Raw genomic sequence first — 56,071 nt, 5'->3', positions numbered from 1 at the left:
CTCGACCTGCTCATCGACCCCGTCGCCGCGGCCGTCCGCGCCTGGACGGGTCCCGTCCCGGCCGACCGGCTGCTGTACGTGGACACCGATCCGGACATCGCCGACACCGCGGTCTTCGTGGAGCACTACGGGCCCGCGCTGCTCGACGCGTCCGCCAACTGCGTGGTCGTCGCGGGCAGGAGGGGTGAGACGACGACGCTCGCCGCGTGCGTGGTGAAGTCGGCGACCAGGGTCGACGTCAACGGGGTCGTACGCAAGCACCTCGGCGCCCGCAAGGCCTCCTTCGCGCCCATGGACACCGCGACCGGCGAGACCGGCATGGAGTACGGCGGCATCACCCCCGTCGGCCTCCCCGCCGCCTGGCCCCTGCTCGTCGACGCCGCCGTGATCGACACCGAATGGGTCCTGATCGGCAGCGGCCGCCGCCGCGGCAAGCTCATCCTGCCCGGCAAGGCCTTCGCGCAGCTGCCGGGCGCGGTCGTCCTGGAGGGCCTCGGCGTCCCCGTCGGCTGATCCCGGCGGCGGTACGGAAACGGCCCCGCCGGGCGCCCGGCGGGGCCGTCCCCTGAGGTCAGCCGAGGCGGGGGATCTCGATCGCGGGGCAGCGGTCCATGACCATGTCGAGGCCGGCCGCGCGGGTGCGGGCGAAGGCGTCGTCGTCCATCACGCCCAGCTGGAACCAGACCGCCTTCGCGCCGATCGCCACCGCCTCGTCGGCGATGCCGCCCGCCTGGTCGCTGTTGACGAACACGTCGACGACGTCCACCGGGAACGGGACGTCGGCCAGGGACGCGTACCCCTGCTCGCCGTGGACCGTCTCCGCCTTCGGATGGACCGGGACGATCCGCTTCCCGAAGCGCTGGAGGACCGCCGCCACGCCGTACGCCGCCCGGGCCTGGTTCGAGGAGAGCCCCACCACGGCCCAGGTGTCGCCGGTGGACGTGAGGATCCGCCGCACCGCCTCCGCCGCGGAGTACGCGGCCGGCTCGCCCGCCTCGGTGGTCGTCGTGTCGACACTCATCGTTACTGCTGCCTTTCCTCGGAACGGCCCGTCCCCGATGTGAACGAGCCGCGTGACGCGGTGATTCCCGCCGCGCCCCCTCAGGAGTCCCAGGCGAGCCGTTCGGCCTCGCGCGGGGCCTCGACCAGGGACGGAGTGCCCGGGCCGAAGGTCATGACCGGGCGGGCCGGGTCCCAGGCGCGCCAGCCGGGGTCGCCGGTCGCGGCGAAGGCCACCCAGGCGGCGTGCATCGCCGTCGCCAGGCCCTGCGGCGCGTCGGGGCCCGTCAGGGCGCGGGTCTCCGGCCGGTCGAGCGTGTCGAAGACGAAGCCGAGCTCCAGCGCGTGACAGGCGCCGAGGCCGAGGACCGGGGAGCGCCAGGCGAACTCGTACAGATACGTGCCGCCGGGCGCGCCGGAGCGCAGCCGGGCGTCCGCGAGCCGGTTCAGCGGGATCCGGAGCAGCTTGTCCGTGGCGAGCGCACCGAGCACCTCGCCCGGCTTCTCGCCGGTGCGGCCCGCGCGGTACACCCGGGCCGTACGCGACGGCACCCTCGTCTTCCACAGCACGAGCCGCTGCCCGACGGAACCCACCCGGTCGACGGTCCCACCCGGCACGAACCAGAGCCGGTACTCCTCCGTGGTCGTGCCCATCAGGACGTCCACCCCGTCCGAGGCCCCGGCGGCGAGCGCCTCCGCCGGATCGCGCGGCAGCACCTCGCCGTCGACCGCGATCTGGAAGGAGTGCCCGCCCGTCAGCGGCGAGCCCTTGCCCGTCACCTCCGTCTGCGCCGCGAGCAGCCGCTCCCCGTCCACGCGCGCGAGTGCCTCCGCCGTCGCCGCCACCCCGAGCCGCGCGGCCACCGCCTCCGTGGTCCGGCGCGCCCGGTCGAGCGGCAGGGCCATCGGCGCCCCGCTCTGCAGCACGGCCCGCCGGAACAGGCCCCGGGCGAGCGGGGACGCGAGGAGCGCGGCGATCGAGATCGCGCCCGCCGACTCGCCGAACACCGTCACCCGGTCCGGGTCGCCGCCGAAGGCCGCGACGTTCTCCCGCACCCACGCGAGCGCGGCGATCTGGTCACGCAGGCCCAGGTTGGCGGGCGCGTCGGGGAAGACCCCGAAGCCCTCGATCCCCAACCGGTAGTTGACCGAGACGAGGACCACGCCGTCACGGGCGAAGGCGGTGCCGTCGTAGACGGGCACCGAGGAGGAGCCGTGGACCAGGGAGCCGCCGTGGATCCAGACCATCACCGGACGCCCGCCCTCCGGCGCGTCCGGCGCCGAACCCCGCCACGGGGCCCACACGTTGAGGTTCAGGCAGTCGTCGCCCGCCACCTCCGGGTCCGGAAGCAGAGCGTCCAGCGGCGGCGCGTACGGACGCTTCGGTGCCGTCGGCCCGAACGCCGTGGCCTCCCGCACCCCCTCCCAGGGGCCGACCGGCTCCGGGGCGCGGAAGCGCAGCGCCCCCACCGGGCCCCGCGCGTAGGGCACGCCGAGGAAGGAGGCCACCCCGTCCTTCAGGGCGCCGCGCAGCACGCCGCCGCGGGTGCGGGCCTCGGGACCGTACTCCGACATCGATTCAGGCCTTTCTCACGGTCGACGGTGACGAGACGGTACGGGGCGGCTCAGGTCCTGTCCGGCCCCGGGCCGCCGGACACGCCCGCACCGCCCGTCGCCAGCGCGCGCTTGAGGACCTTGCCCGTCGGGCCGAGCGGCAGGACGTCGACGAAACGCACGATCCGGGGGTACTTGTGGCGGCCGAGCCGCTCGCGGGACCAGTCGACGAGCTCGTCCTCGGAGAGCGGGGCCGCGTTCTCCCGGCGTACGACCACCGCGCACACCTCCTCGCCCTTCGTCTCGTCGGGGACGCCGATCACCGCCACCTCCGAGACCGACGGATGGCGGACGAGGACCTCCTCGACCTCGCGCGGGTAGATGTTGAAGCCGCCGCGGATGACCAGGTCCTTCTTCCGGTCCACGATCCGCAGGAAGCCGTCCTCGTCGCGGGCGCCCAGGTCCCCCGTGCGGAACCAGCCGTCCACGACCGCGGCGGCCGTCGCCTCCGGGTCGTCGAGGTACCCGGCGAACACGTTGTGCCCGCGCACCACGACCTCACCGACCTCGCCGTCCGCGAGCAGCCGGACCTCCCCGTCGACGGCCGCGTCCGCCACTCCCACCTCGACCCCCCACACCGGATGCCCGACCGTCCCCGGCCGGCGGCCCAGGTGCGGCTGGTTGAAGGTGGCGACCGGCGAGGTCTCCGTCAGGCCGTACCCCTCCAGGACCTGGGTGCCGAAAACCTCCTCGAAGCGCTCGAGCACGGCGACCGGCAGCGCCGCCCCGCCCGACACGGCGGCGCGCAGGGCCGCCGGGCGCAGCTCCGAGCCCGCCGCCGCCTCCACCAGGGCGTGGTACATCGTGGGCACGCCCATGAAGACCGTCACGCCCTCGTCGGCGAGCACCCGGAGCGCGGCGGGACCGCTGAACCGGGGCATGAGGACGAGCGTCGCGCCCTGCCGGAGCGTCCCGTTCATCGCGCAGGTCTGGCCGTAGCTGTGGAAGAGCGGCAGACAGCCGAGCACCACGTCGCCGGTGCCGAGAGCGAGCAGGTCCTGAGCGGTCACGGAGGCGTTCATGACGATGTTGAGGTGCGTCAGGAGGGCGCCCTTGGGGCGGCCCGTCGTCCCGCTCGTGTAGAGGATCACGGCGGTGTCGGAGGCCTCGGCCGGCTCCGGGGCGGCCAGCGGCTCCGCGGCCGACGGCGCCCCCTGGAAGGCACGCACCCCGGCGGCCCGCGCCGCCTCGTCGGCCACCGCCCAGAGCGGCCCGCCGCTGACGATCCCGACCGCGCCGCTGTGCTCCAGGACGTGGCGCACCTCGTCGGCGACGAGCAGCGCGTGCACCGGCACCACCGTCGCACCGGCCGCGAGCGCCCCGTAGTACACGCGGAGGAACTCGGTCGTGTTCGGCAGCAGCACGGCCAGCCGGTCGCCCGGCTTCACACCGGCCTCCCGCAGCCCCGCGGCGCAGCGCAGCGACTCCGCCCACAGCTCCCCGTAGGTGAGCCGGGTCGCCCCCTCGACGACCGCGATCCGGTCGGGGAAGTGGCGGGCGGACTCGCCCAGCACACCGGCGACGCTCAGTGACATGACACGCTCCAGGGACACGGAGTGGACGACGCCGCGGACACCGCTCAGGGACCCGGAGGCGAGGCGCCGCCGACCATCGGCTGACACGGCACAGAATCCGCCGCGACCCCGCCCGCACACCATGTGCAGACGCCCACCATGTGAGGGACCGAGCTGGGCAGCGGCCCCACCGTCCGGCCCGACCCGTGGCATTCGCCAAATCCCGGGGCTACGGTGCCTCGCATGACGCACAGCTCGGCCGCACCCGGCGAGTCCGCGGGGGCGCGCTCCGGCGGAAGCCACACCCCCCTGGGCGGCGCCGGAGGCTCCGGCGCGCTCCGCCGCTCCCTCGCCACGACGATGCTCGCCGACGTCGACCGGCTCACCGACCGCGCCGTCGACGACATCCGCGCCCACTCGGGCACCTACGCCTCCGGCGCCCCCGTCACCCGCGAGGACCTCTGGGAGATCTGCCGGGACAACCTCCTGCGCGCCCTGGAGGACTTCGGCGGCCTCGACGCGACCGGCGGCGACTTCGAGTGGGCGGCGCGCGAGACCGGCCGCCGCCGCGCCGAGCAGGGCGTGCCGCTCGACACCGTGCTCCAGGCCTACCGGCGCGGCGGCCGGGTCCTCTGGCAGGTCATGTCCGAGCACCTGCGGGTCAGGGCCGGACGGGAGTCCGACAGCCGCGACATCGAGCTCGACATGGCGAGCGGCGTCTGGGAGACCATCGACCGCTACTCGGTCGCCATGGCCGACGCGTACCGGATCGCGCAGCTGGAACTGCAGAGCCGCCAGGACACCCGGCGCGTCGCCCTCTTCGAGGCGCTGCTCGACGGCCGCGCCGACGACCCCGCCGTCGCCTCGGCCGCCGCGGCCGCGCTCGGCGTCCCGGCGGTCGACCGGTACGTCGTCGTGGTCGCCGCCCAGGACCCGGCCGCACCGCCGCACCTCGCGCCCGCCCTGGAGGCGCACGGCATGTGGTCGTTCTGGCGGCCCCGCTCCGGCCGGTACGCCGGCGTCGTCCGGCTGCCCCGCCGCGTCACGCCCCCGGGCCGGCCCGCGCCCGGGCCCGCCGCCGCCGATCCGGCGGTACGGACCCTCCTCGCGGCCCTGCGGGAGCGCACCGGGGCGACCGCCGGCGTGTCCCCGGAGTTCGAGCGGCTCTCCCAGGCCGGCCGCGCCCTGCGGCTGGCCGAGCAGACCCTGCGTACCCTGCGGGCCGGCAGCGGCGAGGTCGCGGGCTTCGACGCGCGGCTCGCCGAGGTCCTCCTCAGCGGCCGCACCGACATCGCCGAGCGGATCGTCACCGTCCACCTCGGCCCCGTCCTCGCCACCGGCGGCGAGCGGGCCGCGCTCCTCACCACCCTCCGGGCCTGGCTCGACCACGGCTGCTCGGCCTCCCGGGCCGCCGAGCAGCTCTACTGCCACCGCAACACCGTCCTCAACCGCATCGGCCGCATCGCCGAGCTCACCGGCCGCTCCAGCGAGTCGGGAGAAGCCCGGCTCGGTTGGGCCCTGGCCCTGCGCGCACTGCCGTACGCCGGCCGCGCCGCCGCCCCCGAAGCGGCCGCCTCGGAGCGCGACGCCGACGGAACGTAGGCTGGCCGGATGCAGGAGCAGTACCGCACGCTGGCCCACGAGGGCGTGCACGAGACCGAGATCAACCGCTCGCGCTTCCTCTGCGCGCTGGCGCCCGTCGCCGACGAGCGGGAGGCGCAGGAGTTCGTCGCGCGCATCCGCAGGGAGCACCCGACAGCCACCCACAACTGCTTCGCGTACGTCCTCGGCGCCGACGCCTCCGTCCAGAAGGCCAGCGACGACGGCGAGCCCGGCGGCACCGCCGGCGTCCCCATGCTCCAGATGCTGCTCCGCCGCGAGATGCGGTACGTCGCCGCCGTCGTCACCCGCTACTACGGCGGCGTGAAGCTCGGCGCGGGAGGCCTCATCCGCGCGTACGGCGGCGTCGTCGGCGAGGCCCTCGACGCGCTCGGCACGGTGACCCGGCAGCGCTTCCGGCTCGCCACCGTCACCGTCGACCACCAGCGGGCGGGCAAGCTGGAGAACGACCTGCGCGCGACCGGCCGCGCCGTCCGTGACGTCCACTACGCCGACGCCGTCACCATCGAGATCGGCCTCCCCGACGGCGACGTCCCCGCCTTCCGCGCCTGGCTCGCCGACACGACGGCGGGCACCGCCGTGTTCGAACTCGGCGGAGAGGCGTACGGCGACGCGTGACACGCGCAACCTCCCCGGCGTACGCACGGGCGTCCTCTCCCGGTCGGCCCCGGCCACCCCTCCGGCCGGGATAGCGTGGAGGCCGCACACGACGGGAACGAGCGGCGAGGAGCGGCGCACATGCGGGGTGGGACGGCATCGTGAGGCTCCTGCACACCTCGGACTGGCACCTCGGCCGGTCCTTCCACCGGGTCGGCCTGCTCGACGCGCAGGCCGCCTTCCTGGACCACCTCGTGGCGACGGTCCACGCGCACGAGGTCGACGCGGTCCTCGTCGCCGGGGACGTCTACGACCGGGCCGTGCCCCCGCTGCCCGCCGTCGAGCTCTTCGACACCGCGCTGCACCGGCTCGCCGGGGCCGGGGTGCCCACCGTCATGATCTCCGGCAACCACGACTCCGCCCGTCGCCTGGGCGTCGCCGCCGGACTCATCCAGCGGGCCGGCATCCACCTCCGTACCGACCCGGCCGGCGTCGGCACCCCCGTCGTCCTCGCCGACGAGCACGGCGAGGTCGCCCTCTACGGCCTGCCCTACCTCGAACCCGCCCTCGTGCGCGACCGGCTCGGCGCCGCCAAGGCCGGCCACGAGGCCGTGCTCGCGGCGGCCATGGACCGGGTCCGCGCCGACCTGGCGACCCGGCCCGCGGGCACCCGCTCGGTCGTCCTGGCCCACGCCTTCGTCGCGGGCGGCGAGCCCAGCGACAGCGAGCGGGACATCACCGTCGGCGGTGTCGCCGCCGTTCCGGCCGGGATCTTCGACGGCGTGGACTACGTCGCCCTCGGCCACCTCCACGGCAGCCAGACCCTCACCCCACGCGTCCGCTACTCCGGCTCCCCCCTCGCGTACTCCTTCTCCGAGACCGACCACCGCAAGACGATGTGGCTGATCGACCTCGGCGCGGACGGGACGATCACCGAGTCCGTACGCCTCGACTGCCCCGTCCCGCGCCCCCTCGCCCGCATCCGCGGCCGGCTCGACGACCTCCTCGTCGACCCCGCGCTCACGCCCCACGAGCAGGCGTGGGTCGAGGCCACCCTCACCGACCCGGTACGGCCCGCCGAGCCCATGGCCCGGCTCGCCGAGCGGTTCCCGCACACCCTGCACCTCGTCTTCGACCCCGAGCGGACCGCGGACGACACCGGCGCCTCCTACGCCCAGCGGCTCCGGGACCGCAGCGACCAGCAGATCGCGGAGGACTTCGTGGCCCATGTGCGCGGCGGCGCCCCCCTCGACGGGGCCGAACGGACCGTCCTGTACGGCGCGTTCGACGACGTACGGGTCGACACGGCCGAGCGGGAGGCCGGCCGATGAGGCTGCACCGCCTGGAGATGACCGCGTTCGGGCCCTTCGCCACCACCCAGTCCGTCGACTTCGACGCCCTCTCGTCGGCCGGGCTCTTCCTCCTCCACGGCCCCACCGGCGCCGGCAAGACCTCCGTGCTCGACGCCGTCTGCTTCGCGCTGTACGGCAGCGTGCCCGGCGTCCGCCAGACGCCCGGCACCTCGCTGCGCAGCGACCACGCCGCCGTCGGCACCTCCACCGAGGTCCTCCTCGAACTCACGGTGGGGGAGCGGCGCCTGGAGATCACCCGGCGCCCCGCCCAGCAGCGCCCCAAGAAGCGCGGCGGCGGCTTCACCACCGAGAAGGCCCAGACCTGGCTGCGCGAGTACGACTCCGCCACCGGCGAATGGGCCGGCCTCAGCCGCTCCCACCAGGAGATCGGCGAGGAGATCACCCAGCTCGTCGGCATGAGCCGCGAGCAGTTCTGCCAGGTCGTCCTCCTCCCGCAGGGCGACTTCGCGAAGTTCCTGCGCGCCGACGCCGAAGCCCGGGGCCGCCTCCTCGGCCGCCTCTTCGACACCCGCCGGTTCGCCGCCGTCGAGGAGCGGCTCGCCGACCTGCGGCGTGCCGCCCTCCAGCAGGTGGAGGAGGGCGACACGCGGCTGCTGACCCTCACCCACCGCATGACCCAGGCCGCGAGCGGCCTCGACGCGGCCCGCACGCCGGTCGAGGGCCGCCCCGGCGACCCCGGACTGGCCGAAGCCGCCCTCGCCTGGGCCGCCGTCGCCCGCACCGAGGCCCGCGAAGCCCTCGACATCGCCGCCGTACGGTTCACCGCGGCCGAGACCGGCCAGGCCGCCGCGCGCGCCGCACTCGACGCCGCACACGACCTCGCGACCCGCCAGGCCCGGCACGCCGACGCCCTCCGGCGCCACGCCCGGCTCACCGAACACGCCCCGCAGCGCGACGAACACCAGGCCGCCCTCGACCGGAGCCTCAGGGCCGACCGGGTGGCGCCCGCCCTCGGCCTGCGCCGGGACGCCGAGCGCGAGCACACCACCGCCCACGCGGCCCGCGACCGCTCCCGCGCGCTGCTGCCCGCCGACCTCTCCGACGCCGGGGCCGAGCACCTCTCGACGCTCGAACACCGGCTGCGCAAGGAGCTGGGCGGCCTCGAAGCGGCCCGCCGCGCAGAACGCCGCGCCGCCGTGATCGCCGAGGAGCTGGCCGTCCTGGGCCGGGAGGCGCGCGCCGACGAGGACGCCCTCCAGGACGCGGCGGGCTGGCTCGCCGGCTGGGAACCGCGCCGCGCCGCGCTCGTCGACCGCGTCGAGGCCACGACCGACGCCGCCGCCCGCGCCGAGAACCTCGCGGGCCGCCTCGAACCCGCCCGCCGACGGCTCGCCGCCGCCCGCCGCCGGGACGCCCTCGCCGGCTCCACCCGGGCCGCCGAGGGCCGCCTCGCGGACGCCCGCGAGCGCCGGAACACCGCCCACGAGAGCTGGCTCGACGTCAAGTCCCGCCGCCTGGAGGGCATCGCCGCCGAACTGGCCGTCGCCCTCGTCGCTGGCGACGCCTGCCAGGTCTGCGGCTCCATGGAGCATCCCGCGCCCGCCCGCACCACCGCCGACCACGTCGACCGCGCCGCGGAGGAGGCGGCCTACGCGCTCTACGCCGACGCCGAGGAGGCCCGTACCGCCGCCGAACGCGAGCTGGCCGGCACCCGGGAGGCCTGGTCCGCGGCCCGCGCGGAGGTCACGGCCGGGCCCTCGGCCGCCGCGACGGCCGAGGCGGCGACGGCGCCCGCCCGGGCCGCCTCCGTGGGCGACCCCGCCGTCCCGCACGAGCCCACCGTCGACGAACTCACCCGCGAGGTCGAGGAACTGGCCCGGCTGCACGCCGAGGCACACGCCCTCGCCGCGCAGACGCATGGGGCGCGGGAGGCGCTCGCGCGGGCCGAGCGGGAGTACGAGGAACGGGCCGGCGCGCGGCGGGAGACCGAGCGGCGGGTCGCCGCGCGGACCTCGCGGCGCGAGGCGCTGGACCGGGAGCAGTCCTCGCTCGACGAGGAACTCGTCCGGGGACGCGGCGCGTTCGCCACCGTGGCCGAACACGCCACCCGCCTGGAGCGGCGGATCGCCCTCCTGGCCGACGCCGCCGGAACCGTACGCACCGCCGAACTCGCGGCACAGCGGCTCAAGGAGGCCGACGACCGGCTTGCCGACGCCGCCTACCGCGCCGGGTTCACCACCCCGGACGAGGCGGCCGGAGCGCTGCTCGGCGAGGCCGAGCGCCGCACCCTCCAGCAGCGCGTGGACGCCTGGCAGGCCGAGGAGGCCGCCGTCGCGGACCGGCTCGCCGAGCCCGGCACCGCGGCCGCCGCCGGTCTCCCGCCCGCCGATCCCGCCGCGGCCGGGGCGGCCCACACGGCGGCGGAACGCGCCCTGCGCGACGCCGCCTCCGTCCTGTCCGCCGCGCGGGAACGGGCCGACGGGCTGACCGCGCTCTCCCGCCAGGCCGCCACCGAGGTCCGCCGCCTGGGGCCGCTGCGCGAGGAGTACGACCGGGTGGCCCGGCTCGCGGCCCTCACCGCCGGCACCTCCGCCGAGAACGAGCGCCGGATGCGCCTGGAGTCGTACGTCCTCGCCGCCCGGCTCGAACAGGTCGCCGCCGCCGCGACCGCCCGCCTCCAGCGCATGTCCGCGGGCCGCTACACGCTCGTCCACTCCGACGCCCGCTCGGGCGGCAGGCGGGCCGGCCTCGGACTGCACGTCGTGGACGCCTGGACCGGCAACGAGCGCGACACCGCCACGCTCTCCGGCGGCGAGACGTTCTTCGCCTCCCTCGCCCTCGCGCTCGGCCTCGCCGACGTCGTCACGGACGAGGCCGGCGGCGTCCGGCTCGACACCCTGTTCATCGACGAGGGCTTCGGCAGTCTCGACGAGCAGACCCTCGACGAGGTCCTCGACGTCCTCGACTCGCTGCGCGAGCGCGACCGCAGCGTCGGCATCGTCAGCCACGTCGGGGATCTGCGCCGCCGCATCCCCGCCCAGCTGGAGGTCGTCAAGGCGCGGGACGGCTCGGCGGTGCGGCTGCGGACCGGCGCGGACGCGCTCAGCGGCTGATGGCGCGCCGGGGCAGCGGCGAGGAGTAGACGACGCTCGTCGTCACCGAGCCGAGCGTGGCGATCTTCCCGGAGATCTCCTCCAGGTGCTTCATCGAGCGGGCGGCGACCTTGAGGACGAAGCAGTCGTCGCCGGTGACGTGGTGGGCCTCCAGCACCTCGGGCGTGGCGCCGAGCAGGTCGTGGAACGGCTTGTAGTTGCCGTGCGGGTAGCGCAGCCGTACGAAGGCGAGGATGGGCAGCCCCAGCCGGTCCTGGTCGACGATCGCGGTGTACCCGGCGATCACCCCGGCCTCCTCCAGGCGTCGCACCCGCTCCGTCACGGCGGACGGCGACATCGACACGGCACGGGCGAGCTCGGCGAAGCTGGCGCGGCCCTCCGACTGCAGCGCTTCGAGAATGCGCCAGTCGGTGGCATCCGGGGTGTAATCGGTACTCATGGAGCAGACATTGCAGGGGAATCCCCGGCCGATCAAGTGATCAGCCGGGGATTCTCATGATCCGGAAAGAGCTCTTCGGGGCCCCCTCAGAGGCGCGACAGTTCGTCGACGAGGTCGTCGAGGCCCAGTGAGCCCTGCGAGAGGGCCGCCATGTGCCAGGCCTTCGCGTCGAACGCGTCGCCGTGCGCCGCCCGCGCGTTGGCGCGGCCGAGCAGCCAGGCGCGCTCGCCCAGCTTGTAGCCGATCGCCTGGCCCGGCATCGAGAGGTAGCGGGTCATCTCGCTCTCCACGAAGGCCGGGGGACGGCTGCTGTGCAGCTGGAAGAACTCCTGGGCGAGCTCCGGGGTCCACGTCCCGCCCGGGTGGAACGGCGACTCGGCGGGGATCTCGAGACCCAGGTGCATGCCGATGTCCACGATCACCCGGCACGCCCGCATCATCTGGCCGTCGAGGTAGCCGAGACGCCGCTCCGCGTCGGGCAGGAAGCCGAGCTCGTCCATCAGACGCTCCGCGTACAGCGCCCAGCCCTCCACGTTGGCGCTCACCTTGCCGAGGGTCGCCTGGTACCGGGAGAGCCGGTCGGCGACGTGCACCCACTGCGCGATCTGGAGGTGGTGGCCGGGCACGCCCTCGTGGTACCAGGTCGACACCAGGTCGTACACCGGGAAGCGGGTGGTGCCGTCGACCGGCAGCCAGGTCCGGCCGGGACGGGAGAAGTCCTCGGACGGGCCGGTGTAGTACGGCGCGGCGGCGCCGCCCGGCGGGGCGATCCGGGACTCCACCCGCCGCACGCGGTCGGCGAGTTCGAAGTGGGTGCCGTCGAGCGCCTCGATGGCCTCGTCCATCAGCTCCTGGAGCCAGACGCGGACCGCCTCGGTGCCCTCGATGTGCGTGCCGTGCTCGTCGAGGTGCGCGAGTGCCTCCCAGGGGCCGGCGCCCGGCAGGATCCGCTCGGCCTCGGTCCGCATCTCCGCGAGCAGCCGGTGGTACTCGGCCCAGCCGTACGCGTACGCCTGGTCGAGGTCCAGGTCGGTGCCGTTGAAGTAGCGGGTCCAGCGCTGGTAGCGCTCGCGGCCCACCGTGTCCGGCGCGCCGGCGACGGCGGGGGCGTACACGTCCCGCATCCAGTCCCGCAGCGCCGCCACGGCCGCGGTGGCCTCCTTGCCGGCCGTCGCGAGCTCCGTGCGGAGCCCGGCGGGCAGCGAGTCCGGGCCCGAGGTGGCGAACTCCTCGAACCAGCCGGGCTTCCCGCTCGACCCGCCGGACCACTCGGTGAGCTGGTCGATGAAGGTGGCGGTGGGCCGGGGACCGCCGAAGAGCTTGCGCTCCAGACCGAGTTCGAGGGCGGAGCGGTACCCCTCCAGGGCGGCGGGGACGGCGCGCAGACGGGAGGCGACCGCCGTCCAGTCCTCCTCGGTCTCGGTCGGCATCACCGTGAAGACGATGCGGACGCTGTGCGCGGGCGAGCGCATGTTGCTCACCGCGCAGAGGCCCTCCTCGGCCTCGTGGACGGCGAGTTCGGCCGTCAGGCGCTCGCGCAGCAGTCGGGCGCAACGGCGCTCGACGTCGTCGTCGGCGCCGGGGGTGCGCTCGGCCTCGTCGAGCCGGGCGAGGGTGCGTCGTGCGAGGTCGGCGACGGCGCGTTGCCCGGCGGGCGAGAAGTCGGGCAGCAGTCCGGCGCTCTCTTTGACTCCCAGGTACGTACCGGTGATCGGGTCGAGGGCGATGAGTGCGTCGACGTGGTCGTCGGCGACCTGGCGGGGCAGCGGGCTGCTGGAAGTCTCTGGCATGGGGGCCATCCTGATGCCTCCGGCATGCCCGCGTCACCCTCGTCCGGCTTCAGTCGGCTGACAAGGAGGGGCTCGGTCCGGGCGGCAGCAGCGGCCCGCACTCCCACTGCTGGAAGATCAGCCGGGTCTCGACGCGGGCGACCTCGCGGCGCGAGGTGAACTCGTCGAGTACGAGTCGTTGCAGGTCGGCGGGGTCCGCGACGGCCACGTGCACCAGGTAGTCGTCCGGGCCCGTCAGGTGGAAGAGGGCCCGTGACTCGGGGAGGGCCCGGATCCGGTCGACGAACGGACCGATCAGTTCCCGCCGGTGAGGGCGAACCTGGACGAGAAGCAACGCTTCGAGTCCTCGGCCGAGTTTGGCCGGATCCAGTCGTAGCTGGTGTCCGAGGATCACGCCCGTGCGCCGCAGTCGGGCCACCCGGTCCAGGCAGGTCGAGGGCGCCACGCCGACATCGGCCGCGAGTTCGCGGTAGGTGCTCCGGGCGTCGTTCTGCAGGAGGCGAAGAATGTGAAGATCGATCGCGTCCAGTACGACAGAATCAGCCATCTGCCGAACGTAGCACGGTCATTTTTCGCTACTTCCCGGTATCCGTTCACAGTGCCGCCATGGACGCCATGGACTACGGCCCCTCGGTCACCCCGAGGGCCCTCGCCACCGAAGCCGTGCACGCCGGCCGCGACGACCTCGCCGGACTCGGGCTGCACGCCCCGCCGCTCGACCTGTCCACCACCTACCCCTCGTACGACGCCCGGGCCGAGGCCGCCCGGATCGACGAGTTCGCCACCACCGGCGCCCGCCTCGAAGGGCCGCCGGTCTACGCCCGGCTCGACAACCCGACCGTCGCCCGCTTCGAGGAGGCACTCGCCCGGCTGGAGGGCGCCGAGGCCGCCGTCGCCTTCGCCAGCGGCATGGCCGCCCTGAGCGCCGTCCTGCTCGCCCGGACCGGCCAGGGCCTGCGTCACGTCGTGGCGGTCCGCCCGCTCTACGGCTGCAGCGACCACCTCCTGGACACCGGACTGCTCGGCACCGAGGTGACCTGGACCGACCCGGCGGGCGTCGCGGACGCCATCCGGCCCGACACCGGCCTCGTCATGGTCGAGACGCCCGCCAACCCGACCCTCGCCGAGGCGGACGTCCGGGCCCTCGCCCACTCCTGCGGCTCCGTGCCGCTCCTGGTCGACAACACCTTCGCCACCCCGGTGCTCCAGCGGCCCGTCGAGCAGGGCGCCCGCGTCGTGCTGCACAGCGCGACCAAGTACCTCGGCGGCCACGGCGACGTCATGGGCGGGATCGTGGCCTGCGACGAGGAGTTCGCCCGTACCCTCCGGCAGATCCGCTTCGCCACCGGCGGGGTGCTGCACCCGCTCGCCGGCTACCTGCTGCTGCGCGGCCTGTCCACCCTGCCCGTACGGGTGAGGGCGGCGTCCGCCTCGGCCGCCGAACTCGTCCGGCGGCTCGCCACCGATCCCCGGATCGCCCGCGTCCACTATCCGCGGATCGGCGGCGCGATGATCGCCTTCGAGGTGTACGGGGACCCGCACGACGTCATCGCAGGCGTACGCCTCATCACCCCGGCGGTCAGCCTCGGCAGCGTCGACACCCTCATCCAGCACCCGGCCTCCATCAGCCACCGGATCGTGGCCGAGGGAGACCGGCGCTCCGCGGGCGTCAGCGACCGGCTGCTGCGGATGTCCGTCGGCCTCGAGGACGTCGAGGACCTGTGGCGGGACCTGACCCAGGCGCTCAGCGCTCCGCCCGCCGGACCCCCTCGTGCCACTGCTCCTGCGGGGGCCGGGCTGCCGGACGCGACCCCGAGGCCAGCCGGGCGGTGATCACCAGGGTGCCCTCCTCGATCTGGTAGTCGAGGGGGAGGCTCAGCGCCCGCATGGCCGCCACCATCCCGGTGTTGGAGGACTGCGTCACGGCGTACACGCTGTCGCAGCCGGCTTCCTCGGCCATCGCCACGAGGCGGCCGAGGAGTTCGGAGCCGATGCCGCGGCGCTGCCAGTCGTCCTCGACCATCAGCGCCACCTCCGTCTCGTCGCCGTCCCACAGCAGGTGGCCGAGGGCGACGAGACGGCCGGAGGTCGTCTGCACGGCGAGGGTGCGCCCGAAACGGGGGCTGAGCAGGTGGTCCAGGTACCGGTCGGCGTCGCCCACCGGGCCGTGGTAGCGCAGTCCGAGGGTGCGGGCCGAGCAGCGGTCGTGCATGGCCCGCGCGGCGACCAGGTCGCGCTGGTCGGCGCGGCGGACGGTGATCTCGTTGCCCTCGGGCAGGGTCAGCACGTCCTGGCCGCGCGGGACGCGCGGTCCGAGCCGTGCGTCGAGCTCGACGAGCGCGCGGGCGCGCGCGAACTCCGTCGGGGTGAAGGGCAGGTAGGGCCGCTCGACGATGATCGTGCCGCCGTGCGGGTCGCGCAGGCGCATCACGGTCTCCTCCAGGACCCCCTCGACCGGGGCCTGTTCGCCGATGGGGCGGCCGGTGAGCGAGACGGCGGGCACGGAGTGGAGCGTGCAGCGGCCGAGCAGCTGGCGCAGCGCGAGCGGGAGTTCGGCCGCGTCGAGCGCCGTACGGGTGGCCAGGCCGAGGACTCGGGTGGGCGTGTCCACCAGGTCATGGGCGTCGGCCCGCTCGGTCCAGGTGTCCCGGCCGCCGGCGGCCGCGGTCTCGCGGGCCAGGTCCTGGGCGGAGAGTCCGGCGGGGGCGCGCAGCAGGAACTCGTCGACCGTGCCGTCGGCGAGCGGGTGGGTCTGGAGGGTGAGGATGTCCACGCCCTGGCGGGCGAGGACCGTGCAGAGCGCGGCGAGGCTGCCCGGGGTGTCCGCGACGGTGGTCCGCATCCGCCACAGGCTCGTCCCGCCGGAGTTCGCGGGTCCGTCCGCCGCCGGGTCCTCGTCCGCCTCGCCGGTGTCACCGCGGCGGTCGGCCGCCGGGGTGGTGGTGGAGCGCCCGCCGGTGACACCGCTCGTGTCATCACCGGGCGGGGCATGACTGGCATGGCCGTGGCGGCGCGCCCACCAGGTGTGGAACGCGGCGGTGGCGACCAGCGCGATCGCCGAGAACACCAGCAGGTAGGGGCCGTCGGGGCCCTTGGCGATGGTCTTGGCGATCGTGTCGGCCACCACCACGGCGGTGAACAGCGCGGCCAGCTCGATCAGGTCGTGCCGCCAGTGGTGCGGGCGGCGGGTGCTCTTCGAAGACGTCACATCGGTCATGCCTTCACTGTGACCCAGCGGTGTTGCGTGATCACGAACGCTTTGTGACTGACGGGTTAAGCGGCGATCTGGCGCCTTAACGACCGATTCGAGCCGTTTCTGTCCTGGCCTGATCGGTGCCGTGGCGGAGTGCGCCCAGCAGACGCCTCGCCTGCGTGGCGAGCTGCGTGGAACCGCCCCGCGCCACCAGCTCGACCAGCCCCGACGGCACGCCACCCGCCCCGCACCGCTCGACACAGTCGGCCGCCACCGCGAGCAGCTCGCCGAGCCCCCGGACCGGCTTGTCGGCGGCCAGCGGAGCCGGCAGCGCCGCCGCGAGGACCGCCCAGACCGTCCCGTACGCCCCGGTGACCGCCGCCGTCCGGGCGGAGTCCGCCAGCCGGTTCGGCTTGACCGTGCCCTCGGCGACCAGCCACCCCAGCTCCTCACCCACCGCGTGCGCGTCCAGATCGCCCCGGGCGGCGAGCACGAGCAGCGCGTCCACCGCGCGCAGCCGGTCGTCCGCGTCACCGGCACCGAGACCGAACGCCACGGCGAGCGCGACGGCACGCCCCACCCGGCCCTCACCCTCGGCGATCCCGGACAGCCACTCGGCCGACTCCCGCGAACCGTTGACCACCCACGCCAGCGACGGCAGGACGCAGGCCGCCAGCACCTCGCGGTCGGCCGGCAGGACCGACGTCCAGTGCTCCTGGCCCTCGACCCAGTGCCCGCAGCGGCGAGGCGTCGCCTCCAGCGTGCCGCCCAGCCACCGGAAGGCCGCCGGGAACTCCTCCCGGATCACCGCACGGTCGGCGATGTCGACGACCAGCCGGTCCCACATCCACCATCTCAGCAGCGTCCGGTCCTCCTCCCGCCGGAGGAACCGCACGGTCGCCGCCGGCGGTGCCTCCGTCAGCAGCCACGTGGCGAGCCGTCGCCCGGCCGCGGTGCCCAGCGCCTCCGCCTCACCCGCCGCGCGCCCGGCGTCGGGCCCGCTCCGCGACACCCTCAGCAGGGCCTGCGCCAGATCCGCCGGCGCGGGCTCCACCCCGGCGTCCCGATAGGCGCGCAGCCGCTCCGCGAGCACCACCGGGTCGATACCGCCACCTTCCCGGGTCGGCGCGGCGAGGAGGAAGGGCAGCGCGTCCGTACCGATCAGCGCGGCCGCCTCCCACAGCCGGGTGTCCGTGATCTCCGTCAGGGCCTGGTGAAGACAGTCGGGCGTCTCCCCGCCGCGCGCCGACCGGGCTTCGACCCATCGGGGATCCGCGATCCCGAGCAGACCCGCGAGCACCGCGTGCAGCCCGTGGGACCGGTGCGTGAAGTAGTGCGGATGCTCCCAGTCCCCGGTCGTGAACGCCTCCCGCACCGCCCGCGTCACCCCCTCCCGATCCCGATGCGCGTGCCGCACCAGCCCGTCGAAGGCCCGCTCGAACCGCACCGGATCGTCGGAGACCCCCTTCGCCAGCAGGTCCTCCACCAGCGCCTCGACCGTCGACGCCGACGGGGCGACCGGCCGGGGCGCCGGCACGGGAGGCAGGACCTCCTCGTACGGAACCCGGCTCTCCGCCGCGAGGGCGTCCCCGAACAGCTCCACCGCGGCCTGCCGGTGGGCCGGGCTCAGCAGATCGGCCTGTCCGGCCAGTTCGTTCCGCACCGAGGCTTCCACGGCGGACAGATGACGGCCCACCAGCTTCAGCGCCCGTCCCTGGAGGGCGGTGTCCTCGTGCCCGAACAGCTCCGCCACGGCGGGCAGCAGCGCGTCCGCCGCGCCCGGGTCCCCCGTCAGCACCTTGCCGACGAGGACCAGCTGCGCCTGGACCAGTTTCTTCTCGGTGCGGAAGAGCACCGCGGACGTCAGCTCGGCCAGCGCGGCGGTCGACAGCGACCCGTCGACCGCGAGACCCGCCAGCACCTCCTGCGCGTACCCCGCGACGGGCGACGGGGCGTCCGCCGCGATCCCGACCAGGTCCGCGATCCGCTCCCGGAACTCGTCCGCCGTCGGCGCCGACAGCCGCAACACCTCCCACGGGAACCGCAGGTCGTGCAGGCGGCCTCCCCTCAGCAGCCGGGACACGGTGGCGTCCAGGACCTCGGTCCGGTCCACCACACCCTCCCCGACGAGCGTCACGGCCGCCGTCGGCCAGTGCCGCGGCGAATCCTCCTCGGCCGCCCAGGTCACCTGCTCGGGCGGCTCCGGCATCGACAGGGCGTGGACCAACAGGACCGGCGTCTGCGGATCCGCCCGCAGCCGCTCCACGAGCGACGGGGAGGCCTCCTCCGGCCGCAGCCACCGGCGGCCACCGGGAGTGACCTCACGCGCCCAGGCCCGGACGTAGCCGTCGGACTCCGGCACCGCGCGTCCGGACCGCTCCACCAGACCGCGGATCAGCCCGTAACTGTCCTCCGCCACGGACGGCCGTGCCGCGAGCCGGCCGGCCAGTTCGGCCAGCCACTCCGGCGTCTGCCCGCCGATCACCCGGAGCACCAGGTCGCCGTCCTGCGAGCGCCAGGGCAGCAGATCGCGCCCGCCCAGCCAGGTCGCCGCCGCGGCCACCCCCGGGTGACACCCGGCCCCCGCGACGTACAGCGCGCGCTGGACCCCGGCCGCCTCCCGCTCACGCCCGGTCCACCGACGCACCTCGGTACGCAGCGCCTTGAAGTGCGCGAGGGCCGCCCTCCGCTCGGCGGCTCCCAGCGGATTCAGCAGAGCCGGCACCTCCTCGGCGCTTCCCGCGCGTACCGCCTCGACCAGCTTCTCGATCCCCACGGCCTTCTCGCTCCCCTCGCCCCTCGCCGTCACTTCGACCTTCCCCGCACCCACGGCGTCCCCCTTCTTCCGTATGGCCCTCTCGGTCTCCCGCGGCTCCCTCTCGCGCGCCCCCGGCCCCTTCACCGGGCCGCTCCGGGTGCCGCCGCGGCGGCCGTCGCGCCCCGCCGGACCATGAACACCGCCAGCGCGTGCTTGCACGGACCTCGCCGCCCCTGGTGGTCGGCCCACCAACGGCACGTGCAGCCGAGCACCCCGCCCGACTCCCGCACCCGGTACCGCCGTTCCCCCGAAGCCACCGTCGCCAGGTCGCCGTCGAGGTCCACGCCCCCCTCCGCCACCAGTCGGCGGGCGTCCACGAGGCGCGGGTTGTGGCGCTCGGCGCGGTCCGCGTCGTAGGGCAGTTCGCGGTGGAAATAGGAGGCGTCCGCCACGTCGTACCCGACCCGACCGGCCGTGCCGAGCCTGACCAGCGCCGCGCGCACCCGGTCGACCGGGAGCCCGGCCCGCCCCGCGAGGTCCGCCGGGTCGATCCGCGGCTCCCACGCCAGCAGCACCGAGACCAGCTCGGCGTCCTGTGCCGCGTCGCCCGTCGCCAGCGCCTCCAGGACGCCGCCTTCGCCGGAGAAGCCCCGCGCGGGGTCGGGCGAGAGCGTCAGGGTGAGCCGCATGCCCGGCAGGGTCACCTCCCAGGCGCTCGCCGTGGCCGCGCCGTCCGGCACCGGGCCGTACACGCGCAGCCCCGTCGCGTGCCGCAGGACCCGCTCCAGGGCGACGAGCCGGTCAGAGCCCGGCAGACACACCGCCCCCGCGCCTGGCCTGGTCGTCGGACGCAGCGCCCGGCCCGACGGCACCACCCACAGCGGACCCCGTCCCCGGCCCTGCGAGCGCGGCAGGGAACGGAGGAACCGGACGGCCTCGGGAACGGCCGGCTCGGCCCGCAGGTCGAACCGGGCCGACGCGACCTGCGCCTCGGCGAAGCCCCGCAACCAGCGGTCCGGCAGCGGGACCCGTTTCTCCACGACCGCGCCAGCGAGGGTGGTCACCGCCATCTCCTCGGGACCGACCCGCAGATGAAGCGGCTCGTCCCCCGATAGCCGCGACAGAGCCTCGCGCAGCGGGTCGTTGACGTCGACGTTGGTGGTCCCGTGCCCCGTCTCCGTACCGCCGAGCCCCTCGTCGAGCACGTCCAGGCGCGCGTACACCCCGCCACAGCCGGAGAACGACTCGAACCTCAGCCGGTCCCCGTTCCCCGTCACGACCGGGTCCAGCGAACCCGCCCGCACCCGCCGGTCATAGCGGGCCCCGGCCACGTCGGCCACCGCGAGCAGCCCCCGCGCGGCCACTTGCGGCGCCGCCAGGAAACCGGAGAAGAAGCGGGGACGCGCCTCGACGCCCCTGGGGGTGAGGCCCCCTGCCGTCTCCAGGCCGAGCCGCCGGCCGGAGCCCGATGACTCCAGCGCGGACGGCCGTGCGTAGGCGAGCGCCTGTACGGATCGCGTCATGGGGGAAACGGTAGGCCCCGGCACTGACAGTCACCCGGGCCGGACGTCCGGCCCGCCGCCGGCGAGCGGTTCCTCGGGCCGGCGAGCCCTGCGGTGCCGGTGACCAGAGCCGGCTCCGGGCCCGCTGTCGACCGGTGCTACTGCCCCACGAGCCCCGGCCGCAGGACCTTGCTGAACAGCACCGTGCCGCCCTCGGCCCGCAGGCGCACCGTCAGCTCGCCGCTGTGGCCGTCGATGTCGACCTCGCCGAAGTACTGAGGGCTCTCCATCGGCGACAGGTTGGCCCGTTCCGCGGCCCGGACGAACACCCGCTCGGGACCGAAGGTGCCGTCGAGCGCGTTCGCCGGGAACCCGCCCGCCGCCAGCGGCCCGGACACGAACTCCCAGAAGGGGGAGAAGTCCTGGAAGGCCGCGCGCTCCGGTGTGTAGTGCTGGGCCGAGGTGTAGTGCACGTCGGCCGTCAGCCACAGCGTGCCGGTGATCCGCCGGTGCCTCACGAACCGCAGCAGCTCCGCGATCTGGAGCTCGCGGCCCAGCGGCGCGCCCGGGTCGCCCTGCGCGACCGCCTCGAAGTTCGCCGCGCCGTCGGGCACCACCAGACCGAGCGGCATGTCGGCGGCGAGCACCTTCCAGACGGCGGTGGACGCGGCCAGTTCCCGCTTCAGCCAGGCCAGCTGCTCGGCGCCGAGGATGCCGGTGGTGTCGTCGGCCTGCCGGCCGGGGGAGTTGGCGTTCCGGTACGAGCGCATGTCGAGGACGAACACGTCGAGCATCGGCCCGTACCGCACCACGCGGTGCATCCGCCCCTCGCGCCCGCCACCGCGCGCGTGGAGGGTGGACACCGGGGTGTACTCGCCGAAGGCGCGCAGGGCGCGGGCGGCGAGGACGTCCACGTCCTTCTCCGTGTAGCGCGCGTCGTCCAGGATCTGCCCCGGGTACCAGTTGTTGCGCACCTCGTGGTCGTCCCACTGCACCACCGACGGCACCTGCGCGTTGAAGGCCCGCACGTTGTGGTCGAGCAGGTTGTACCGGAAGTTGCCCCGGTACTCGTCGAGCGTCTCGGCGACCTTCGCCTTCTCCGGGGTGGTGACGTTCCGCCAGATCCGGCCGTCGGGCAGGGTCACGCTCGGGTGGAGGACCCCGTCGGCGTAGATCGAGTCACCGCTGCACAGGAAGAAGTCCGGGTCCAGCCGGCGCATCTCCTCGTACGCCCGGAAGCCCCCGATGTCCGGGTTGATGCCCCAGCCCTGGCCCGCGATGTCCCCCGACCACAGGAAGCGGACTCCGTCGCGCCGCCGGTCCGGCGCCGTACGGAACGTGCCGACGACCGGTTCGGAGGTGCGGCGCGGATCGTCCGGGTCGGCGAGCGTGACCCGGTAGTGGATCCGCTCGCCGGCCGGCAGGCCGCGCAGGGCCGTGGTGCCGGTGAAGTCCGTGCCCGCCCCGATCAGCGGCCCGTGGTGCCGGCGCACCCGCCGGAACGACTCGGTCGCCGAGGTCTCCACGACCATGCGCGCCGGCCGGTCCGACCGCACCCACACCAGACCGGAGGAGGCCGTGACGTCCCCCGTCTGCACGCCCCACTCGGCCCGCGGCCGGCCCGACAGCGCGAACGCAGGTGAGGCCAGACCGGTGCCGCCGAGCGCGAGTCCGGCCGATGCGGCCAGCGAACCCCGCAGCAGACTGCGCCGGGCGGGCGAGGGGGAACCGGGCACGGGGTGGGACATGGGAAGGCCTCCGAGGTCGTTTCCGGGCGATCGTGGTGCGCCGTCGCATGCCTAACGGCCGGGGACGGCGCCCACACGAACCCCGCGTGAACAGATCACCCGCCCGTGAGGCGGAGGGCACGTGCGGCGGAGCCGGAGGCCGACCCGAGCGGTCCGCTCAGCCGCCCGTCACCCGGCGTTCGCCCGGCTTCGCCCCGCCCGGCCACGCCCTGTCGCGTGCGGCGTGCCCCACCCGACCGCCTCAACGCCCCTGGCGCCTCGCGCTCGTCACGCCCGGCACCCGCCCGGCCGCGTCACGCCCCGACCGCCTCCGCCACCAGCCGTACCCCGGTCTCGATCGCGGAGGGCGACAGGTGGGCGTACCCGATGACGAGCCGTACGTCCCCGTCGTCGTGCCGTCCCGTGCCGTACTCCTCCAGTGGGCGCAGCGCCACCCCGGCGTCGGCGGCCCGGCTCACGAACCGTGCGGAGGGCCCGAAGCGCCCCGGTACGCGCGCGATGACGTGGAGTCCGGCGGCGATGCCGCTCACCCGGGTGCCGGGGAGGTGTTCCGCGAGGGCGGCCAGAAGGGCGTCGCGCCGCTCCCGGTAGGCGCGTTGGCAGTGGCGCAGCTGGCGGTCGTAGCCGCCTCGGGTCACGAACTCCGCGAGCACCGCCTGATCGAGCACGGGGTTGCCGAGGTCCATCGTCCGCTTGCGTTCGACGACGTCACCGAGCAGCTCCGCCGGGACCAGCATCCAGCCGAGCCGAAGTCCCGGGGCGAGCGACTTGCTGACCGAGCCGGCGTAGACGACCCGCTCGGGGTCGAGCCCCTGGAGCGCCCCGACGGGCGCCCGGTCGTAGCGGAAGTCGCCGTCGTAGTCGTCCTCCAGGACGTATCCGTCCACCGCCCGCGCCCAGTCGAGGAGCGCGCCGCGCCGCTCGGCCGACCAGCTGATGCCGGAAGGGAACTGGTGCGAGGGCGTCACCACGACCGCGCGTACCTTTGAGTCGGCGAGCGGCCCCGGGCTCAGCCCCTCCTCGTCCAGCGGCAGCCAGACGGTGTCCATGCCGGTCGAGGCGAACAGCCGCCCGTGCTCGGGGCTGCCCGGATCCTCGATGCCGATCGCGCGCAGCCCCCTGGCCCGCAGTACGAACCCCAGCAGGGTCGACGCCTGGGCCACCCCGGAACAGACCACGAGCCGTTCCGGATCGGCCACCACACCGCGCCGCCGTGCCAGCATCGCGGCCAGTGCCTCGCGCAGTTCGGGCAGCCCGCGCGGATCGGGGTAGCCGAGCGACGGATGGGGCAGCCGGGCCAGGACGGACCGCTGTGCCGCGCCCCAGGCGGTCCTGGGGAACAGCGACAGGTCGGGGGTTCCCGGGTGGAAGTCGACGCGCACCCCCGGCGCGCGCGGGGCCAGGTCGCGGGCCTCCGGCACGGCAGCCCTGGCCGCCCCGCCCACCCATGTCCCCGAGCCCCGGTCGCTGCGCAGGTACCCCTCGGCGGTGAGCTGTTCGTACGCCTCGGTCACCAGGCCGCGCGAGACGCCCAGGTCGGCGGCGAGCTCCCGGGTCGACGGAAGCCGCGTCCCGGACGCCAGCCGACCCGCCCGCACCGCGTCGCGCAGCGCCTCCTGGAGGGCCCGGCCGCGCCGTCGCGCCGGGGCGCCGGCGGCCGGAAGCAGCAGCTCCCAGGCGGGCTGCCCCGGAGCGTCCGCACCGGAAACGGCCCTCTCCGCTGCCTCTGTCATCCGGGACCGTGCCCCTTCCACCGCGTGAACTCGCCGCCCCCTGCGGTCCGTCGACCCGAGTATGCCGCGACGGAACCGCGGGACGCGTACGACGGCCATCAGCCGGGACGACCACCCGAAGCGCCCCGGCCGCCGCCCCGGGGCGGCCCGATCCGTTCGCCGGAAGTGGTCCCCGATGGCGCCGGGCAAGTGGACCTTAACGAGGGCCGCGCCGCTTTCTAGCGTCGGGAGCATGAACGCGAACTCCCTGCGCGGGGTCCTGCTGGTCACCGTCGCCTACGCCCTCGTCGGCGCCTCCTTCACCGCGAACAGCCTGCTCGGCGCCTATCCGTACGCGGGCGGGCAGGCGCTGCGCTACGGAGCCGCCTGCCTGCTCCTGCTCCCGTTGCTCGGCCGCGGCGGGTCGGCCCCGCTGCGGCTCCTGACCCCGCGTCACTGGCTGCGCCTGGCAGCCCTCGCGGCCGTGGGCATGGTCGGCTTCAACCTCGCGGTGCTCGCCGCCGAGCGGTCCGCCGAACCGGCCGTCCCCGGTGTCCTGGTGGGCTGCGCCCCCGTCGTCGTCGCCGTCCTGGTCCCGCTCACCGAGGGCCGCAGGCCCGCCCCCGCCGTGCTGTACGGGGCGCTCCTCGTCGCGGCGGGCGCCTTCACCGTGCAGGGCTGGGGGCGGACGGACCCGGCCGGGATCGGCTGGTCGGTCGCGGCGCTGGCCGGCGAGGTCGGGTTCACGGTGCTCGCCGTGCCCGTGCTGCGGCTGCTGGGGCCGAAACTGCTGACCGCGGCCGTCTGCGGCGTGGGTGCGGTCGAGGCGGCGCTCATCGGTCTCGCCGTGGACGGGGCCGGTGTCGTCCGGATGCCGACGGCCGTGGAGGCGGGCGCCCTGGTCTGGCAGGCGGCACTGGCCACCGTCGTCGGGTTCGTCCTCTTCTACATGGGCGTCCAGCGGGTCGGCATGGAGAGGGCCACTCTCTATACGGGCGCCATCCCGGTCGCCGCCGCGCTGAGCGCCGCCCTCGTCGGGCACGCCGCCTTCGGCCTCCCGCAGGCGGCCGGCGGCCTGCTCGTGGGGGCCGGCGCCGCCCTCGGCACCGGCCTGTTCAGCCGTACGGCCCGGCCGGACTCAGCGGCTGCCGTCCAGGATCACGCGCGCGACGAGGGCCGGGTCGTCGTTCATGGGAACGTGCCCGCAGCCGGGCAGCCGGACCAGCCGCGCCCCCGGCAGGGTGTGCTTGGCGCGGACGCCCTGGCGCCGCAGGAGCAGCCGGTCGCGGGTGCCCCAGGCGATCGTGACCGGGACCGTGGGCACGTCGTCGCGGAACAGTACGGTCCGGCCAGAGGCCAGGGTCTGGTGGAAGCCGGTGGCCCCGCGCAGCGCGAGCGTCTCGGCGACGACCGCCTCGGGTGACCTGCGGCCGGGCCGCGCGTAGATGGTGCTGGTGAGGGCGGTGCGCCCGGCGGGCGTACGGGAGAGGCGCTCGATCACCGGCACCGGCAGCGAGCGCGCCGCGACCCGCATGGCCCGCAGCGTCCCGAAGGCGTACCTCCGCTCTCCCTCGGACCAGAAGCCGGCGGGGGAGAGGGCGGTGACCGAGCGGACCCGCTTCTCCCGGCCGAGCTCCAGGGCGAGCAGCCCGCCGAGGGAGTTCCCCGCCACGTGCGGGTGCTCGACGCCGACGGCCCCGCAGAAGGCGTCGAGCACCGGGACGACGGTGGACAGGTCGTACGGCGAGCCGTCCGGCAGCCCGTCCGACGCGCCGAATCCGGGCAGGTCGACGGCGATCACGTCACGCTCGGCGGCCAGCACGTCGAGGACGGGCTCCCACGCCTGCCAGTGGTGCCCGATGCCGTGGAGCAGCAGCAGGGGTTCCCCCGCGCCCCGCCGCTCGTACGTCATCGACGTCGTGCGGGGACCCGTGGGGGTCTCGATCGTGAACGCGATCCGTGCGGGCATACCGGCTCCCTGTCCTGAACACCTGGTGTGCGAAGTCCCTTAGACGGCTTGTCAGCAAGAGCATTACCGTTCGGTAGCCAGTAGTTCAAGACCACGTCCGAAACTGGACAGGGGGGTGGCCGTCGGCTGGGATGGACGGGTGCCCACCGATACTCCGACCGACACCCTGACCGATCTCTTCGAAGAGCACCGCCCGATGCTCATCGGCGTCGCCTACCGGATGCTCGGCCGCGCGGCCGACGCGGAGGACGTCGTCCAGGAGGCCTGGCTGCGCTGGACCGCGGAGGACCGGACGGCCGTCCGCGAGCCGCGCGCCTTCCTCGTGCGCATCACCACCCGGCTCGCCATCGACCGGCTCCGCCAGGTCCAGAGCCGCCGCGAGTCCTACGTCGGACCCTGGCTGCCCGAACCCGTCGTCACCGACTTCGGCGCGACCGCCCCCGACACCGCCGAGCGCGCCCTGCTCGCCGACTCCGTCTCGCTCGCCGTCCTCGTCGTCCTCGAATCCCTCTCGCCCCTGGAACGGGCCGTCTTCGTGCTGCGCGAGGCCTTCGGCTTCCCGTACGCGGAGATCGCCGGCGCCCTCGACCGCTCCGAGACGGCCGTGCGCCAGCTCGCCGGCCGGGCCCGCCGCCACGTCGACGAGGGCAGACCGCGCTACGACGTCGACCCGGCCGAGCGCCGCGACCTCACCGAGCGCTTCCTCGCCGCCGCGGCCGGCGGCGACCTCGGCGAGCTCCTCGCCCTGCTCGCCCCCGACGTGCGTCTCGTCGGCGACAGCGGCGGCAAGTCCAAGGCCCCGCTGCGGATCATGGACGGCGCCGACAAGGTCGGCCGCTTCCTCAAGGCCGTGGCCGAAGGAGCGGAGAGCCTGTACCAGGTCCGCCTGGTCGAGCTGAACGGCGGCCCCGCCGCGATCGTCCTCGCCGACGGACGGCCCGACTCCGTCTTCCAGATCGAAGTGCGCGACGGACGCGTCCAGTGCGTCTACATCCTCCGCAACCCCGACAAGCTCGAAGGCCTCGCCGGCCTCTGACCGCACCACCCGTGCCCCGTCCCCCGACCCCGGGAGACGGGGCACAGTGCTGCGCGCGGCACACACGGACGCGAACGTCCTGTGAACGATCTAGGTCAGAGGGTCACATTCAGGGGCGTTCGACGGAGGATTGGTCTTGACCAAGGGGTTGGCTCGCCTTATGGTCGCAGAGTTAGTGCAGGAACCTTTAATAAACAAGGGCGCGGAAAAACGCCGCGGGACACGGCGAATTGCGGAGGATCAGGGTGGGGACCACGCAGCTGGCATCGGTACCGGAACCGAAGTACCAGCACCTCAAGACAGTGATCGGCGAAGCGCTCGACTCCGACTTCGCCGTCGGGGAGATCCTCCCCAACGAGCGCGAGCTCGCGGCGCGCTTCGGCGTCGCCCGCGCCACGCTGCGCCAGGCACTGGAGCAGCTGGAGCTGGAAGGCAGGCTCCAGCGCCGCCGCGGCGTCGGCACCACGGTCGCCCCGCCGCGCGTAGGCGTGGACGTCTCCACCACCCAGCACGCCTGGCCCGGCGTCGCCGACGACTCGTGGCAGTCGCTCGACTCCGCCGCCGACGTGGCCCCCACCGCCGTCGCGCGCGTCCTGGAGACCGGTGCGGAGGACCAGGTGCACGTCGTCCGCCGCCTGCGCATCTCCCAGGGCCAGCCGGTCGCCGCCGAACTGCTCTACGTGCCCGTGGACTCGGTCCCCGGCCTCAGCGCCATCGACGCGCCCGCCGGCCCGGCCCGCGCCCGCGCCGTGCTGCGCGAGCTCCAGCACCTCGCCCTCGACGGCCAGGACCGCTCCGTCGAGCTTGGTTCCGCCCGCGCCGACGACGCCAAGGAGCTCGACCGGCTGCCCGGCGCCCCCGTCCTCGTCGTGACCACCCGCTACCTCTCCGCGGGCCGCACCGCCGCCGTCTCCGTCGCCACCTACCGCGCCGACACCTGCCGCCTCACCTTCGGCGACTCCGGCGACCTGGTCATGGCCTCGTAACACCCGCACCGCAGCACCCGACGCGTACCGGCCCGTCGCCAGGACACCTCCTAGCGGCGGGCCGTCACCGTTCCCTCGACCGCGAAGAGCTGTTCCTCGACGTGGTCGAGGGCGAGGCGCAGCGCGCCGGTGCCCACCGCTGCCTCGCCGAGCAGGGAGAGCACCACGCGGGGAGGCCGCAGGCAGAACCGGGAGAGCTCCTCGCGCAGCGGCGGGAGCACGCCGTCGAGGCCGGCGGCCCAGCCGCCGACCACGACCAGCTCGGGGTCGATCGCCAGGACCAGCGCCGCCACGTCGTGCACGAGACGCTGGATGAACCGCTCCACCGCCGCCTCCGCGCGCGCGTCGCCCTTGCGGGCCAGTGCGAAGACCTCGGCGACGGCCTGCTCGTCCAGCGGGTGCAGCGGCTCGTCGGTGGTCGACAGCAGGTGCTCGGGGGTGACCCCCCGGCCCAGCAGGTGCAGGGCGCCGATCTCCCCGGCCGCCCCGCCGTACCCCCGGTGCAGTCGGCCGCCGATCAGCGACCCGGCGCCCGGGCTCAGCCCGGCGAGCACGAACACGATGTCGTCGGAGTCGGTCGCCGCACCCTTCCAGTGCTCGGCGACGGCCGCCGCGTTCGCGTCGTTCTCCACGATCACCGGGCAGCGGAAGGAACGCCGCAGCCGCTCGCCCAGCGCGAGACCCGTCCAGCCCGGAAGCGCGGTGCCGAGCCGCACCGTGCCGTCGGCCTCCACGATGCCGGGGGTGCCGACGCCGACCGCCCGCAGATTGGACCGGGCGACCCCGGCCCTGCGCAGCACGTCGGCGACGACCGTACGCACCTTGTCCAGGCGTTCGTCCTCGGGCGCCGTCTCCGACACCTCGCGGGACCCCGCGCCGATGATCCGCCCGTCCAGACCGGAGAGCAGCGCGGCCACGCGGTGCGGGCCGATCTCGATGCCGAGGAGATGGCCGGCCTCCGCGCGGAAGCGGAACCTCCGCGCCGGACGTCCCTGCCGACGGGCCTCGCCCTCCTCGGGCGCCGACTCGACGACGAGTCCGCCCTCCATGAGCCCCTCGACGACCCCCTCGACCGTGGGCCGGGAAAGTCCCGTGATCCGGGTCAGGTCCGTGAGCGTGGGAGCGTCGGCGCCCCGCAGCGCATGGAGTACCACCGCGGAGTTGATCCGCCTCAGCAGAGACGGATCCCCGCCGGTCAGCCGCCCCACAGTGTGTCCTCCCAGCTCGTACACCTCTTCGGCGGATGGTACTCAATGGGCAGGGTCGCGGCGAGCGCCGCCCCCGGCCCGCCCCTCCAGGACGCCTGACGCGACGCCAACTGTCAGTGCCGCGGGCTTTACTGGCTCCATGACCACCACGGCTCACCACCTGGCGACGATCGACGCCGTGGTCACGACGGTCGACCCACCGGTGGAGACGTTCCCGGCCGGCCCCCTCAGGCGTAGCCGACCGCCGAGCCGACGAAGGTACGGAACGCGCCGCCCGTGCCGCGGCCGTCGAGCCGGCTGCCGCCGACCCCGACCGCGAAGAGGAACGGGTCGACGTTGTAGCGCTTGTTCCGGACCCCGGTGAAACCCATGATCACCGGATTCTGGTGGGAGACGTCGCGCGCTCCTGCCCGGGACCGGTAGAAGGTCCAGGAAAGCCCCGGGGCCCGCGCGACGATCGTGTCCCCGATGTGAAGGCCCAGGTCGTAGGCGACGGCGATCCACAGCGGGCGCGGCCGCGTGGACCCCTCCGCCTCCGGCTCGACCTCGGCGAGGTACCAGCCCTCCAGCGCGTCGAGGTCCTCGTCCGACGCGCCGAGCCGCAGCCCGTTCGCCCCGACCAGGTCGGCGAGGGCCGTCAGCCGCTCGTCCTTCGTCGCCATCCGGTGCTCGTACTCCCGGAGGGCGGCAGCCGGGGACAGGTCCCCCACCGGCCCGTCCTCCAGGGGCTGGAACGGCCGGTAGTCACCCCACTCCACGGGCACTCCTTGGCTACGCGCCGGGTGCCTCGGCGGCCTCCCGGAGACGGGCGTACTCCTCGGCCATCGTCGCCGCCGTCCAGTGCGCGTTGAGGCCGCTCGGATTGGGCAGCGCCCAGACCCGGGTGGATCCGATCATGCGCGGTTGCGGGCCGATCGCCGCCTTCGGCTCGCCGAAGGCCGTGCGGTACGCGGTGACACCGACCACCGCGAGCCAGCGCGGTGCGAGCCGCTCCACCTTCCCGGTCAGGATCCGCCCGCCCTCGACGTACTCCTCCCGGCTCAGCTCGTCGGCCCGCGCGGTCGCCCGCGCCACCACGTTCGTGATCCCGAGCCCGTACGTGAGGAGCTCCTCCTGCTCGTCCGGCCGCAGCTGCCGCGGAGTGAACCCGGACAGGTGCAGCACCGGCCAGAACCGGTTGCCGGGACGGGCGAAGTGGTGGCCCGTCGCCGCCGTCATCAGACCCGGATTGATCCCGCAGAACAGCACGGAAAGGCCGCCCGCGACCACGTCGGGAACGACGCGGTCACGAGCGGCCTCCAGCTCCTGCGGGGTGAACCGGGGAGTCCGGGTCAGAGGATCGCCCCGGGGGCGTAGGCGGCGGCCTCGGGGTGCTGCTTGAGGATCTCCTCGATGCGGGAGACCACGACCGCGACCTGGTCGGCGGCGGCGCCCGTGAAGGACAGCTTGTCCGCCATCAGCTCGTCGAGCTGGGCCCGGTCCAGCGGGATCCGCTCGTCGGCGGCCAGCTTGTCGAGGAGCTCGTTGCGCTCGGCGCCCTGCTCGCGCATGGCGAGGGCGGAGGCGACGGCGTTCTCCTTGATGGCCTCGTGGGCGACCTCGCGGCCCACGCCGGCGCGCACGGCGCCCATGAGGACCTTGGTCGTCGCCAGGAACGGCAGGTAGCGGTCGAGCTCGCGGGCGACGACGGCCGGGAAGGCGCCGAACTCGTCGAGCACGGTGAGGAAGGTCTCCAGGAGGCCGTCGAGCGCGAAGAAGGCGTCCGGCAGCGCGACGCGGCGGACCACGGAGCAGGACACGTCGCCCTCGTTCCACTGGTCGCCGGCCAGCTCGCCGGTCATCGACGCGTAGCCGCGCAGGATGACCATGAGGCCGTTCACGCGCTCGCAGGACCGCGTGTTCATCTTGTGCGGCATCGCCGAGGAGCCGACCTGGCCGGGCTTGAAGCCCTCGGTGACCAGCTCGTGGCCCGCCATCAAGCGGATCGTCTTGGCGATCGACGACGGGGCGGCGGCCAGCTGCACCAGCGACGTCACCACGTCGTAGTCGAGCGAGCGCGGGTAGACCTGGCCGACCGAGGTGAAGGCGTTGGCGAAGCCGAGGTGACCGGCGATCCGCTGCTCGAGGTCGGCCAGCTTGCCGGCGTCGCCGCCGAGCAGGTCCAGCATGTCCTGCGCGGTGCCGACCGGGCCCTTGATGCCGCGCAGCGGGTAGCGGCCCAGCAGCTCCTCCAGGCGGGCGTAGGCCACGAGCAGCTCGTCCGCCGCGGTCGCGAAGCGCTTGCCGAGGGTGGTCGCCTGGGCGGCGACGTTGTGCGAGCGGCCGGCCATGACCAGCTCCGCGTACTCGGCGGAGAGCTTGCCGAGACGTCCGAGGACGGCGACCGTGCGGTCCCGCATCAGCTCGAGGGAGAGGCGGATCTGGAGCTGCTCGACGTTCTCGGTGAGGTCGCGCGAGGTCATGCCCTTGTGGACGTGCTCGTGGCCGGCGAGGGCGTTGAACTCCTCGATCCGGGCCTTCACGTCGTGCCGGGTGACCTTCTCGCGCTCGGCGATGGAACCGAGGTCGACCTGGTCGAGAACGCGCTCGTAGTCGGCGAGGGCGGCGTCCGGAACCTCGATCCCGAGGTCCTTCTGCGCACGGAGCACGGCGAGCCACAGCTGACGCTCCAGCTTCACCTTCTGCTCGGGGGACCAGAGGACGGCGAGCTCCGCGGAGGCGTAGCGGCCGGCCAGAACGTTGGGGATGCGGGGCTTCGCAGTCACAGCAGTCACGTGGACAGATTCTACTGGCGGTTTCTGCAGGCCAGCGCCACCCTCCGATGTGGAGCTTGCTACGAGACCCAGGTCACGGAGGCGGCCCGCCGCCGGCTCACGGACCGGCGGGGGACTCGTACGGCAGCAGCTCGGGGCGCTTGGGCGGGCGGCCGTCACCCGATGAGCGGCCGGTCAGCCGCCGCCCGATCCAGGGTCCCAGGTGCTCCTTCGCGAACCGGGCGTCCGCGATCCGGCGGCTCGCCCAGCCCGGCCGCCCGGACGGCGGCAGCGGGGTCCGCCAGTCCTCCTCGGGTCCCAGGCCGAGGGTCTGCCACACGGCCTCGGCCACCCGCCGGTGCCCGTCGGCGGTCAGATGGAGCCGGTCCACGTCCCACAGCCGGGGGTCGCCGAGGGACTCGGCCCCGTACAGGTCGACGACCAGGGCGCCGTGCCGGGAGGCCAGTCCGTCGATGTGCGCGAACAGCTCCTCCATGCGGGGCCGGAAGCGCTCCATCACCGGGCCGTTGCGTCCGGGACTGCGCATCAGCACCAGCTGCCCGCAGGCCGGTGTGAGGCGTTCCACTGCCTCGGTGAGCAGGTCCCGCACGCGCACCATGTCGACCTTGGGGCGCAGGGTGTCGTTGAGCCCCCCGACGAGGGTCACCACATCGGCCTGCATGGCTGCTGCCAGGCCGACTTGCTCCTCGACGATCTGTCCGATGAGCTTCCCGCGCACAGCCAGGTTGGCGTAGCGGAAGCCGGGCGAACGGGCCGCGAGCCGGCCCGCGAGGACGTCGGCCCACCCCCGGTAGGAGCCGTCGGGCTTCAGGTCCGACATACCCTCGGTGAAGCTGTCGCCGATGGCGACGAGACTGTTGTACGTGGCATTGATCTGCATGGCGGAGTGATCATACCGCGCGGTATGCGACGGATGCCGTGCAGAACCCGGGAGGGGAAACCCGATGAGCGACGCGCTGCTGAGCGCCCTGGCCGAGGCCCTCGCCGAACTCGTGGCGACGGTCGACACCTCGGACGACGAGGTCCTCGACCCCGACACGGCCGTGAGGTGGCTGGAGGGCACCGCGCACACCCTGGGCGGACTCGGCCCGGCCGACCGCCGCGCCCTCGACGGGCTGTTCCGGGCGGCCGCGCTGCGGCAGCCGCCCGGCCCCTGGCGCGAGGAGCTCCTCAAGGTCTCCGAAGGCTTCGGGCTCACCGAGGACACCCACGCCGCCGCCTGCGAGGCCGTCGCCGACACCGCCCGCCGCTTCGCCGCGACCGTCCGTGCGGCCGACCCCGCGACCCCGGTCCCCACCTGCCCCGGCTGGACCCTCGCCGACCTCACCCGACACGTGGGCACTGTCCACCGTTGGGCCGAACACCTCGTACGGACCCGCGCGACCGTCCGTGTCCTGACTCGTGACGTCCCCCTCGACCTGCCGGCCGACCCCGCCGCGTACCCCGGCTGGCTCGCCGCCGGAGCCGAGCGGTTCGCCGCCACCGCGCGCGAGGCCGACCCGGACGCCCCGGTCTGGTCGCCGGGAGCCGACCCGCACGTGCGCCACTACCCCCGCCATGTGCTCTTCGAGACGCTGGTCCACCTCGCGGACGCCGAGCTCGCCGTCGCCGGGACGGCGGGACCGCTCCATCCCGGCACGGCGGCGGACGCGGTCGACCATTTCCTCGGGGACGCCCCGTACATCCCCTGGGTCGCCGAACCGCTCGCCCACCTCGACCGCGACGGCGCCGTCCTGCGCCTCACCGCCCGCGACACCGGCGCCGTCTGGACCCTCGCCCTCGGCGGGGGCGGCTTCACCTGGAGCCGGGGGAGCGGCGGCGCGGAGCCGACCGCCGGCGTCGAGGCGGACGCCGGGGAGCTGCTGCTGCTCCTGCACCGCAGGTACGAGGCCGACGACCCGCGCTTCACGCACACCGGTGACCGGGACCTGCTCGACGACTGGCTGGCGGCCACCGCACTCTGACGGGCCGGAGGGCCCCGGGATCACTCCCGGGGCCCTCCGTCAGGTTCCGTCCGTCTCCGTGCGTCACGGCGCCGCGGGGCGCCCCACCAACTCGCGCAGCACGTCCTCCATCGTCACGAGACCGGCCGGCTTGCCGTCCTCGTCGAGAACCGCCGCCAGGTGCGTCCGGCTGCGGCGCATCGCCGTGAGGACGTCGTCCAGCGGCGTGGCCGCCCGGACCCGGGCGATCGGCCGCAGCGACGACACCGGGAACGGCAGGTCGCGCGGCGACACGTCCAGCGCGTCCTTGACGTGCAGATAGCCCAGGATCCGACGCTCCGAGTCGACCACCGGGAAGCGCGAGAAGCCCGTCCGCGCCGACAGCGCCTCCAGCTCCTCGGGGGTCGTGCCGACCTGCGCGTACACCACCTTCTCCGCCGGCATGACGACGTCCCGCACGGGACGCCTGCCCAGCTCGAGGGCGTCGTGCAGCCGCTCGGCGGCCCGGTCGTCGAGGAGTCCGGCGTCACCCGAGTCGGTGACCATCCGGGCCAGCTCGTCGTCCGAGAAGGTCGCCGAGACCTCGTCCTTGACCTCCACGCGGAGCAGCTTGAGCAGCGCGTTGGCGAGGGCGTTGATCGCGAAGATCACCGGTCGCAGGGCCCGCGCGAGCGTCACCAGCGGCGGCCCGAGCAGCAGCGCGGTGCGCGTCGGCTCGGCGAGCGCGATGTTCTTCGGCACCATCTCGCCCAGCAGCATGTGCAGGTAGGTCGCGAGCGACAGGGCGATCACGAACGAGATCGGGTGCACCAGGCCGTGCGGGACGCCGACCGCGTCGAACACCGGCTCCAGCAGGTGCGCGATGGCCGGCTCGGCGACGATGCCGAGCACCAGGGTGCACAGCGTGATGCCCAGCTGCGCCGCGGCGAGCATCGCGGACACGTGCTCCAGACCCCAGATGACGCTCCGCGCCCGCCGGTTCCCGGACTCGGCCAGAGGCTCGATCTGACTGCGGCGAACCGAGATCAAGGCGAACTCGGCGCCGACGAAGAACGCGTTGACGACCAGCGTGAGCAGGCCGATCAACAACTGGATCACGATCATCGGCGGGCCTCCCCGGACTCGTTGCCGGTCTCGTCCCCGGTGTCGTGCGCGGGGGCGTGCATCAGCACGCGCGCGGCGCGCCGACCGGAGGCGTCCACGACGTCGAGCCGCCAGCCGGCCAGCTCCACGCTGTCGCCGACGGCCGGGATACGGCCCAGCTTGGTGGCCAGGACACCCGCGAGCGTCTCGTAAGGGCCGTCGGGCACCCGGAGGCCGATCGCCCCCACCTGGTCCGTACGGGCGGCGCCGTCGGCCGACCAGAGCTCACGCCCGTCAGCGTCCTCGCCCGCCCGCGCCAGGTCCGGCGTCTCGTGCGGGTCGTGCTCGTCGCGGACCTCGCCCACGACCTCCTCGACGATGTCCTCCAGTGTGACGACGCCGGCCGTACCGCCGTACTCGTCGATGACGACGGCCATCGTCTGCTTGCCGGAGAGCCGGTCGAGGAGACGGTCCACCGTCAGGGTCTCGGGCACGAGCAGCGGCTCGCGCACCATCTCGCCGATGCGGCGGCGCGGCCGTTCGGCGGCCGGTATGGCCAGCACGTCCTTGATGTGCGCGATGCCGACGACCGAGTCGAGGCTGCCGCGATAGACCGGGAAGCGGGAGAGGCCCGTGGCCCGGGTCGCGTTCGCCACGTCCTCGGCGGTGGCCTGCACCTCGAGCGCGGTGACCTGCACGCGGGGCGTCATCACGTTCTCGGCGGTCAGCTCGGCCAGGTTGAGCGTCCGGACGAACAGCTCGGCCGTGTCCGCTTCGAGAGCGCCCTCCTTCGCCGAGTGCCGGGCCAGCGCCACCAGCTCCTGCGGGGACCGCGCCGAGGCCAGCTCCTCGGTCGGCTCCATGCCGAGTCGGCGCAGGATCCGGTTCGCGGTGTTGTTGAGGTGGCTGATCAGCGGCTTGAAGGCGGCCGTGAACACCCGCTGGGGGGTGGCCACCACCTTCGCCACCGCGAGGGGCGAGGAGATCGCCCAGTTCTTGGGTACCAGCTCGCCGACGACCATCAGGACGACGGTCGACAGGGCCGTACCCAGCACCAGCGCCACGGAAGACGCGACCGAGGGGGAGAGGCCGAGGGCCTCGACCGGGCCGCGGATGAGCTTGGCCACCGACGGCTCGGCGAGCATGCCGACCACGAGGTTGGTGACGGTGATGCCCAGCTGCGCGCCGGAGAGCTGGAAGGTCAGCGACCGCACGGCCTTCAGGGCGCTCGCCGCCCCGCGCTCGCCGCGCTCCGCCGCGGATTCGAGCTCGCCGCGCTCGACGGTCGTCAACGAGAACTCCGCCGCGACGAAGGCACCGCACGCGAGTGAGAGGAGGAGCGCCAGGAGGAGCAGAAGCACTTCGGTCATCGGTTCACCTCCGTCCCATGATCAGTCAGGGGGAGGAGGATCGCTCGGTGTCGGCCGTCGAAGCCGGAGCTGTCGGGACCAGTGCTACTGGGAGGCTCGCCCATGGGCGGACGCTCACACCTTTCGGTAGTTCGGTAGTCGGGATGAGGCACCATGGTAAAGGATGGGCAAAGCGTCATGGTGGGCGGGTGACGGCCGGGTGGCGGCTGGGCGATGGGCAATCCGGTCCCTCGCGGTCGGCTGCCGGCCGGGTGGCGGCCGATCCCGTCCCTCAGTCCGTGAGCGGCTTCACCCACCGGCGCCACTGGTTCTGACGCTCGTACCCCGCGGCGGTCCACACCAGCCTGCCCGTCTCATTCTCCTCGAGCACCATCGCGTCCACACGCCGTCCGCCGAGTGCGGCGAAACGCTCCTCCGCCGCACGCAGGAGCATCGTGGAGACGCCCCGTCTGCGATGGGAGGGCAGGACGGCGAGTCGGTAGAGCGAGGCGCGCCAGCCGTCCCAGCCGGCGATCACGGACCCCACGATCCGCCCGTCGGCCACGGCGAGGATGAGCGCCTCGGGGTCACGCTCGACGAGCCGGGTCACCCCGTTCACGTCGTCCGAGACCGACGTCCCCTTGGCCGACTCCTTCCAGAAGGTCAGGACGTCCTCGGCGTCGGCGGGCGTGGCTGCACGTATCTCCGGTTCGACCATGCGCGGATCCCATCACGCGGCGCCGCGGTACTGCCATCGAGTTCCGAAGACCGGACCCACCGCCCTGATGACCTGCCGGATGTCGATCACCGAACCGCCGGGCACCCGACCGCCGGGCGCCGACTGTCGGGTGCCAGCTATCGGGCGTTGACCCTCGGGAGGCCACGATCTCCGAGGCCGTAAGGGTGGGGCCCGCCCGGCCCGCCCCACCCGGCCGGGTCGGATCGGGTCGGGGTCAGGCGTCCCGGCGCCGGACCGCGAGCCATCCGCCGGTCACCGCGACCAGTGCCCACAGGGCCAGGACGCCGGTACCGGTCCACGGGCCGAGGCCGTCGTGCGGTTCCATCCGCATGACCATCCAGCCGGCCCGGTCCGGCAGGAACCGGGCAGCGCCGTCGGAAGCGGAGCCGAGCACGAACGGCACCAGCAGCACGAAGGGTATGAGCAGGCTGAGTACGACCGTCGTGCTGTGCAGCACCGCCGTCAGGCCCGCGGCCAGCAGCGCCATCAGCATCAGGTACAGGCCGCAGCCGAAGATCGCGCGGTAGGTGCCCGGGCTGCCCAGCTCCAGGGCGCCGGGCCCCATGAACGCCTGTCCTCCGATGAACGTCGCCAGGCCGGCGAACTCCCCGGCCACGAAGGCGAGGCCGGCCACCATCGCCATCTTCGACAGATAGAACCGCGCGCGGTTCGGCACGGCGGTCAACGAGGTGCGCAGGGCGCCGTTGTGGAATTCGGAGGCCAGCGCCGTCGCGCCGAAGGCGAAGGCGGCGATCGTGCCGAAGTTGACTCCGTAGAAGGCCGCGAGAAGCGGATCGGCCCCCATGCCGGCGGCATCCTCCGCGCTGAGCAGGGCCGCCATCAGCATCTGTATTCCCGCGGTGACCACGCATACGGCCGACAGCGCCACGAAGGTGCCGCGCAGGGACCGTATTTTGATCCATTCCGAGTGCAGGACGGGGGCGGTGGGCAGAGCGGAGCGCATGCGGAATCCTCCTTGAACGGTTCGGGTCAGTGGGTGGCGGCGAAGGGGGCGTGCTCGGCGGTGAGATCGAGGTAGGCCTCTTCCAGCGACGCCCGCTCGTCGACGAGTTCCAGCAGCGGGATGCCCTCGCGGGCGGCCATGGCGCCGAGTTCCTCGGCCCGTATGTCCGCCACGGTCCACCGCCCGCCCTCGGAGGGGACCAACGCGAGGCCGCGGTGGGCGAGCGCCGACCGCAGCCCTATCGGGTCGGTCGTGCGCAACCGGGCCCTCGGGGCGCTGCGGGCCTCGATGAACTCCTCCATCGAGGTGTCGGCCAGCAGCCTCCCCTGCCCCAGGACCACCAAGTGGTCGGCGAGGGCAGCTGTCTCGGTCATCAGATGGCTGGAGACGAGCACCGTCCGCCCTTCGGCGGCCAGTGACCGCATGAGCTCGCGGATCCAGACGATGCCCTCGGGATCCAGCCCGTTGGTCGGCTCGTCCAGGAGCAGCACTCCGGGGTCGCCCAGCAGCGCGGCCGCTATGCCGAGGCGCTGGCGCATGCCCAGCGAGAAGGTCTTGATCCTCCGTCCGGCCGCCGCGGCGATCCCCGCCTGCTCCAGGACGTCCTCCACACGCCTCACCGGAACGCGGGCCGTCGCCGCGAGAAGGCGGAGGTGGTCCCTGGCCGTCCGGCCGCCGTGCGCCGACTGCGCGTCGAGCAGTGCGCCCACCTGCTGGAGGGGATCGGGGAGTTCGGTGAAGCGACGGCCCCCGATGGTGGCGGTACCCGACGTGATCCGGTCGAGGCCGAGGAGGAGCCGCATCGTGGTGGACTTCCCCGCGCCGTTGGGGCCGAGGAACCCGGTCACCCGCCCGGGCGCGACGTCGAAGGTGAGGCGGTCGACGGCCCGGGTGCGACCGAACTCCTTGGTCAGTTCTCGGATCTCGATGCTGTTCATGCCTCAAGGTTCGCCACCGGCCCCACCTGCCGACTTCCCCCGAGCGAGGGTTCTCTCTCCCCCGTACAGGGGAGTCGCCACAGGACCGTGAGCTGCCACGATGAGGCCATGCAGCGACTGTTCCGTGCAGCTCTCCGACCCGTCACCTACTCACGCTGGGTGCACCTGTGTGTGCCCGTGCTCATGCTGGCCGTGTGGATGTTCATCGAGCGCGAGACTCCGTGGATGCCGCTGCTCCTCGTCATACCGCTGGCACTGTTGCCCTGGATGCGGCTTGCCGAGGGGCACCAGGCGCGGTTCCTGCTGGCACCGCACGACCGGGACAACGGGGCGGGCGGGTTCAGCACCGTGACGTCCCGGCGATGGGGCGACCGCTGGCGGACCCTGTTGTGGCTGGAGATACGACTCGTCCTCTCGGCGGTCACCGTGTGCGCGAGTGTGGTGCTGCCCGTCTCGACGGTCGACCTGGTCCGCGTCGCGGCAGCCGGCGGGCCCGTCGACGACAGCATCCTGCCCTTCACTCCGCCCACCTGGGCGGCGTGGCTGCTGGCTCCCGTGCCCCTGGTGCTGCTGATCGTCATCGTGATCCTGTTCGGCGAGCTGGTCACCTCCATCGCCAGGCTGTTGCTGGGTCCTTCGTCGGCGGAGCGGCTCACGGCGCTGGAAGCACGCACCGAGCAGCTGCTGGAGCGCACCCGCATCGCGCGGGAGCTGCACGATTCGATCGGCCACGCCCTGACCGTGGCGGTGGTCCAGGCCGGGGCCGCGCGGGCGGCCGGCGACCCGGAGTTCACCGACCGCGCGCTGAGAGCGATCGAGGAGACCGGCCGAGCGGCACTGGAGGACCTCGAACGGGTTCTGCTCGTTCTGCGGGAGTCGGGTCAGCGGCCGTCCCAACGGCCGACGCTGGCGGAGGCCGAGCGTCTCCTGGCCTCGGCCAGGGCCTCCGGAGCCAGCGTGGACGCGGAACTGGCGGGCCCCTTGGAGAAGTTGACGGGCCCGGTCACCCAGGAGGGGTACCGGATCCTCCAGGAGGCGCTCACGAACGTGCTGCGGCACTGCGGCCCGGTGCCGGTGCGGGTCCGGATCGGGATGGTCGCCGACCGACTCGACCTGGAGGTGACGAATCCGCTGCCGGACGGCACTTCCCTGACGATCGGCGGCCGTGGCGGCAGCGGCAGCGGACTGCGCGGAATACGGGAACGTGCCGCCCTGCTCGGTGGTCAGGTCGACACCGGCCCGCACGGGGGCGGCTGGAGGGTGCACGCGCGGCTGCCCCTGCAACCCATACGCTGACCGGATGCCAGTCACTGTGCTCCTCGTCGACGACGAACCCCTGGTCCGCATGGGGTTGCGTGCCGTCCTGGAGGCCCAGCCGGACATCGAGGTGGTCGGCGAGGCCGCCGACGGCGCCGCAGTGGTGCCGCTCGTGCGACAACTGCGCCCGGACGTGGTCGCGATGGACGTCCGGATGCCGCTGCTCGACGGGATCGAAGCGACCAAAGCGGTCCTGCGGAGCGTGGACTCGCCGCCGAAGATCCTCGTGGTCACCACCTTCGAGAACGACGAGTACGTCTATCAGGCGCTGCGGGCCGGCGCGGACGGATTCCTGCTGAAGCGGGCGCGTCCCTCGGAGATCGTGCACGCGGTCAGGCTGGTGGCGGAGGGCGAGACGCTGCTGTACCCCGCGACGGTCCGGGCCCTCGCCGCCGAGTACGGGAACCGGCAGGCCCGCGAGACACTGGAGCGGGCCGCCCTGACGCAACGGGAGCAGGCCGTCCTGCGCCTGATGGCGAGGGGCATGACCAACGTCGAGATCGCCCGGGAGCTGATCGTCGGCGCCGAGACCGTGAAGTCTCACGTCAGCGCGATCCTGGCCAAGCTGGGGGCGCGGGACCGCACTCAAGCCGTCATCACCGCCTACGAGTCCGGCTTCGTCACCCCGGCCTGACCACCTTCGACCCGTGCGGACGAAGGACCTGAACGAGCGCTGCTGCCGATCCGTCCTAGCGTCGTGCCACGCCCAGGACGCAGGGTGAGGAAGGGAGGCGTGGGCCCTTGTCCGGCAGGTCGAAGGAGCGGTACGAGGTGAGGGTGAAACCGGCTGTCGTGATCTCGGAGAGTGGGGCGCGGGCGGTGTGGCAGCCGCCGAAGAGGAGGGGCCAGACCGTGCGGTCGAGGCCGCGTTGGACCCGGGCCAGTCCGGGCGAGTCCGCTGCCCCGTGCTCGAAGAAGCGGAGTTCACCGTCGGGGCGCAGGACCCGGCGCAGCTCCGCGAGGGCCTCGGGCACGCTCCGTACAGTGCACAGGACGAGCGAGGCGACGGCGGCGTCGAAGGAACCGCTCTCCACCGGCAGTGCCTCCGCCGTGCCCGCCACCACGGTCACCGGGACAGGCGCCTGGCGTGCGGCCTTCTCGGCGAGGCGCCGCAGGTGGGGTTCGGGCTCGACGGCCAGGACCTCGGTGACGCCGGCCGGATAGTGCGCGAAGTTCAGTCCGTTGCCGGCGCCGACCTCGACCACACGGCCGGAGAGCCCGGAGAGGAGTTCCGTGCGCAGGGCACCGAGCCCGCCGCGGGCGTCGGCCGTCACGCTGACGCGTGCGTAGAACCGGGCGAACAGGGGGTGACGTACGTGGGGCCCCCGGGCGGCCGAGGGGCGTTGTGGAGTCGGAGTCACTTCGGCCCCCTCAACCGGTCACGAAGCAGAACTCGTTGCCCTCCGGGTCACGCATGACCTGGAAGGAGCCCTGTTCGTCCGTCACGAGGCCACCGACCCTGACCGCGCCGACGGGCAGCGCCGCGTCGGCGGCGCGGGCCGGGTCCGGGACCTCCAGGTCGAGATGGACCCGGTTCTTCGCCGCCTTGCCTTCGGGGACGCGCTGGAACGCGAGCCTGACGAACTCCGGCGGGTCGACGTACGACCAGTCGTCACTGCGGTCGACCGGTTCGCCGCCGAGGAGCCCGGACCAGAACCGGACGAGTGCGGACGGAACTGCACAGTCGAAGACGATCTCCTGAACGCGAGCACGCATGGACTCAGCCTACGGAGTCCACGGCCCCAGGGGGCGCCTTGGCGATCAGGCCGCGCTCGCGGCGTGATCGCCAGACACCTCCTCGGACACCCGGCCCGGGGACCCGCAGGCCCCACCCGTCAGGCACCCACCCTCAGGCGCCCTCAGGCACCCACCCTCAGGCACCCACCCTCAGGCGCCCTCAGGCACCCACCCTCAGGCACCCGACTCAGGCACCCGACTCCGGCACCAACCCTCAGGTGCCCGCAGGCCCGACCCTCAGGCTCCGGCCGCCTCCGCGAAGGCCGCTGCGTCCCAGGTGCCGCCGAGGGCCGGGGCGAGCCAGCTGCTCGCCGCGCTCCGGAACTCGGCCGGGGTGAGGGACCCCGAGCCTTCCGGCACCGCGCCGAGGAGGGGGGCGGCCGCGGATTCCGGCAGGTCCGCGAGGTTGCAGCGCGCCGCGAGGTCGGGCACGGCCGGCCAGCTGCCGACCACGACACCGAGCTGTTCGATCCCGCGGGCCCGGAGTGCCTCGCCGGTCAGGGCGGTCGTGTTGAGGGTTCCGAGACCGGCCGGGACCACGACGAGGACGGGTGCGTCGAGGAGCGAGGCCACGTCGGCGAGCGTGCCGCCCTCCTCGTCGAAGCGGACGAGGAGCCCGCCCGCGCCTTCCACCAGCACCAGATCGTGGTCGGCGGCGAGCTTGCGGGCGGCCTCGGCGACCTCCCGGGGCCCGACCGGGGCGAGCCCGGCCCGGCGCGCGGACGTGTTGGGAGCCAGCGGCTCCGGAAAACGGCCCAGCTCGGCGGAGGTGGCGGCTCCGGACAACCGGACGACCTCGTCGGCGTCGCCCCGCTCGTCCGGCCCGACACCCGTCTGCGCCGGCTTCAGGATGGCGACGGACCGGCCCGCCGCCGTTGCCGCGGCGGCCACCGCGGCGGTCACGACCGTCTTGCCGATCTCCGTCCCCGTACCGCTGACGACGATGATTCCCACTGCTGCCCAGTCCTTCCGTTCGGCCGTTCGGCCGGTTCAGCCCGCCGACGCGGCCGCGCGGACCGCCGCGCAGATGCGGGCCAGGTCCTCGTCGCCGGTCACGTACGGCGGCATCGTGTAGATCAGGTCGCGGAAGGGGCGCAGCCACACGCCCTCCCGGACCGCCGCGCGCGTCGCGGCCGCCATGTCGACCTCGTGGTCGAGCTGGACGACTCCGATCGCGCCGAGCACCCGCACCTCGCGGACGCCCGGGAGGTCGGCGGCTGCGGCGAGGCCCTCCCGCAGACCGGTCTCGATCCGCTTGACCTCGACCTCCCAGTCCTGGGAGAGCAGCAGGTCGAGCGAGGCGAGGGCGACGGCCGAGGCGAGCGGGTTGCCCATGAACGTCGGTCCGTGGGCCAGGATCGGCACCTCGCCCTGGGAGATCCCGTCGGCGACCCTGCTCGTGCAGAGCGTCGCCGCCATCGACAGGTAGCCGCCGGTCAGCGCCTTGCCCACGCACATCACGTCGGGGGAGACCCCCGCCTGATCGGCGGCGAACAGCTTGCCCGTCCGGCCGAAGCCGGTCGCGATCTCGTCGAAGACCAGCAGCACGTCGTGCGCGTCGCATGCCTCGCGGAGCACCCGCAGGTAGCCCGGGTCGTGGAAGCGCATGCCGCCGGCGCCCTGGACCACGGGCTCCACGACCACGGCGGCCAGCTCGTGCGCGTGGCGCCCGATCTCCGTCCGCAGCAGTTCGGCGTAGGACTCCTCGTACGCAGCCGGCGGGGAGTCCACGAACACCTGCCGCTGGAGCACGCCCGTCCACAGCTCGTGCATGCCGCCCTGCGGGTCGCAGACCGACATCGGCTGCCAGGTGTCCCCGTGGTAGCCGCCGCGCCAGGTGAAGAGCCGCTGCTTCTCGGGGCGGCCGAGGGAGCGCCAGTACTGCAGGCACATCTTGGCCGCCACCTCGACGGAGACGGAGCCCGAGTCGCTGAGGAAGACGTGCCGCAGCGGCTCGGGGGTGATCTCGACGAGCCGGGCGGCGAGCCGGACGGCCGGTTCGTGGGTGAGCCCGCCGAACATGACGTGGCTCATCTTCTCCAGCTGCCCGCGCACCGCCTCGTTGAGCACGGGGTGGTTGTAGCCGTGGATGGCCGACCACCACGAGGACATGCCGTCGACCAGCTCGGCCTGACCCTCGACCGGCTCGGCGAGCCGGAGGCGCACGCCGGACGCGGACGCGACGACCAGCGGCTCCGCACGTCCCGGCATGGGGCCGTACGGGTGCCAGACGTGCGCCCGGTCCAGGGCGAGGAGTTCGTCGTTACGCATTCGGCGCCAGGTCCGTGCCGGCACCCCGGCGGCGTACCGCGACCAGGTCGGTCCGGGCGGTGTTCGACGCGGCCTCGGCGGCGGGGGCCTCCGCCGGAGCCTCGGCGTGTCCGCCGCAGGGACCGCAGCCGCCACCGGCGTGCGAGCCGCAGCCGGCGCCCTCGGCGGGAGCCTGCGAGCCACAGCCCGAGCCCTCGGCCGCAGCGTGCGAGCCGCAGCCGCCGGACGCCGCGGCGAGCGCGTCCGCGCGGTGAGCGGGCAGCGTGGTCGTACCGGCGCCCTCCACCTCGAAGCCGGCGTCCGCGATCATGTCCAGGTCGGCCTGGCCGGCCTGGCCCTCGCTGGTCAGGTAGTCGCCGAGGAAGATCGAGTTCGCGATGTTCAGGGCCAGCGGCTGCATGGAGCGCAGGTGCACCTCACGGCCGCCGGCGATCCGCACCTCGACGTCGGGGCAGACGAACCGGACCATCGCCAGGATCCGCAGGCAACGCTGCGGGGTGAGGTTCCACTCCTTGGCGAGCGGGGTCCCCTCGAACGGGATCAGGAAGTTGACCGGCACCGAGTCCGAGTCCAGGTCGCGCAGCGCGTACACGACGTCGACCAGGTCCTCGTCGCTCTCGCCCATGCCCGCGATCAGGCCCGAGCACGCCGACAGACCGGCGGCGTGCGCCTTCTGCACGGTGTCCACCCGGTCGGCGTAGGTGTGGGTCTTGGTGATGTCCCCGTACGTCGCCTCGGACGTGTTCAGGTTGTGGTTGTACGCGTCGGCGCCGGCCTCCCGCAGCCGCTCCGCCTGGCCGTCCGAGAGAAGGCCGAGACAGGCGCACACCTCGACGCCCTCGTTCTGCTCCTTGATGGCCTCGATGGTCTTGCCGACCCGCTCGACGTCCCGGTCCGTCGGCCCCCGGCCGCTCGCCACCAGGCAGACCCGCTTGGCCCCGCCCGCGACGCCCGCCGCGGCGGCCTGGGACGCCTCGTCCGGCTTCAGCCACGTGTACTTGAGGATCTCGGCCTTGGAGCCGAGCCGCTGCGAGCAGTACGAGCAGTCCTCGGGGCACAGCCCGGACTTCAGGTTGACCAGATAGTTGAGCTTCACCCGGCGCCCGAACCACTGGCGCCGCACCTTGCCGGCCGCCGCCACCACATCGAGCAGTTCGTCGTCGGAGGTCGCCAGCACGGCGAGAGCTTCTTCACGGGTCGGCAGCTCGCGCCGCAGCCCCTTTTCCACCAGCGTGTTCAGCAGGTCCATAACCGCAGATCCTTGCTTACCGCCCGCCTCCGGGCCAAGGAGGATCCGAACAAACGCCCCCGATAGAGGTGTGTGGATGACCACATCCCGACCTCGGCATACTCCGGTTAGGGTCTGTCCGCTGCCTACAAAAGGATCGCCGTATGCCACAGGCCGACGACGCACGGGCCGCGGGCCCGCGCCGGACCGCGTTCGACTGGACCGACGCCGAGGCGCGCCGCCGGGCGGAGGCCGGTCTCGTCCGTACGCTGCGGCCCCGGGCGGCGGAGTCGGAGCTCCTCGACCTGGCGAGCAACGACTACCTCGGGCTCACCCGCCGCACGGAGGTCACCGAGGCGGCGGCCGACGCGGCACGGCGCTGGGGCGCCGGCTCCACCGGCTCGCGACTCGTCACCGGCACCACCCGGCTGCACACCCGCCTGGAGCGCGAACTCGCCGACTTCTGCGGCTTCGAGGCGGCCCTGGTCTTCTCCTCCGGCTACACCGCCAACCTGGCGGCGCTCACCGCGCTCGGCGGCTTGGGCTCCCTGATCGTCTCCGACGCCGCCAACCACGCCTCGATCGTCGACGGCTGCCGCCTCGCGCGCGCCGAGACGGCCGTCGTCCCGCACACCGACCCCGAGGCCGTACGCAAGACCCTCGACGCGCATCCCGGGCGTCGCGCCCTGGTCGTCAGCGACTCCGTCTTCTCCGTCGACGGGGACAAGGCCCCGCTGCCCGCGCTCGCCGAGGCGTGCCGCGCGCACGGTGCCGGGCTCGTGGTGGACGACGCCCACGGCTTCGGCGTCCTCGGCACGGGAGGCAGGGGCGCCCTGCACGAGGCCGGGCTCGCCGGCGCGGAGGACGTCGTCGCCACCCTCACGCTCTCCAAGTCCCTGGGCAGCCAGGGCGGCGCCGTCCTCGGCCCCGCCCGGGTGATCGAGCACCTGGTGAACGCCGCCCGCACCTTCATCTTCGACACCGGGCTCGCCCCGGCCGCCGCGGGCGGCGCGCTCGCCAGTCTGCGGCTGATCGCCGCCGAACCGGGACTCGCCGAGCGGGCCCGTACCGTCGCGACCACCCTTCACCGGCTGCTCACCGACGCCGGGCTCACCTCGGCCCGGCCCGACGCGGCCGTCGTCTCGGTCCGCGCGCCCTCCCCGGAGGCGGCACTCGCCTGGGCGGCGGACTGCCGCGCACAGGGTCTGCTGGTCGGCTGCTTCCGGCCCCCCTCGGTGCCCGACGGCATCTCGCGACTGCGCCTCACGGCCCGCGCGGACCTGACCGACGCGCAGATCGATCGTGCGGTGGCCACGATCCTGCGGACGGCACCGACCGGCTGAGCGGATGACGCCGATCGGCTGAGCGGACGACGCCGACCGGCTTAGCGGATCGGCACCGACCGCGCTGAGCGGATCGGCACCGACCGCGCTGAGCGGACGGCGTCGACCGTTCGCCCGACGCCTCCCGCCGGACGGGCCCGAGGGCCCAAGCGCGTTCGCAGACCGCAGAGTTCACCGCTTCGGGCGACAGATGGGGACATATCTTGGTGGAACCCCGCTCGGGGCGGCACGATCGGTGGCACTCTGACGCGAAGCGCAATCCGGGGCATGTTCCCGGCGGGAAAGGGACAGCGTCGCCATGGCAGATCACCAGGAATCATCCGTCACGCTGCCGAGCGAACCCGCCTCGGTCCCCACGGCCCGGCGGTACGTCGTCGACGTGCTCACCGGCTGGGGCCTCGACGACGGCGGCGACACCGCCGACGCGATCCGCCTGATCGTCTCGGAACTGGCCACCAACGCCGTCCTCCACACCTTCGGCCAGTCGCCGAACTTCACGGTCGACGTCCGGCTGGTCCGCGAGGAACTCCTCCACGTCGGAGTGACCGACAGCCATCCCCGCCGCCCCCGCCGCCTTCCCGCCGCGGTGCAGCAGGACAACGGGCGCGGCCTCGTCATCATCCGCTCGCTCGCGGCCGAGGCCGGCGGCCGTCTGTCCGTCACCCCGACCGAGGACGGCGGCAAGACGGTGTGGATCACCCTTCCCTGGACGCCGGCGCCCGTACCCAGCTGCTAGGGGAGTACGGAGGCGGCTCAGCCGGCGTGGAGTTCCTGTGAGGGCCACGCGCCGTTCGCGAAGTGGCGGGCCCAGTAGGAGGGGTTCATCTCGGCCAGGGTGCGGGCCTGCCGGCGCGTGGGGTCGTCGGGGTCGGGGACGCCCACCTCGACGTCCGGGCCCCAGAGGGCGAGCCGCTCCTGGCAGATGCCGCACGGCGGCAGGACGACGAATCGGCCGTCGTCCGGCGCGCGGAAGACGCAGACGGAGGCGGTGACCCGCCGGTCGAGGGTGTACGCCTGGCAGAAGGCCCCGGTCTCCTGGCAGAGGGTCACGCCGGCGTTGATGTTGTCGAGGGCGACGCTGGTGAGGATCCGTCCGTCGTCGAGGTGGACGGCGGCGGCGCCACCGGGTTCGTCCGGCGTCCAGCGGGTCTCCATCTGGGCGATCGCCGCGTCGACGAGAGCTTGATCGAGTTTCAGCGCGGCATCGTCGCACGCGCTGTCGGGCGGTCGCAGGGCAACGGAGCGAAGAGCCGTCCGGCGGAGGGGCGGGGCGGCGGACATGCGGCCCGGCGGCGGGAGCGGTCCGGGCGAGCGCGGTACGGAGCGGTCCGGCGGCGGGAGCGGTCCGAGGTGGGGACGGTATGGAGCGGTCCGGGTGGGAAGGTGAGGGAGCGGTCCGGGTGGGACGGTAAGGGAGCTGTCCGGCGGCGGGAGCGGTCCGAGCGAGGACCGTACGGGAGCGGTCCGGCGGATGAGTGGGGCGGCGCCACCCCACTCCTCAGCGCGGTCCGAGGGCCCGGCTCTGCGGCCGGGCGCCGTCAGCGGACGCGGCCGTAGTAGACCTTCGACGACCAGATCTTGTCGAGCTTCACCCAGGAGCCCGTCTTGGGCGAGTGCCAGATCTTGCCGCCGCCGGCGTAGATGCCCACGTGGTAGACCCTTCCACCGGAGTGGAAGAAGACCAGGTCCCCCTGTTGTCTGCTGGACGCGGAGATGTGCCGGGTCTTGTTGTACTGCTGCTGCGCGGTGCGGGGCAGCCACTTGCCCGCCTTCTTGTACGCGTAGAGCGTCAGACCGGAGCAGTCGAACCTGGTGGGTCCGGTGGCTCCGTACCCGTACGGCGATCCTTTCTTGGCCGCGGCGACGCTCAGTGCCTTGTTCGCGTGTGCGGTCGCTGCCTGGGCCTCCGGCGCCGCTCCTGGTGCGAGCAGCGTGCCGCCGACGGCGGCGAGGGTGAGAGCCGAGACGGCTCCGGCCCGGGACAGCAGGGACGGGACGTGCATCTGCGCAGTCATGCGCAACCCTTCGTCAGCCGCCTGCGAAGGATGACCTGTCGGGTTCGGGCTGGCGAAGATGCCCGGCCGCGGATGCGGCTTCACCCCAAGGAACGGCCTCGCTGCCGGAACAGCGCGTTCGCCCCGTAAAAATCGGGTCCTCCACTCCTGCCGATCCAATCCTGTCGACCAGACGTCCGGGACAGCGGCAGGACTCGGCGTCCGCCCGGACCGCCCCGCCGCGGCGGCGGGGGCTTGTCGTCGTCAGGGATCTTGACTCACGACATGGGCGAAAACCGAGCTGAAACGGCGATATGTGAGGCTCATCACGACTGATCCATTCAGGTGGACAGCGCGCCTTTGTGATCTTCGGAGGTTTGGTCGACGAGTCCCGTACCTGCGATGGAACGTCCGATTCCGCCAGATGTGTACATCTGTTGCGCAACTCACCCGCTTCCTCTGTCGATTCGTCGACTACGCCGAACGGGGGAGGATTTCTGCGGCGCGCGTCGGCCGACCGGACCTCGACACGACACGCGGGAATGTCAACTCGCCCGAGTGCGTGGGACGGTGACGCGGTCGGCCCGGCGCTCGCCGTCCAACACCCGTAGGGCACGCGCCAATGTGTCCGCGTGGACCTCGCTCTCGCCCCGCATATGCATGAGCGTCAGGGCCTCGCGCAAGGCCTCGGCGCGTCCCACCAGGGCTTGTGCCGCGCGTAGCGCCCCATAAGTATGCGAGCCCCTGGATGGGTTGATCTTCCCCAGGAGGTCGACGACTTCGAGGTACGCGTCGACGAACTCACCCTCGGCGCGCGTCAGGGCGGGCAGTGGCGGAAGTTCCGGGACCACGGCCCGCTCACCGGGCCGTGCCGCCGGCGGACGCCCGCCGGTTCGTGAGGACGTGGTCGACCAGCCCGTACGCGACGGCCGCCGGCGCGTCCAGGACCGTGAGGCGGTCGATGTCGGCGTCGATCCGGTCCCGGCTCCGGCCGGTGTGTTCGGTGAGCATCCCGGCCACCAGTGCGCGCAGTCGGAGCAGTTCGCGGGCCTGGAGGTCGAGGTCGCTCGGCTGGCCTCGCAGCGGTTCGTCCAGGGTGGGCTGTTCGAGGGTGACGCGGGCGCCGGGCAGCATCATGCGCTTGCCCGGGGTGCCGGCGGCGAGGAGTACGGCGGCGGTGAACACGGCCTGCCCGAGGCAGGTGGTCTCCACGTCGCTGGCGAGCGTCCGCATCGTGTCGTAGACAGCGGTCATCGCGCTGATCGACCCGCCGGGCGAGTTGATGTACAGCGAGATGTCCTGGCCGGGTGCCGCGTAGTCGAGGTGCAGGAGCTGGGCGATGACGTCGTTGGCCGAGGTCTCGTCGATCGGGGTGCCGAGGAAGACGATCCGGGATTCGAGGAGCTTGGAGTACGGGTCGAGGGTGCGGCTTCCGGAGCTGGTCCGCTCGGTGAACTCGGGCAGGACGTAGCGGGCGTCCATGACGGGCACCTCCATCTGTAAAAAATGTACAGGACGTACAGACCGTAAGATGAGGAGCATGACCTACGAGATCCCGGTGACGCAAGCCCGGGCCGAGCTCGCCGACCTCATCAACCGCGTCGTGTACGGCGGTGAGCGCGTCGTCGTCACCCGCCACGGAAAGCCGCTCGTGGCCCTCGTCTCCGCCGCTGACCTGGAGGAACTCGAAGCGGCGGAGAAGCCCGCCGACGAGCAGGTGGTCCGCTCGGTCTCCGGCCTCCACCCGGTCGACTCCGCTCCCGGCGAACAGCGCCGCTTCGGCATCGCCGCCCACCATCGCGACCCGGGCGTTTCCTGAAGCGCGCCGCGAGAAGACCGCGTGCCCCCCGACCGTGACGGTCGGGGGGCACGCGGCGTTTCGTCCGGCGGGGCTCAGCCCGCGAGCGCCGGCGCGGGCGTCGGTACGGAGGGTGCCGCGGCCCGGCTCCGACGGGCGCCGAGCGCGGTCGCGGCCAGGCCTGCCGCCGCCCAGAGGGAGAGGGTGAGCAGGGGGCCGCCGGCCGCCGCCCCGTCGAAGGCGGACACCGAGCGGAGGGCCGAACCCCCGGCGCCCGGCGGCAGCCACTGGCCGAGCGCGCCGATGCCGCTGGGCAGCATCTCCGGCGCGCTCGACATGCCCGAGAACGCGTTGCCGAGCAGGATCGTGAGCACGGCCGAGAGGCCGAAGCCGGGCTTGCCGAGGAGGGTCGCGAGTCCCGCGAAGGTCGCCCCGATCGCGAGGACCGTCAGGCCGAGCACCCCGGCCTCGGCCCACCAGTCGCCGGCCAGTACGCCGAGCCAGCTGTCGGCGAGCGCCGCGCCCACCATCCCCGCGAGCGCGGCCGCGCCCGCCAGGGTGGCGACCGCCCTGGACCCGCGCAGGCCGAGCAGGACGGTGGCGACCCCGGTGGCCGCCCCGACGAGGGCGAGGGGGAGCAGGCTCGCCCCGAAGACGGCGCCGCGCGGGTCGCCCGCCGGGGCGGCGACCACGTCCGTGACCTGGACCGGGGCGTCCGCGGGTGCCTGTCCGGCCACCGCCTCGCGCAGCAGGCCGGCCACGACGGGGCTTCCCGCCGAAGCGGTCAGGAGCTGCGTGCCCCCGGGCATGACGACCACGGCGCCGTACACCTCGCGGGCTTCGACGGCGGACCGGGCGGCGTCGGCGTCGTCGTAGCGGTGGACCTCGAAGGCGCCCTCGTGCCGGCCGAGCTCCCGCTCCACGGCGTCGGCCGCGGTGGCGGGCCCGGCCACGCCGATCGGCAGGTCGCGGGGGGCGATCCGGGCGGCAGGCCAGGCGAAGATCCACAGGGCCAGGGCCGCGACGGTCGGTATCAGCACGAGCACCGCGAGGGTCCTGCGCCCCGCGGTGGCTGAGGGGGCGGTGGCGGTGGGCATGACGGACTCGATTCAAAGAGAAGGATCGTTCGTTTTACGTCGGTCACTCTGCGGCGACCTCGGACGGTTGTCAAGAATGAATATTCGTTTTAGGTTTCGGGGCATGGCACGTGTCTCCCAGGAACACCTCGACGCCCGGCGGCGGCAGATCCTCGACGGCGCCGCGCGCTGCTTCGCCCGCACCGGCTTCCACGCCACGTCGATGCAGGACGTGCTCGCCGAGGTCGGGCTGTCCGCCGGCGCGGTCTACCGTTACTTCCGCGGCAAGGAGGAGCTGATCGCGGCCATCGCGACCGAGGCCTTCACGGCGATCCGGGCCGCCTTCGAGGAGGCGTCCCGCGCCACTCCGCCGCCCACCCCCGACGTCCTCCTCGGGGCGGTGCTCCGGCTCTTCCTGGAGGAGCGGATCAAGGGCGCCGACCGGCAGGCCTTCGCCCGTCTGATCATCCAGGTGTGGACGGAGACCCTGCGCAACGAGCAGCTGGCCGAGACCCTCGCCCACGGCTACAACGGCATGCGGGAGGCCTGGACCGCGCTCGTGAACGCCTACCGCGAGAGCGGTCTGCTGCACGCCGACGTCCCCGCCGACCACGTGGCCCGTACCCTCATCGCCACCGCCCAGGGATTCATCGCCCAGCAGGCGCTCTTCGGCGACGTGGCCGTCGAGGTCCTGGAGGACGGCCTGCGCGGGCTCATGTCCATGTCCGTGCCGTCGACCGCGTCCCCGACGGGGGACGTGTCGCCGCGGGAGGCGTAGGAGATCCGGCGCAAGTCGTGTCGCCGTGGGAGGCGTAGGAGATCCGGCGCAAGCCGTGTCGCCGTGGGAGGCGTAGGAGATCCGGCGCAAGCCGTGTCGCCGTGGGAGGTGTAGGGGATCCGGGGCGAGACGTGTCGCCGCGGCAGGCCTCGGAGACCCGGACGGGTCCCACCCCGTGGGGCACCCGTCCGGTCGGATGATCATGACAACGCAAAGCCCCAGTTAACGAGCCTGAAAAACTTCCGCCCTAACGTGCAATCTCTGACCGCGCACCGCATCTCCCCGGTTCAGCACCGTGTTGACGGTCGGTAGGGTCCGCAGCTGTCCGGGCGCCGTCCCGGTCGACGACTGTGAGGTGGAAGAGTGCAACTCAGCCCGCACGAGCAGGAACGCCTGCTCATCCATGTGGCGGCCGACGTGGCCGAGAAGCGCAGGGCCAGGGGCGTCCGCCTCAACCACCCCGAGGCCGTCGCGCTCCTGACCTCCCACATCCTGGAGGGCGCCAGGGACGGTCGGACCGTCGCGGAGCTGATGGCCTCAGGACGCAAGGTGCTCACCCGCGACGAGGTCATGGACGGCATCCCGGAGATGATCCACGACGTCCAGGTCGAGGCCACCTTCCCGGACGGCACCAAGCTCGTCACCGTCCACGACCCCATCGTCTGACGGGCGGCCGCGGATGATCCCCGGAGAGATCCTGTACGGGGACGGCCCCGTGACCCTCAACGAGGGACGCCCCGTCACCCGCCTCACCGTGCTCAACGCCGCCGACCGGCCCGTCCAGGTCGGCTCCCACTACCACTTCGCCGAGGTCAACCCCGGCCTCGCGTTCGACCGTGCCGCCGCGCACGGGCAGCGGCTGCACATCGCCGCCGGAACCGCCGTCCGCTTCGAGCCCGGCATTCCCGTCGAGGTCGAGCTCGTGCCCCTGGCCGGCCGGCGGATCGTGCCCGGCCTGCGCGGCGAGACCGCCGGCCCCCTCGACGCCACCGCACCGGACAAGGACGGCGACCGTGCCTGACCTCCACCGCGCCGTATACGCGGACCTGTTCGGCCCCACGACCGGCGACCGCATCCGCCTCGCCGACACCGACCTCCTCGTCGAGATCGAGGAGGACCGCTGCGGCGGCCCCGGCCGCGCCGGCGAGGAGGCCGTCTTCGGCGGCGGCAAGGTCGTACGGGAATCGATGGGTCAGGCGCGGACCACCCGCGCCGAAGGCGCCCCCGACACGGTGATCACCGGCGCGGTGGTCATCGACCACTGGGGCGTCGTCAAGGCCGACATCGGCATCAGGGACGGCCGGATCACCGCCCTCGGCAAGGCCGGCAACCCCGACACCATGGACGGCGTCCACCCCGGCCTCGTCATCGGTCCCGAGACCGAGATCATCGTCGGCAACGGACGGATCGTCACCGCCGGAGCCGTCGACGCCCACGTCCACTTCATCTCGCCGACCGTCGTCGAACAGGCCCTCGCCACCGGCGTCACCACCCTCGTCGGCGGCGGCACCGGACCGGCCGAGGGCACCAAGGCGACCACGATCACACCCGGCCCCTGGCACACGGCCCGGATGTTCGAGGCCCTGGACACCTTCCCCGTCAACATCGGCCTGCTCGGCAAGGGCAACACGATGTCCCGGGAGGCCATGCGCTCCCAACTGCGGGGCGGCGCACTCGGGTTCAAGATCCACGAGGACTGGGGGGCCACCCCCGCCGTCATCGACGCCTGCCTGGCCGTCTGCGAGGAGACCGGCGCCCAACTCGCCATCCACACCGACACCCTGAACGAGGCCGGTTTCGTCGGCGACACCCTCGCCGCCATCGCGGGCCGCACCGTCCACGCGTACCACACGGAGGGTGCCGGCGGCGGGCACGCCCCCGACATCATCACGGTCGTCTCGGAGCCGTACATCCTGCCGAGCTCGACCAACCCGACCCGGCCGCACACCGTCAACACCATCGAGGAACACCTCGACATGCTGATGGTCTGCCACCACCTCAACCCGGCCGTCCCCGAGGACCTCGCCTTCGCGGAGTCGCGCATCCGGCCCTCGACCATCGCCGCCGAGGACGTCCTCCACGACCTGGGCGCCATCTCGATCATCTCCTCCGACTCCCAGGCCATGGGTCGGATCGGCGAGGTGATCATGCGCACCTGGCAGACCGCCCACGTCATGAAGAAGCGGCGCGGCGCCCTGCCCGGCGACGGCCGCGCCGACAACCACCGGGCCCGCCGCTACGTCGCCAAGTACACGATCAACCCGGCCGTCGCCCAGGGCATGGACCACCTCATCGGCTCGGTCGAGCCCGGCAAACTCGCCGACCTCGTGCTGTGGGAGCCGGCCTTCTTCGGAGTGAAGCCGCTCGTCGTCGTCAAGGGCGGCCAGATCGCGTACGCGCAGATGGGCGACGCCAACGCCTCCATTCCGACGCCCCAGCCGGTCCTGCCCCGCCCGATGTTCGGCGCGCTCGGCCGCGCCGCCGCGGCCGGCTCGGTCAACTTCGTCGCCGAGGCGGCGATCGAGGACGACCTGCCCCGCAGGCTCGGGCTGCACAAGGAGTTCAGCGCCATCCGCTCGACCCGGCGCGTCACCAAGGCCGACATGCGCGAGAACGACGCCCTGCCCCGGGTCGAGGTCGACGCCGACACCTTCTCGGTGACCATCGACGGCGAGCCGGTCGAACCGGCACCCGCCGTCGAACTGCCCATGGCCCAGCGTTACTTCCTCTTCTGATGTCACGCTCGGCCCTTCTCGTGCTCGCCGACGGGCGGTTCCCCGCCGGCGGGCACGCCCACTCCGGCGGCGCCGAGGCCGCCGTGCGCGCCGGCCGCATCACGGACGCCGCCGGCCTCGAGTCCTTCTGCCGGGGCAGGCTGCACACCACGGGCCTGACCTCGGCCGCCCTCGCCGCCGGGGCCGCGCACGGACTCGACCCGCACGGACTCGACGCGGCCGCCGACGCCCGCACCCCCTCACCCGCCCTGCGCGATGCCGCCCGCAGGCTCGGCCGCCAGCTGATGCGGGCCGCCCGCGCCACCTGGCCGTGCCCCGAACTGGACGCGCTCGCGGCCGCCTTCCCGCGCGGCGCCCACCAGCCCGTCGTCCTCGGCGCCGCGGCCCGGGCCGCCGGACTCGGGCCCGAGGACGCCGCGCACTGCGTCGCGTACGAGACCGTCGGCGGACCGGCGACCGCCGTCGTACGCCTCCTCGGCCTCGACCCCTACCAGGCCACCGCCGTCCTCGCCCGCCTCGCACCCGAGATGGACCGGGTCGCCGAGCGCGCGGCCGCCGCCGCCCGGCAGGGCGTCGACGCGCTGCCCGCCGCGTCCGCCCCGCTGCTCGACATCACGGCAGAACAGCACGCCGCCTGGCCCGTCCGCCTCTTCGCGTCCTGACCACCGCCCCCAGCCCCGACCGACCGGAGCCGACCCATGCACCTCGACCACGGCCACACCCACCACGGCGCCGTCTCCGCCGACGCCCACCGCCCCGACGGCACCCGCCGCGCCCTGCGCATCGGGCTCGGCGGCCCCGTCGGCTCCGGCAAGACCGCGACCGTCGCCGCCCTGTGCCGGGTGCTGCGCGACGCGTTCTCCCTCGCCGTCGTCACCAACGACATCTACACC

Annotated in this window: 52 protein-coding genes, 1 pseudogene and 1 riboswitch (2 of these 54 cut by a window edge); of the genes and pseudogenes, 21 read left to right on the top strand and 32 right to left on the bottom strand. The window is 73.8% G+C overall.

The annotated features are described in order from the left end of the window. A protein-coding gene (locus OO54_RS06240) for a YbaK/EbsC family protein (protein WP_033201913.1) crosses the window boundary here: on the top strand, positions 1 to 513 show its 3' portion. 51 nt of this gene lie to the left of the window's left edge; 513 of the gene's 564 nt are visible here — the last part of the coding sequence; its start codon lies off the left edge, out of view; its stop codon occupies positions 511 to 513. Between the two features lie 58 nt (positions 514 to 571). Here OO54_RS06240 and OO54_RS06235 read toward each other — a convergent pair whose 3' ends face one another. From OO54_RS06235 to OO54_RS06225, 3 genes are all read right to left on the bottom strand, one after another. Next, entirely contained in the window at positions 572 to 1,021 is a 450-nt protein-coding gene (locus tag OO54_RS06235; RefSeq protein WP_051786740.1) for a CoA-binding protein, read from the bottom strand. An 80-nt stretch (positions 1,022 to 1,101) separates the two neighbouring features. Continuing rightward, a complete protein-coding gene (locus OO54_RS06230) occupies positions 1,102 to 2,574 on the bottom strand; it encodes a carboxylesterase/lipase family protein (protein WP_033201824.1) in 1,473 nt (490 codons plus the stop codon). A gap of 50 nt (positions 2,575 to 2,624) precedes the next feature. Further along, on the bottom strand, positions 2,625 to 4,148 hold the full coding sequence (locus OO54_RS06225; protein ID WP_033201823.1) for a long-chain-fatty-acid--CoA ligase: 1,524 nt from the start codon (positions 4,146 to 4,148) through the stop codon (positions 2,625 to 2,627). Between the two features lie 222 nt (positions 4,149 to 4,370). On the opposite strand from OO54_RS06225, the gene OO54_RS06220 reads away from it, so the two are divergent. The 4 genes from OO54_RS06220 (at position 4,371) to OO54_RS06205 (ending at position 10,770) form a co-directional block, all read left to right on the top strand. Continuing rightward, positions 4,371 to 5,729: a PucR family transcriptional regulator gene (locus OO54_RS06220; protein WP_078905072.1), complete on the top strand. Its 1,359-nt coding sequence runs from the start codon at positions 4,371 to 4,373 to the stop codon at positions 5,727 to 5,729. Between the two features lie 9 nt (positions 5,730 to 5,738). After that, positions 5,739 to 6,365: a YigZ family protein gene (locus tag OO54_RS06215; RefSeq protein WP_033201822.1), complete on the top strand. Its 627-nt coding sequence runs from the start codon at positions 5,739 to 5,741 to the stop codon at positions 6,363 to 6,365. Between the two features lie 140 nt (positions 6,366 to 6,505). After that, positions 6,506 to 7,675: an exonuclease SbcCD subunit D gene (locus OO54_RS06210; RefSeq protein ID WP_033201821.1), complete on the top strand. Its 1,170-nt coding sequence runs from the start codon at positions 6,506 to 6,508 to the stop codon at positions 7,673 to 7,675. Further along, positions 7,672 to 10,770 (top strand): AAA family ATPase, encoded by a 3,099-nt coding sequence (locus OO54_RS06205; RefSeq protein ID WP_033201820.1) that lies wholly within the window; start codon positions 7,672 to 7,674, stop codon positions 10,768 to 10,770. The genes OO54_RS06210 and OO54_RS06205 overlap by 4 nt, the downstream gene beginning before the upstream one ends. On the opposite strand, the gene OO54_RS06200 is transcribed toward OO54_RS06205, so the two are convergent. The 3 genes from OO54_RS06200 to OO54_RS06190 form a co-directional block, all read right to left on the bottom strand. Further along, complete coding sequence (locus OO54_RS06200) at positions 10,760 to 11,209, bottom strand: Lrp/AsnC family transcriptional regulator (RefSeq protein ID WP_033201819.1); 450 nt, start codon at positions 11,207 to 11,209, stop codon at positions 10,760 to 10,762. The two genes, OO54_RS06205 and OO54_RS06200, sit on opposite strands and share 11 nt — an antisense overlap. 86 nt (positions 11,210 to 11,295) lie before the next feature. Beyond that, positions 11,296 to 12,999, bottom strand: a complete 1,704-nt coding sequence (locus OO54_RS06195) for a DUF885 domain-containing protein (protein ID WP_200146683.1) — start codon at positions 12,997 to 12,999, stop codon at positions 11,296 to 11,298. A 49-nt stretch (positions 13,000 to 13,048) separates the two neighbouring features. Continuing rightward, the gene (locus OO54_RS06190) at positions 13,049 to 13,546 is read right to left on the bottom strand and encodes an Lrp/AsnC family transcriptional regulator (RefSeq protein ID WP_017241445.1); all 498 of its coding nucleotides are present in this window, start codon (positions 13,544 to 13,546) and stop codon (positions 13,049 to 13,051) included. Positions 13,547 to 13,605: 59 nt separating this feature from the next. On the opposite strand from OO54_RS06190, the gene OO54_RS06185 reads away from it, so the two are divergent. Continuing rightward, positions 13,606 to 14,832 (top strand): trans-sulfuration enzyme family protein, encoded by a 1,227-nt coding sequence (locus OO54_RS06185; protein ID WP_033201817.1) that lies wholly within the window; start codon positions 13,606 to 13,608, stop codon positions 14,830 to 14,832. Here the strand turns inward: OO54_RS06185 and OO54_RS06180 are convergent. The 5 genes from OO54_RS06180 to pdxR all read right to left on the bottom strand — a co-directional run bounded on the left by OO54_RS06180 (position 14,744) and on the right by pdxR (position 23,933). Further along, entirely contained in the window at positions 14,744 to 16,216 is a 1,473-nt protein-coding gene (locus OO54_RS06180; RefSeq protein ID WP_033201816.1) for a GNAT family N-acetyltransferase, read from the bottom strand. The two genes, OO54_RS06185 and OO54_RS06180, sit on opposite strands and share 89 nt — an antisense overlap. A 76-nt stretch (positions 16,217 to 16,292) precedes the next feature. After that, positions 16,293 to 19,022: a DUF7824 domain-containing protein gene (locus OO54_RS06175; protein WP_234439435.1), complete on the bottom strand. Its 2,730-nt coding sequence runs from the start codon at positions 19,020 to 19,022 to the stop codon at positions 16,293 to 16,295. A gap of 68 nt (positions 19,023 to 19,090) precedes the next feature. Then, a complete protein-coding gene (locus tag OO54_RS06170; RefSeq protein ID WP_033201815.1) occupies positions 19,091 to 20,473 on the bottom strand; it encodes an SWIM zinc finger family protein in 1,383 nt (460 codons plus the stop codon). A 137-nt stretch (positions 20,474 to 20,610) separates the two neighbouring features. Beyond that, entirely contained in the window at positions 20,611 to 22,200 is a 1,590-nt protein-coding gene (locus tag OO54_RS06165; RefSeq protein WP_033201814.1) for an alkaline phosphatase D family protein, read from the bottom strand. Positions 22,201 to 22,493: 293 nt separating this feature from the next. Further along, positions 22,494 to 23,933 (bottom strand): MocR-like pyridoxine biosynthesis transcription factor PdxR, encoded by a 1,440-nt coding sequence (pdxR, locus tag OO54_RS06160; RefSeq protein ID WP_033201813.1) that lies wholly within the window; start codon positions 23,931 to 23,933, stop codon positions 22,494 to 22,496. A gap of 61 nt (positions 23,934 to 23,994) precedes the next feature. Between pdxR and OO54_RS49040 the strand changes: the two are divergent. Further along, positions 23,995 to 24,570, top strand: a pseudogene (locus OO54_RS49040) (EamA family transporter); the annotation flags it as partial. Positions 24,571 to 25,050: 480 nt separating this feature from the next. Here OO54_RS49040 and OO54_RS43300 read toward each other — a convergent pair. Then, entirely contained in the window at positions 25,051 to 25,881 is an 831-nt protein-coding gene (locus OO54_RS43300) for an alpha/beta fold hydrolase (RefSeq protein ID WP_078905071.1), read from the bottom strand. Positions 25,882 to 26,020: 139 nt separating this feature from the next. On the opposite strand from OO54_RS43300, the gene OO54_RS06150 reads away from it, so the two are divergent. Together OO54_RS06150 and OO54_RS06145 are read left to right on the top strand one after the other, a co-directional pair. Continuing rightward, the gene (locus OO54_RS06150) at positions 26,021 to 26,917 is read left to right on the top strand and encodes an RNA polymerase sigma-70 factor (protein WP_033201909.1); all 897 of its coding nucleotides are present in this window, start codon (positions 26,021 to 26,023) and stop codon (positions 26,915 to 26,917) included. 245 nt (positions 26,918 to 27,162) lie between these two features. Then, a complete protein-coding gene (locus tag OO54_RS06145) occupies positions 27,163 to 27,903 on the top strand; it encodes a GntR family transcriptional regulator (RefSeq protein WP_033201811.1) in 741 nt (246 codons plus the stop codon). 50 nt (positions 27,904 to 27,953) lie between these two features. Here OO54_RS06145 and OO54_RS06140 read toward each other — a convergent pair whose 3' ends face one another. The 5 genes from OO54_RS06140 to OO54_RS06120 form a co-directional block, all read right to left on the bottom strand. Continuing rightward, positions 27,954 to 29,111, bottom strand: a complete 1,158-nt coding sequence (locus OO54_RS06140; RefSeq protein WP_033201810.1) for an ROK family transcriptional regulator — start codon at positions 29,109 to 29,111, stop codon at positions 27,954 to 27,956. Positions 29,112 to 29,338: 227 nt separating this feature from the next. Continuing rightward, positions 29,339 to 29,869: a hypothetical protein gene (locus tag OO54_RS06135; protein WP_033201809.1), complete on the bottom strand. Its 531-nt coding sequence runs from the start codon at positions 29,867 to 29,869 to the stop codon at positions 29,339 to 29,341. 13 nt (positions 29,870 to 29,882) lie between these two features. After that, positions 29,883 to 30,380, bottom strand: a complete 498-nt coding sequence (gene mug, locus OO54_RS06130) for a G/U mismatch-specific DNA glycosylase (protein WP_033201808.1) — start codon at positions 30,378 to 30,380, stop codon at positions 29,883 to 29,885. Positions 30,381 to 30,442: 62 nt separating this feature from the next. Beyond that, positions 30,443 to 31,885, bottom strand: a complete 1,443-nt coding sequence (purB, locus tag OO54_RS06125) for an adenylosuccinate lyase (protein ID WP_033201807.1) — start codon at positions 31,883 to 31,885, stop codon at positions 30,443 to 30,445. Between the two features lie 97 nt (positions 31,886 to 31,982). Beyond that, positions 31,983 to 32,765, bottom strand: a complete 783-nt coding sequence (locus OO54_RS06120) for an SGNH/GDSL hydrolase family protein (protein ID WP_033201806.1) — start codon at positions 32,763 to 32,765, stop codon at positions 31,983 to 31,985. A gap of 64 nt (positions 32,766 to 32,829) precedes the next feature. Here OO54_RS06120 and OO54_RS06115 point away from each other — a divergent pair, with 64 nt between their 5' ends. Further along, the gene (locus OO54_RS06115; RefSeq protein WP_033201805.1) at positions 32,830 to 33,849 is read left to right on the top strand and encodes a maleylpyruvate isomerase N-terminal domain-containing protein; all 1,020 of its coding nucleotides are present in this window, start codon (positions 32,830 to 32,832) and stop codon (positions 33,847 to 33,849) included. A 63-nt stretch (positions 33,850 to 33,912) separates the two neighbouring features. Here OO54_RS06115 and OO54_RS06110 read toward each other — a convergent pair whose 3' ends face one another. The 5 genes from OO54_RS06110 to OO54_RS06090 form a co-directional block, all read right to left on the bottom strand. After that, positions 33,913 to 34,932, bottom strand: a complete 1,020-nt coding sequence (locus OO54_RS06110) for a hemolysin family protein (RefSeq protein WP_033201804.1) — start codon at positions 34,930 to 34,932, stop codon at positions 33,913 to 33,915. Further along, on the bottom strand, positions 34,929 to 36,281 hold the full coding sequence (locus OO54_RS06105; RefSeq protein ID WP_033201803.1) for a hemolysin family protein: 1,353 nt from the start codon (positions 36,279 to 36,281) through the stop codon (positions 34,929 to 34,931). The genes OO54_RS06110 and OO54_RS06105 overlap by 4 nt, the downstream gene beginning before the upstream one ends. A 271-nt stretch (positions 36,282 to 36,552) precedes the next feature. After that, positions 36,553 to 36,978, bottom strand: a complete 426-nt coding sequence (locus OO54_RS06100) for a GNAT family N-acetyltransferase (protein WP_033201802.1) — start codon at positions 36,976 to 36,978, stop codon at positions 36,553 to 36,555. A 235-nt stretch (positions 36,979 to 37,213) separates the two neighbouring features. Beyond that, complete coding sequence (locus OO54_RS06095; RefSeq protein WP_033201801.1) at positions 37,214 to 37,963, bottom strand: ABC transporter permease; 750 nt, start codon at positions 37,961 to 37,963, stop codon at positions 37,214 to 37,216. Between the two features lie 26 nt (positions 37,964 to 37,989). Further along, the gene (locus tag OO54_RS06090; protein ID WP_033201800.1) at positions 37,990 to 38,901 is read right to left on the bottom strand and encodes an ABC transporter ATP-binding protein; all 912 of its coding nucleotides are present in this window, start codon (positions 38,899 to 38,901) and stop codon (positions 37,990 to 37,992) included. Between the two features lie 108 nt (positions 38,902 to 39,009). Between OO54_RS06090 and OO54_RS06085 the strand changes: the two genes are divergently transcribed. Together OO54_RS06085 and OO54_RS06080 are read left to right on the top strand one after the other, a co-directional pair. After that, positions 39,010 to 40,197, top strand: a complete 1,188-nt coding sequence (locus OO54_RS06085; protein WP_033201799.1) for a sensor histidine kinase — start codon at positions 39,010 to 39,012, stop codon at positions 40,195 to 40,197. Positions 40,198 to 40,201: 4 nt separating this feature from the next. Next, positions 40,202 to 40,852 (top strand): response regulator, encoded by a 651-nt coding sequence (locus tag OO54_RS06080; RefSeq protein WP_033201798.1) that lies wholly within the window; start codon positions 40,202 to 40,204, stop codon positions 40,850 to 40,852. Positions 40,853 to 40,907: 55 nt separating this feature from the next. On the opposite strand, the gene OO54_RS06075 is transcribed toward OO54_RS06080, so the two are convergent. From OO54_RS06075 to bioB, 5 genes are all read right to left on the bottom strand, one after another. Then, entirely contained in the window at positions 40,908 to 41,579 is a 672-nt protein-coding gene (locus OO54_RS06075) for a class I SAM-dependent methyltransferase (RefSeq protein WP_033201797.1), read from the bottom strand. Positions 41,580 to 41,589: 10 nt separating this feature from the next. Continuing rightward, positions 41,590 to 41,934, bottom strand: a complete 345-nt coding sequence (locus tag OO54_RS06070) for a VOC family protein (protein WP_033201796.1) — start codon at positions 41,932 to 41,934, stop codon at positions 41,590 to 41,592. 258 nt (positions 41,935 to 42,192) lie between these two features. After that, positions 42,193 to 42,909, bottom strand: a complete 717-nt coding sequence (bioD, locus tag OO54_RS06065; protein WP_033201795.1) for a dethiobiotin synthase — start codon at positions 42,907 to 42,909, stop codon at positions 42,193 to 42,195. Positions 42,910 to 42,945: 36 nt separating this feature from the next. Next, on the bottom strand, positions 42,946 to 44,226 hold the full coding sequence (locus tag OO54_RS06060; RefSeq protein ID WP_033201794.1) for an adenosylmethionine--8-amino-7-oxononanoate transaminase: 1,281 nt from the start codon (positions 44,224 to 44,226) through the stop codon (positions 42,946 to 42,948). Further along, positions 44,219 to 45,475, bottom strand: coding sequence for a biotin synthase BioB (gene bioB, locus OO54_RS06055; protein ID WP_033201793.1), 1,257 nt, complete (start codon positions 45,473 to 45,475; stop codon positions 44,219 to 44,221). Before bioB ends, OO54_RS06060 begins: the two co-directional genes overlap by 8 nt. A 143-nt stretch (positions 45,476 to 45,618) precedes the next feature. Between bioB and OO54_RS06050 the strand changes: the two genes are divergently transcribed. Both OO54_RS06050 and OO54_RS06045 read left to right on the top strand, forming a co-directional pair. Further along, a complete protein-coding gene (locus OO54_RS06050) occupies positions 45,619 to 46,797 on the top strand; it encodes an 8-amino-7-oxononanoate synthase (RefSeq protein WP_033201792.1) in 1,179 nt (392 codons plus the stop codon). A 298-nt stretch (positions 46,798 to 47,095) separates the two neighbouring features. Then, on the top strand, positions 47,096 to 47,533 hold the full coding sequence (locus OO54_RS06045; protein WP_033201791.1) for an ATP-binding protein: 438 nt from the start codon (positions 47,096 to 47,098) through the stop codon (positions 47,531 to 47,533). A gap of 17 nt (positions 47,534 to 47,550) precedes the next feature. Here the strand turns inward: OO54_RS06045 and OO54_RS06040 are convergent, their stop codons facing one another. The 4 genes from OO54_RS06040 to OO54_RS06025 all read right to left on the bottom strand — a co-directional run bounded on the left by OO54_RS06040 (position 47,551) and on the right by OO54_RS06025 (position 50,288). Beyond that, positions 47,551 to 48,078: a cytidine deaminase gene (locus OO54_RS06040; protein ID WP_234439436.1), complete on the bottom strand. Its 528-nt coding sequence runs from the start codon at positions 48,076 to 48,078 to the stop codon at positions 47,551 to 47,553. A gap of 257 nt (positions 48,079 to 48,335) precedes the next feature. After that, positions 48,336 to 48,812, bottom strand: coding sequence for a C40 family peptidase (locus OO54_RS06035; RefSeq protein WP_033201790.1), 477 nt, complete (start codon positions 48,810 to 48,812; stop codon positions 48,336 to 48,338). A gap of 3 nt (positions 48,813 to 48,815) precedes the next feature. Further along, a riboswitch (cyclic di-AMP (ydaO/yuaA leader) is annotated at positions 48,816 to 48,946 on the bottom strand. Positions 48,947 to 49,336: 390 nt separating this feature from the next. After that, a complete protein-coding gene (locus tag OO54_RS47175; protein WP_017241523.1) occupies positions 49,337 to 49,642 on the bottom strand; it encodes a hypothetical protein in 306 nt (101 codons plus the stop codon). A 7-nt stretch (positions 49,643 to 49,649) separates the two neighbouring features. Next, a complete protein-coding gene (locus tag OO54_RS06025) occupies positions 49,650 to 50,288 on the bottom strand; it encodes an ATP-dependent Clp protease proteolytic subunit (RefSeq protein WP_033201789.1) in 639 nt (212 codons plus the stop codon). Positions 50,289 to 50,331: 43 nt separating this feature from the next. On the opposite strand from OO54_RS06025, the gene OO54_RS06020 reads away from it, so the two are divergent. Then, positions 50,332 to 50,610 carry a type II toxin-antitoxin system Phd/YefM family antitoxin gene (locus tag OO54_RS06020; RefSeq protein ID WP_033201788.1) on the top strand — a complete coding sequence of 93 codons (279 nt, stop codon included), beginning with the start codon at positions 50,332 to 50,334 and terminating at the stop codon, positions 50,608 to 50,610. A 74-nt stretch (positions 50,611 to 50,684) separates the two neighbouring features. On the opposite strand, the gene OO54_RS06015 is transcribed toward OO54_RS06020, so the two are convergent. Next, positions 50,685 to 51,686, bottom strand: coding sequence for a hypothetical protein (locus OO54_RS06015; protein WP_033201787.1), 1,002 nt, complete (start codon positions 51,684 to 51,686; stop codon positions 50,685 to 50,687). Positions 51,687 to 51,789: 103 nt separating this feature from the next. Between OO54_RS06015 and OO54_RS06010 the strand changes: the two genes are divergently transcribed. The 6 genes from OO54_RS06010 to ureG all read left to right on the top strand — a co-directional run. Further along, on the top strand, positions 51,790 to 52,443 hold the full coding sequence (locus OO54_RS06010) for a TetR/AcrR family transcriptional regulator (RefSeq protein ID WP_033201786.1): 654 nt from the start codon (positions 51,790 to 51,792) through the stop codon (positions 52,441 to 52,443). A gap of 363 nt (positions 52,444 to 52,806) precedes the next feature. Continuing rightward, positions 52,807 to 53,109 carry an urease subunit gamma gene (locus tag OO54_RS06005; protein ID WP_033201785.1) on the top strand — a complete coding sequence of 101 codons (303 nt, stop codon included), beginning with the start codon at positions 52,807 to 52,809 and terminating at the stop codon, positions 53,107 to 53,109. A gap of 13 nt (positions 53,110 to 53,122) precedes the next feature. Continuing rightward, entirely contained in the window at positions 53,123 to 53,464 is a 342-nt protein-coding gene (locus OO54_RS06000; protein ID WP_033201784.1) for an urease subunit beta, read from the top strand. Continuing rightward, on the top strand, positions 53,457 to 55,178 hold the full coding sequence (locus OO54_RS05995; protein ID WP_033201783.1) for an urease subunit alpha: 1,722 nt from the start codon (positions 53,457 to 53,459) through the stop codon (positions 55,176 to 55,178). The genes OO54_RS06000 and OO54_RS05995 overlap by 8 nt, the downstream gene beginning before the upstream one ends. Then, complete coding sequence (locus OO54_RS05990) at positions 55,178 to 55,840, top strand: urease accessory protein UreF (protein WP_033201782.1); 663 nt, start codon at positions 55,178 to 55,180, stop codon at positions 55,838 to 55,840. The genes OO54_RS05995 and OO54_RS05990 overlap by 1 nt, the downstream gene beginning before the upstream one ends. Before the next feature lie 36 nt (positions 55,841 to 55,876). Then, a protein-coding gene (ureG, locus tag OO54_RS05985; protein ID WP_033201781.1) for an urease accessory protein UreG crosses the window boundary here: on the top strand, positions 55,877 to 56,071 show its beginning. 483 nt of this gene lie beyond the right edge of the window; 195 of the gene's 678 nt are visible here — the first part of the coding sequence; the start codon lies at positions 55,877 to 55,879; its stop codon lies beyond the right edge, outside the window.

Source organism: Streptomyces wedmorensis, assembly GCF_000716445.1.
Taxonomy (GTDB): Bacteria; Actinomycetota; Actinomycetes; order Streptomycetales; family Streptomycetaceae; genus Streptomyces; species Streptomyces wedmorensis.
This window is presented reverse-complemented; position numbering and strand designations above follow the sequence as displayed.

Bases quoted from the DNA above. Each gene is read 5' to 3' on its own strand.
- OO54_RS06235 (WP_051786740.1), bottom strand. From the start codon at position 1,021: ATGAGTGTCGACACGACGACCACCGAGGCGGGCGAGCCGGCCGCGTAC.
- OO54_RS06230 (WP_033201824.1), bottom strand. From the start codon at position 2,574: ATGTCGGAGTACGGTCCCGAGGCCCGCACCCGCGGCGGCGTGCTGCGC.
- OO54_RS06225 (WP_033201823.1), bottom strand. From the start codon at position 4,148: ATGTCACTGAGCGTCGCCGGTGTGCTGGGCGAGTCCGCCCGCCACTTC.
- OO54_RS06220 (WP_078905072.1), top strand. From the start codon at position 4,371: ATGACGCACAGCTCGGCCGCACCCGGCGAGTCCGCGGGGGCGCGCTCC.
- OO54_RS06215 (WP_033201822.1), top strand. From the start codon at position 5,739: ATGCAGGAGCAGTACCGCACGCTGGCCCACGAGGGCGTGCACGAGACC.
- OO54_RS06205 (WP_033201820.1), top strand. From the start codon at position 7,672: ATGAGGCTGCACCGCCTGGAGATGACCGCGTTCGGGCCCTTCGCCACC.
- OO54_RS06200 (WP_033201819.1), bottom strand. From the start codon at position 11,209: ATGAGTACCGATTACACCCCGGATGCCACCGACTGGCGCATTCTCGAA.
- OO54_RS06195 (WP_200146683.1), bottom strand. From the start codon at position 12,999: ATGCCAGAGACTTCCAGCAGCCCGCTGCCCCGCCAGGTCGCCGACGAC.
- OO54_RS06190 (WP_017241445.1), bottom strand. From the start codon at position 13,546: ATGGCTGATTCTGTCGTACTGGACGCGATCGATCTTCACATTCTTCGC.
- OO54_RS06185 (WP_033201817.1), top strand. From the start codon at position 13,606: ATGGACGCCATGGACTACGGCCCCTCGGTCACCCCGAGGGCCCTCGCC.
- OO54_RS06180 (WP_033201816.1), bottom strand. From the start codon at position 16,216: ATGACCGATGTGACGTCTTCGAAGAGCACCCGCCGCCCGCACCACTGG.
- OO54_RS06170 (WP_033201815.1), bottom strand. From the start codon at position 20,473: ATGACGCGATCCGTACAGGCGCTCGCCTACGCACGGCCGTCCGCGCTG.
- OO54_RS06165 (WP_033201814.1), bottom strand. From the start codon at position 22,200: ATGTCCCACCCCGTGCCCGGTTCCCCCTCGCCCGCCCGGCGCAGTCTG.
- pdxR (WP_033201813.1), bottom strand. From the start codon at position 23,933: ATGACAGAGGCAGCGGAGAGGGCCGTTTCCGGTGCGGACGCTCCGGGG.
- OO54_RS43300 (WP_078905071.1), bottom strand. From the start codon at position 25,881: ATGCCCGCACGGATCGCGTTCACGATCGAGACCCCCACGGGTCCCCGC.
- OO54_RS06120 (WP_033201806.1), bottom strand. From the start codon at position 32,765: ATGCAGATCAATGCCACGTACAACAGTCTCGTCGCCATCGGCGACAGC.
- OO54_RS06115 (WP_033201805.1), top strand. From the start codon at position 32,830: ATGAGCGACGCGCTGCTGAGCGCCCTGGCCGAGGCCCTCGCCGAACTC.
- OO54_RS06110 (WP_033201804.1), bottom strand. From the start codon at position 34,932: ATGATCGTGATCCAGTTGTTGATCGGCCTGCTCACGCTGGTCGTCAAC.
- OO54_RS06105 (WP_033201803.1), bottom strand. From the start codon at position 36,281: ATGACCGAAGTGCTTCTGCTCCTCCTGGCGCTCCTCCTCTCACTCGCG.
- OO54_RS06100 (WP_033201802.1), bottom strand. From the start codon at position 36,978: ATGGTCGAACCGGAGATACGTGCAGCCACGCCCGCCGACGCCGAGGAC.
- OO54_RS06095 (WP_033201801.1), bottom strand. From the start codon at position 37,963: ATGCGCTCCGCTCTGCCCACCGCCCCCGTCCTGCACTCGGAATGGATC.
- OO54_RS06090 (WP_033201800.1), bottom strand. From the start codon at position 38,901: ATGAACAGCATCGAGATCCGAGAACTGACCAAGGAGTTCGGTCGCACC.
- OO54_RS06085 (WP_033201799.1), top strand. From the start codon at position 39,010: ATGCAGCGACTGTTCCGTGCAGCTCTCCGACCCGTCACCTACTCACGC.
- OO54_RS06080 (WP_033201798.1), top strand. From the start codon at position 40,202: ATGCCAGTCACTGTGCTCCTCGTCGACGACGAACCCCTGGTCCGCATG.
- OO54_RS06070 (WP_033201796.1), bottom strand. From the start codon at position 41,934: ATGCGTGCTCGCGTTCAGGAGATCGTCTTCGACTGTGCAGTTCCGTCC.
- OO54_RS06060 (WP_033201794.1), bottom strand. From the start codon at position 44,226: ATGCGTAACGACGAACTCCTCGCCCTGGACCGGGCGCACGTCTGGCAC.
- bioB (WP_033201793.1), bottom strand. From the start codon at position 45,475: ATGGACCTGCTGAACACGCTGGTGGAAAAGGGGCTGCGGCGCGAGCTG.
- OO54_RS06050 (WP_033201792.1), top strand. From the start codon at position 45,619: ATGCCACAGGCCGACGACGCACGGGCCGCGGGCCCGCGCCGGACCGCG.
- OO54_RS06045 (WP_033201791.1), top strand. From the start codon at position 47,096: ATGGCAGATCACCAGGAATCATCCGTCACGCTGCCGAGCGAACCCGCC.
- OO54_RS06040 (WP_234439436.1), bottom strand. From the start codon at position 48,078: ATGTCCGCCGCCCCGCCCCTCCGCCGGACGGCTCTTCGCTCCGTTGCC.
- OO54_RS06035 (WP_033201790.1), bottom strand. From the start codon at position 48,812: ATGACTGCGCAGATGCACGTCCCGTCCCTGCTGTCCCGGGCCGGAGCC.
- OO54_RS06025 (WP_033201789.1), bottom strand. From the start codon at position 50,288: ATGGAGGTGCCCGTCATGGACGCCCGCTACGTCCTGCCCGAGTTCACC.
- OO54_RS06020 (WP_033201788.1), top strand. From the start codon at position 50,332: ATGACCTACGAGATCCCGGTGACGCAAGCCCGGGCCGAGCTCGCCGAC.
- OO54_RS06015 (WP_033201787.1), bottom strand. From the start codon at position 51,686: ATGCCCACCGCCACCGCCCCCTCAGCCACCGCGGGGCGCAGGACCCTC.
- OO54_RS06010 (WP_033201786.1), top strand. From the start codon at position 51,790: ATGGCACGTGTCTCCCAGGAACACCTCGACGCCCGGCGGCGGCAGATC.
- OO54_RS06000 (WP_033201784.1), top strand. From the start codon at position 53,123: ATGATCCCCGGAGAGATCCTGTACGGGGACGGCCCCGTGACCCTCAAC.
- OO54_RS05990 (WP_033201782.1), top strand. From the start codon at position 55,178: ATGTCACGCTCGGCCCTTCTCGTGCTCGCCGACGGGCGGTTCCCCGCC.